Source organism: Paenibacillus sp. Y568, from assembly GCF_059445545.1.
The window spans coordinates 1-48,815 of record NZ_JCAIUM010000027.1 but is presented as its reverse complement, the minus strand read 5'-3'; the positions used below and the strand labels follow the sequence as shown (position 1 = coordinate 48,815).

Genomic DNA, 48,815 nt, shown 5'->3' with positions numbered 1-48,815 from the left:
CGGGTTGATCTCCTTGTGGAACAAGATTGACTTACTATCAACAAAATTCAATCAAGGAATGTTGATATTAGATGTGCATATTCCGGATGAAGCAAGATTAGGTTCTGGAGGAGAGCTTCTAGCCCTAGATGCACTTAGAGAAACATTTTTTCAGTTTGAGGAAGTTCACAGCATCGATCTGCTTGTCGATGGAGAATCACCTGAAAGTCTAATGGGTCATGCAGAATTAGATCACCCATTAAACCGTGAATAAGGTTTTTTTGAATAAAAGCTAAAATCCCGAAAAAATCTCGGGATAATCTTCCTTAAGTTGCAGAACTAAGTGTTGTCACTGCCCGCCGTTCTGTATCTAGTTCTATATCTATGTAGCACCACTTGGTTATCTTTCCTCATTTTTGCGGATAGAAACGTATAAATATTGCTAGACTCGTCCAAACTCATAGAAAGAGATTGGATCGGGGGCTTGGTTATTATGAGTGGATTAGGGAAGAAACGTAGTAAATATGGAGTTTATTTAGATAGAAAAGGAATTGAGCAAGAGAGGGTGCGTAAGGTATCGAAGTTGGGGAAGGATACCTTAACGAGGGTTTGCAGTAATGCAGAGTACTATCCAAGCGGAACAACTATGAGGAAGTTAGTAATTGCAGCAAGAAAGCTAACTGGGGAAGATGTGAACCAGGATGACTTTTGGCCCGTGTAGAAACAGAAAAAGAGAGCATCTCGTATGAGGCCGCTCCTACTAGCGAGCCGTGAAGACGGCCGCTTTACCCTAGCGTATGTTGATATACTTGTACATAATGCGAGTCCTACAAAATTTTTGGATCTCAATCTAACCCTACACCTCAGCTGATATGATGTCCTCAAATTTGATCCATTCCCAATCATCATCAAAGCTTAGCTTAACCTCTTTGCGGTACGTATTAACCCTAGTCACCATCCCAATAACTTCTCTATTTTCGAATGGGCCAAATACCTGGATCGTAACTTCTATTTGTTCTCGAATCGATTCCGCTAGTGCTTGTTCTACCATTTCCCATTGTTGTTCACCGAGATTTGGCCTTACTCTCCTGTTTATCTCGTTTGCTTGTCTCACAGCTACTTCGCGGTGCTGAGGAATTATAAAGCGAGAAGATTCATAAACACCATTTCCTTGTAGCTTCTTACTCATCTCTAATTCCTCCTACTAAGTGGTCCAATACGATATGTCAGTCGTTATTATAGGCGTTGTCGACGGTCTTACTCCATCTCGCTCATAATCCTCTAATATAACAATCCCGTCTAATTGGGATTTGTCATCCCATCTTATGTAGCGCTCTTCTTCCAACCAAGTCAATGCAAGTCTAATGTCATTTATGCTTCTTCCTGTCTTTGTTTCTAACTCTCCCATCTCCGGAATTCGAGACCGCATGACTGAGAAATTGTACATTATTCTTAATAACTTTCTTTCTAAGTCACCCATAATTCCACACCCCTAATAAGAACATTTGTTTGTATTATAACCAATAACAGGCTTGATATTCAATCTAAATATTATACTTAAAGGTGTTTTTAATCGTAATAAGAATAAGTTATTAATCATATAAACGGAGGGATTTTATGAACCTGAAAGAAGAACTACATATAGCTATGTCCAATGGCCAGAAAATAACTTTACAGCTTCATGGTGACAATATAATAACCGGAGTGGTAGAAGTATCTACCGACCCAACACGCACTAAAATTCGAACATCAGATGGTCCAGTATGGATACCTTATGCGGATATAGATCATCTATCGAGGGTTGGTAATGTGCTTCATTAAATTTTGGATCACTTAGGTATTTTTTTAATTTTTCACATTTCGTTCTTATCTAGTCTTATTTTTTTCACCAAAAAAAAACATCCCCGCCACCGAAGGCAGCAGGGATATCACTATTCGGCTGAAATTATGATATATTGTTCTTCTTCATATTGATCAGGAAGAGTGCCGTAGGAGGAATATTGGGCCTCATTAACTTTCCATTTCTTTAAATTATTGTCATAGAGAGCTTTAATTAAAATCTTATGAACAACATCCTTTTCCCTGATGTAATCTCCCTTTAATCGCTTAAACATAACAATACCCTCTATTTGCATATATGGGTTTCCATCATTATCAATCGTGATTTTAGCAGCTTCCTTATTAAAATAGGTTTTAAGTAATTTATATTTCTCACTTCCAAAAAGGGAAGGCTTGTAATGATCTGCTTGCGCTATATTAAACTTCTCGGTAGTCATCGTAAATGGTTTAACACTTAACTTCACACTAGCCTCAGCGTATTCTTTAGCAAACTGCACATATAATTCATTCGCTACATTTTCATCTGGCATAAATATAAAATGAGAACCGCTACCTATATTAAAATAGGTTGGATCATAATTCGAACTATTGGTATCCCCCCAAGGGAACGATCCTAATAGCTGAACTTCCTTTTCGTCGTTTTTATCCATTGGCCCAAACTCTTCAGATTCTGGATCACCAACTTTAACTCCGGTTTTTTCTCCTTTAAAAAGAATTTCAGACCCTCTTAATTCCTTGGATAAATCCATCCTATGTCCATCTAATGTAAAGCTCACTTCTACTTCGGCCTTATCCCCTACTGAAACATTCACCTTATCTGTCATAGAAGTCCACTTATATGACTTTGTAGCTTCAATTTTATAACTTCCTGGTAAAAAAGGCTTTTGAAAATCAGCTAGCGTAGCGTCTTTGTCATTTACTAATAATTTAACATCGTTATCAACATCTTTAAGACTAATCAAAGTTTCATTTGGTAGCAGTATATAATCGCTAGACTTGTCAGGTTTCATGATTTTATAAGGAATTTCACCGCTTAATCTCATCTCCTTTACGCTATCGGGAACATCATTATTTTCCATGTCCAGGACTTGAATGACCCTATCCTTTAATTCAGAGTAATTTTTAATGAAATCTTTGGCTGCATCCTTTGCAAAGGGATAAGATTGCATTTCCTTCGGCATTGTGGAGAGTAAAAGCATTGGATCATCGGTTTCGATTGCCTTGGTGATGTTTTCAATTACTTTTTCTTTACTACTAAAATTACAACCGCTTATCAAACTAATTACACTAATCAAGATCAGCATAGAAGCAATGCCTAAAATCATTTTATATTTCTTCAACCCTGCCCACTCTCCCTATTGTTAAAGGGCCGAATGATAACCACTCCGGCCCTCCTTTTTAGTACTAAAATAACTACTATTCAGGTTTTACGGTATTTTCCTGTTGTATTTCATCATTAGAATTTTTCTTTAATGCATCAAAAGTGCCATCTTGAATTCCTTTTATAACATCCTTAATATTAATGCCGTGGTCCTTAAGAATGAGGATTGTGTCCTCTATGTTTTTCACTTTCTGCTGATGCTCAATTTCCTTAATTTGCTTTAAAACCTTTTTTAATTCTTCCTCGATCTTTTCTTTCTTCTTCGTCAAAACCTCTTCGCGTTCTACCAACTTCAATAATCTCTTATCTTCATCCATTTATTAAAAACCTCCATATCTCTAACAATCGTAATATTCATGCTTGTATCTCATCTGCTTATATAAAAAAAACACGAGAATAATTAGTGCAGCGGCGGCTAAACCAATCATGGTATACACGGTCGAGGAACTTAAACTCCGCCTTGAAGATGTACTTAAAGATGTTGTTGGATTCGCTGGCGTTAATACGTCCTTCACAACGCTAGGAACAGGCATGCCGCTTACTGCTGATCCATCCTCTTTTATGACGGGATCGGACTGTTTTAGACTGCCTACGATATCTTCAGAATCAGTATTTACGATTGGCGGCTGAGCAGTTATTTTTTGAGCGGTTGGCTTCAAAAAAATTTTCATCTGAAATTTAGCTGCATCCCCTTTTTTTATTACAATTTGTTCAGGGGCTTTAATGTCAAAGTCGCTGGCATTTTCTCCGACGATATTAATAAAATCCACCTTATAAGTCCCAGGATTCACTTCTTTTGAAGATAAATATCCATTAACTTTATCAAGCCGAGTCATCACGTTTTCTTGCCCTGCAGGTGTAAAATTTATTAGGATCGTTTTATCAAAATCCGCTGGAACAGTAGCCGCCAATTCAATCGTACTCACAGATTTGGTGCTGCTTGGTAGAGGTTGCTTAATAACTTTTTCGGCAAACGCTGAAGTCGCCGTAAAGTTAAACAGGATGACTATAAAAAAGAAAGAATACATAATTCGTATTCGCATAATAAACACCTACCTACTTAAATAATAGTGGTCTTCGGGTATACTTAAATCCTTCATAGCTATTTATGATTACACCTGTTGAACCTTGACAATGTACGTACAAAGGGTTTCCCTTTGTATCTCGCCCAATAAAAATGCCGGTATGATTAATTCCTCCTTGACCGGGGATATTTTTAAAAACCAAATCACCTGGAATCAATTCAGCTTCACTTATCCCATAAGTTTTGCTCCATTGATAGGAAGTTCCACCTGATGAAAATACATTACCAAGACCTGCCGTTTTGAATGCCCAATCAATAAATCCACTACAATCCAGACCGTATGGCTGTAATGTCCCTGTTTTATCGCTTCCGGCTGCGGTGACCGTTACGAGATTCCCCCAATTGTTGTTCCATCCAGCAGAACTTTTGCCTCCCCAAAAATATTTGACCTTTCCTTCTAAAGTTATGGCCGTCTCAATAACCATTTTTCGTGCCATATCAACATTGCCACCAAGATTATTCAGAAGATCAGCCATTTCTTCTGGTGTTAGACTTCCCGGAGAAGAGTCTGGCCCTCCTGTAAATCCACCAACCAAACTTGGAAACTGTTCTTGGATAGATCCAGATGTGACTAACCTTCTTGCCCATTCTCTTTGCTCTTTCGTAAACCCGATTTTGTCGAAAACATCTTCCATATCGTAAGAGTATATTTTAACGATTAGCCTTGTTTTACTTATTGTTTGGCAATTGGTTACTTGATCCCCACTCACTGGGTCTATAGATGTCGAACAAACCTCAACATAATACGTCTCTGTTACCGTTTCCACACGATTAAATTTATTAAATAGGGTTTCCATGTAATTCTTCTGCGTATCAGAAAACGTTAAATCCTGCTCAAACTTAACGGTAACAAGGGCAAATATTTCCACCCAGCTAACCTGTAATACCCCTTCTTCATTCATATAGTCAATTCTAATATCATCGTATCCACTATCTTTATAATCCTCTATCTGTTGTTGCAATTTATCATTCAATATATCCACAGTATCCTTATAATGCTTAGCATTATCTTCATCTGTCATAAAAGAATAACTGGCAGAGCTGACCGATCCCCCTGTACTGTTTGTAACTGACATTATCAGAAAAAACAAGAAACCAATTACAGCCGCAATTGCCCACACCTTAGGATTAGCCACCACAGCAGTTACGAGTTTCTTTACAAGTTGTTTGGCTGCATTTCGAGCCGCTGTTTTCAAAAATGAAGTAGGAGAAGAAAGAACCTTTTTAATACCTGTTTTAATCGTAAGTGACGTAAATCTATTTTTGGAAACAAATTTACTGCCTAATGTTTTAATCTTCGATAGGTTGGTTAGATTACTAGTCGTATTAGTGGAACTTGCTCCCTTGATCCTTCTGAATCCATATATTTGTCGGGATCGCTGAGCACTTTTTATAGCAGTCGGTTGACCTGAAATTCTATTCACAGTCTTTGAAATCTTGTTATAGCCCCGTTTAACTTGGTCTACACCTTTCTTGGGGAGCCGAAGTGATTGAACAGCTTCATGTTCTTCCTCTTCGTGATGTGGATCAAGTGTCTGAATTAGCTTTTTTGCAGTATTTCGCGGGGCCTGCTTCGCCCTGTTATAAAGTCCTCTTATCGTTCTGGATTGGATTCCTTCTTTCAGAACGAAAGAATTAACAGGTGTAACAGGTGCGGTACGAATTAGTTTCAGCTTTTTTTTTATACCTGGTTTAATATAGATCTCTTTCATGCAGGTTTCTCCCTATTGCCCTCCGCAACTTCATCCACTTTCGTTGTCATCATTTTGTATAGTTTGGTGTTTTTGGGGAATTCATCTTTGAAAGGAACAATTCCATTTCCAACGAATAATAGTCCTTGACCACTATCTGAATTGGTCACATAACTAAGCTGCGTATCAGATATATTCAGTAAATCAGCAAGCTCATTTCGATCTGACGTTGCTTGATTGAGCATCATCAAAAAATCTGAATTGGAAAGCATTCGCCGCGCAAGTTCGGATTTAAGCAAATCCTCTACATTTTGTGTAATTCCCGTAGGTACAGCGCCCCACTTTCTTGCACGTTTATAAAGTTCAAAGAGGAAATTAGCAGAATATTCGTTGGCAAAGAGTAAATAAATTTCATCCAAGTAAATCCATGTTCGTTTTCCTTTACTACGATTAATCGTTATTCGGTTCCACACTTGATCGAGTACAATGAGCATTCCCATTGTTTTAAGCTGTTTCCCCAAATCTTTAATATCAAAACATACAAAACGATTATTGATATTTATGTTTGTTTTATTGGAGAAAACCGATAAATTACCTTTAACGTATAATTCAAGTGCTGTTGCTAGTTGAACAGCTTCATCCTCGTTCTGTATTTTCAACTGCTCGTAAAAGTCATAAAGTGTTGGTACATCTTTAGGGTCAAATGTCTGTAAATACTGTTTGTAAGTGAGTTTTAAGCAACGGTCAATAATAGACTTTTCTCTTGGGGTAAGACCGTAACGTCCACCAATAAGCACTTCACACAGTGACAATACAAAGTCAGATTTAAGTGATAACGGATCGTCGTCATCGGCATAATCTATCGTCATATCTAGCGGATTAATATAATTTTTTGATCCAGCGGAAATGTGAATGACTTCACCACCAAAATTGGTGACGAGCTTTGTATACTCCCGTTCGGGGTCAATAATAATCACATCATCATCGGTATTTAGTAAAACATTAATCATTTCACGTTTGGCTGCGAAGGATTTACCTGATCCAGGCGTTCCCAAAATAAAACCATTTGGATTTTTCAAGGAAAGTCGATTGAACATGATCAGATTTCTCGAAACCGCATTAAGGCCGTAATACATGCCTCCCTCTTGAAATAACTCCTGATTGGTAAAAGGCATAAAGATAGCTGTACTTTCTGTCGTTAACGTACGGGAAGCCTTAATTAAATTCAGACCATAAGGCAAGCACGAATTTAAGGCGTCCTCTTGCTGATAATGAAGGGTTCCCACTTGGCACAAAAACTTGTTGGCAATAGCCGTAATCTCTTTTCCGTCTTTATTAAGAGTTTCAAGATCGTCTGCGAAGTGGATGATGATGACATTTGTAAGGAACATTTTTTGGTTTTTGTTAATTAAATCATTAAGAAGTTCCTTGGCTTCATCAAGGGAATGTTTTAATTCATGTGGAATGAATGCTTCCAGATAGCCATTTTTCAGGCTGCGCTTTTGGTATTCAATCTTATTAGCTTCCATCCCTGTAATTTGTCTTTTAACTATTCGAAGCGCCTTATAAGCATCAACCGATTTAATATTCATCGATAACAATAAATTGAAACTAAAATCAGTCATGTCACTTAAGAATTTGTCGTTAAGAAATGTAGGTAAATCCCTGATATAGATAGCTCTTGCAAATTTATCACCGATAATCATGTGATCACGTTTAAAGGTAAACGCGTCCGGAGCAATTAAATCCTTTGTAATCAATCCTTTGCGTCTATGTTCGGTGGGGTCGTATCTAAAATGACCTTCGTGCCCCATGCGATAAACATCATGCAGGAGTTCCAGTCTTTGATTCAAATCCAGTCCAAAAATGGAACTACCCATACGTTTGAATACATTCTGCGTTTCATTTTCCATTCGCATAAAGGTATTACGAGCATCATCTACCGAACTTGCCTCAATGGATATGGTAATGAATTTCTCTTTTTCAATTTCATTTTTACCACCGACAATTTTCTTCTTCAGCATGTCGTTATATTCATCCCGGAACGGCTTAAGATGATCGTCTCTGTTTGTTACTTTCAATTTTTCTTCAAAATCCTCTTTATTGAAGTTTTTATTTGTGATAGTTATTTGTAAATCAACGGTATTATCGAAAAAATTAAGAAACTCGCAATATTTAGAAAATACTTCCTCCTGGTCTTCCTGCTTTCCAACTTGATAATTAATATCCTTGAAAGAAAAAGATTTCGAAAATTTATTTTTCCCATGTAACAAAATACCATCATCGAACGCATGCGAATAAGGAATAGATTGCTGTGAGGTTTTAGGAATCCGAACTTTCTTTTTTGAACTCTTTTTGCTTAGAAAAGATAGCACGATTATCCCTCCCTTTTTCTTTAGCATCAGATAACATCTCGAACATATTTAGGGTGACATACTTCCTTTTTTGCGGATAAATCAACTCATGTTGAAGGACCGACTTTATAAATTGCTCAAAAGTCATACCGTTGTAGTTAAAGTACCCGACTAAAAATAATGGCATTGCAATGAAAATAACAATCCAACTTGCTGTATCCGAACCTACAATATCTTTCCCAAACCAGTAGAGAGGTACATTTATCATGATGGCTATTATCGTACATATCAATTGTCGTAAATTTAATCCCATAATCAATTTTTCCTTATACGTTCGAATTTCTTTAGGAATCCGAATTTCAATCATATCTTTCTCACCTGCTTCCCCCTACCTCTATGCTCCTGTTAATTTCCTAGCCCAATTACCCGATTTTATGACAACAAGCAGCAGAGCCAATGCGGATAGTAGACCTTTCCATATTTCTATATCTGCGCCTCCGGTGAAACCACTAAAGGTAACACTAGACATAACTGCTGCGTAGATAACGCAACCAACGATGATAATAATACCTTGGAGACAAACCGCAGCATAATCCATAATGAATTTTCTTCCTGTTCCGGAAAGGGAATCATGAATGAAGGTTGCAATCGGTATTGGAGCAACGGCGGTATAAATAAGTAATTCAAACAATCGGCCAAATACAATGAGCATGATAACAATTTTTATACCTTGTAAAGCCCACTGAAAAGGCATGAGCTTAATCCAGAAAAGCTTTTTATCAAACCAACCCATATCGTCATACTCCGCTTCTAGAGCCGTAAAATCGACATTATATAATGAAGCATTTGAACCAGCAGTACCAACGATGCTCGTAAGATATGACGATACATAAAAGATGATCTCCAATAAATCAAAAACATGTTCCATCACGAATTTAGCAAACACTAATTTCACCAAACAAGATACAACGGTTTCCCATCTAACAAATGAAAAGTTCATGGATTTATTAAGAAAGTCGAGCAAAAAATATAGAGTTAACAGACTATAAGCTACAGGAAGTATCGCTTGATGAATTTCTTTAATAACGGTATAAAGCCCTGGATAGGAAGATAGACCTTGATTAACTAAGTTTGTTATTTCACTGATTATTGCCGTAAACCCATCAAATGCATTCTTAATATCATCTACTGGAGAAGACAGATTCCACCACCACCTACAACCCTATTTATTTGCTTCGTTTTCATATTGATAGCATAATGGATGTCCATAATGGAGCAGTCTACGACTTGATCACACGCTGACTGCTCCTCACTTTTACAGTCCAAACAACGAGAGGGATTGAGTAATTCCGAATACTAGGAATCCTGACGCTAACGTTTTCATGCCCCGTACTTTACCGTCAGCATCGTCATTTTTGAATCCTAATGCCAACTGTACCGCACCGAAGAAGGCAACAATTAATCCTATCCGTCCCAACCAAGCAGCAATTACATCAATAACTGCATCCAACTTATCCATACCAACCGGATCACCTGGCGCCGCCCCATATGCGTTGGTGGCTACCAACGTCAGAACAATAGCAACACAAATTGATTTTAAAGCAACTTTATTAGTAAAAAGATTGGGAAACTTATTTTCAAGGTAATTCATTTGACATTTCTCCCTTTGGGTTTGAATTTAGTTAATTAAATTAAAGCATCCATTCGTTTCTCTATATCATCTATTTCCTCTATGTTAACAAGATCAATTTCTTCTTTTCGTTCTTCTAGGCTTTGATCGGGAACTCGCAAATTGAACGACTCTAAGAACGGCTCTAACGTAGGTTCATCAATATTTATCTCCAACCCCATTTCAAAATCGAAATAATTGGCTTCGTTAGCTTCATAGAGAAGTTTATAATTAGGATGAGATTCGAGCTTAAACTTTTCACTGTAAAAGGGCCTTAACCCACGGATGAAAAGGATACAGCTTTTATCTGGCATTTGAGCGATTTCGTCAACGGTCATTAAATCCCGTCCTTGGCTTGCATAGCTTACATTGGATGAACTATTCCTTCCTCTTGACTGACTTGTGTTTTTCGTGTCAATGGTCTGCTTACCGAGTCCCTTATTCACCCAGTCAAGAGTTGATCGTTCTTGTCCCCCAAGGAACAAGATCGTGTCACAGTTACCTATAATCGTCTCCCATGAGTCCTTATACAACCCCTTAAGTTGACTCATATTTTGTAAGATAACTGATACTGAAACGTTACGGCTTCGCATCGTGGCAATCAGTTTATCAAAATCTGGTATCTGTCCAATGTTTGCAAATTCATCCAACCAGAACTTTACGTGATGCTTCAAGCTGCCGCCACTTACAAAATCAGCTTGATAATACAATGAATCAAACAACTGTGCGTACATCATAGCTACAATGAAATTAAAGGTTGTGTCGCTATCAGGAACAAGGACAAACAACGCTGTTTTTTCATCTCCTAGCTTGTGTAGTTCTAGATCATCATCCATCAACAAGCGTTCTACTTCCTCAATTCCAAACGGTGAAAGTCTAACTCCTGCGGATATTAGAATACTTTTTGCCGTCTTTCCAGAAGCCATTTTAAAAATATCGTATTGTTTTACAGCAATATGATTGACGTTTTTCTCCCTTAGTTTCTCAAACAAAAAATCGAATTCACTCTTAAAATCTTCCTCGTCTTCTTTTACTTCAGCCAGACGGAGCAAAGCGAACACCGTTTTAAAATTTTGTTCAAACGTTGGAAGCTCATAAAAGATATAGAGAAATACTGCTTGTAATAATGCTGTCTCTGCCTTCTCCCAGAAAGGATCACCACCGCTTTTACCGACATTAGTGTTTTTTATTAGGTTATTAATAACCTTTAAAATGTCACTTTCCTTTTTCACATAAGCAAAGGGATTATATCTACAACTGGATGACATATCGATTAGATTGAATACCTTAATCTTGTATCCTTTCTTTTTTAAAGAAGAACCCGTGTCCCGCAACAATTCCCCTTTTGGGTCGGTGATTACAAAGCTTGTATTTGCTTGAAGGATATTCGGTTTTACAAAAAATCTGCTTTTCCCTGTACCCGCGCCACCGATAGCTAAAATATTTAGATTTTTTCGCGATTTTTTTGTATTAAGACTTAATCTCTCTGTATTTGTTAAAATGATGTTTTGGAATTTATCCTTATGTTTGATACTCTTCCTCTCGGAATTACCACCCCATCTAGCCGTTCCATGTTCTTTACCTGTCATCAAATTTTTCTGTGTTGTTACTTTATGTAATACATAAAGTGAAACAACGATTAGTTCTATAAACAGGATTTGTAACGTTTTTTTGCTTGGTTTTATAAAAATATGATTCTGGATACTCTCTAAAGTTGCTTCACTGGTTTTTTCTATGTCGAAGGTTTGTATGTTGAATGGTTTTTCTGAGGATGTAATTACATAATGCAGATGTAAAGTGAGGTAAGCGATAATGATATACATGAAGTAGCATAACAAGATAAAACTCCTGAGTTGTTTCTTCCGTTTATCTTGCTCGTTCATCGACCCCCTCTCTCCTTATTTTTGTTTTTTGAGGGAGGAGCCTGTTTTTGTGTTTCCATTAAAGGTTTGATTTCCTGGCGTCTTTCTGCAAGTGATAGACGTCCTTTAACGTCATCCTTTACAGTCCGATCATCACCTTTTAGCCGCCCAAGTTTTCCATCAAGCGTAGTCCGATCTTCTCGATCAATACTTTTCGGATGGCTATCTACGTCATCGACCGCTTTTATCGGTTCTTTTTCTTTTGGTTCAACTATTGAAGTATCAATCACAGGGGTTTTATTTACATCACGATTTATCTTGAGGAATTCTGGAATTTCTTCATTTCCAGAAGAATATGGGGAACCGATTCTTTCATTATCTTCAACGATATTATTATTTTTAACTACCCTTTCACTATCGGGGAGTTTCTTGACTTCTTCCTGGACCTGACTTTGATTTACAATCGTCTTCGTTTTGTCATCATTTCCAGTGTTTTCCTTCAGTGATAATTCACATGGTTGTTGTCCCTCATTCTCAATCTTATTAGTCGAAATTTCCTTACCACCTAGTTCCCTTTCAATCAATTTTTCTAAAACTAATTTGATACGACTTTCTTCACCCTGTTTGTAAAAAACGGAATATTGATTTTGGTCTTTCACCACCGCATATGAAATGTGGTTTTTTTTCGCAAGTTCATTAAAGGCTTTAAGTTGATTTTGATCCAGATCTAATATTTTGATTTCATCTTTAGATTGAATAAGTTTCCTTAATGCCATTTCTCCAGGTTTATCAGACTGTTCCTTTGCTTTCCGAATCAAAAGCAACAACATTTGCTTAATTGCTTCATTCGTCATTTTAGCGGATTCTCGGGATAAATCTGCACCTAATCGGGTAACTATTGTTGAAATATCTCCGCCGATCTCAGACATGTGTTGCCTCCTTTAAATTACATATCTTTCGTTTCCTCGATATCATCCAGCTACGAAATACAATTAGTCAAATTGAGAACGGTGATCCACCAACATACAAACCCTAATGAAGATTTGTGAAATTCTAAAAATCACCCTTTTCGAGATACTGCCTGTCCATGTATTCCCTACCCTTAAAGAAGATCATCACAAAAATAGTCAGTTGCTTAACTTTTTAAATCAAATGACTGATGACGAAGTAAGAACAATTCAAATCCTGCTTACCACTAAAATCACTCCAGTGCTAAAAGGCATTGCTCCAATTGTAAAAGCCATTGATGAAATAGACGAACAAGAAGGTAATCTTTTATTAAACCTCCTTTATACGAAAGTGAAAATTTTCACAAATAGTATGGTGGGGGGGTCAAAAATCACCTCATCCTATTCGGTAATTATATTGTAACATTTTACTTTTTATGTAATATAAGTCTATATACCCATTTGTATCATTTTTTTCCCTCTCGATACGGCCCCCTCTTTGGTTTCAGTCTTCGCAAACAGAATTTTATTTTTTTGATTCAACGTCTTTTCTATCTCCTTAAGCATGGATAATTGATTTATTGATCTATTCAGCTTTTCCTTTAACTGCCCGATTTTCATTTCATACGATTGTTGTTTTTCTGAATAGGATAAGAATTCATTTTCTTTAATCACCATTTTTTTCAACTGATTTGTTGCCTTTTTAAATTTTTCTATTTCTGTATTATATTTCTTTTTTAAAAGCATTTTCTTAAACGTTGATGATTGTACTTCTTCGTATATCGGTTTGTATTTAGAGTAAACTTCAATGGTATGGATCACGATCTTCATTTTACGATTCATTTCATTTGCATCATTTATGACCTCATTTAACTCCTGTTGTTGATGTTTAGTGTTATCTATCGCTTGTTTCAAATCGCTTCGACTTTTCAGATTTTGATTTATTATAAACTTTAGTTGTTGAGACAGTTTGGAAATTTCAATATCTGATTTAAAATTCCTTTTGGCGGTATTTCTACCCTTTGAATTATCAGCATTACGAACTGTCAACATCCGAAGTAGAGCAATAGTCAGGATGAAATTAACGGCCAATGTTCCCCTTTTAAATTGATACTGTCGCGCAGCATCAATAACTTGATTTCGATTCATTTTACTATTAAATTGATACTTGAACTTCACTTTCGATTCTTTAAAATTAAATTCACCAAGTCGAATACGCTCATTAATTTTATCCTCTGTATAATCGTCTCCAAGTGTTTTACCTCTTACCGATCTCTCCATATCTGGATGTCTGAATGTCATATACTTTACTGTCCCCTGCTTCATTGTGTATCCAAGCTGATTCATTTGAGACATAAATCCTTCAAACGATTTTGAGGATTTTATGACTTTATCGATATCATCTTTAATATGTGTTTTCCATGAGTTCCCGCGCTTATCTTCCTTCCATTCCTTATAGGATTTTGAAACAGTATCCTTATTAAACGGAATGACACTAAGGTTATAATCCTTCGCAACTTCATCTGAATAACCCCTTGCGTCCTTAAGACTTTGCTTGCATGCGTTGAATTTCTTTCCTTCCAGCGAAACTGAATTAATAATAATGTGATTATGATAATGTCCTTTGTCCATATGAGTGCTGATGATGAATTGATATTTATCTTCAAACATTTTTCCAGCCCACTTCAATCCAATCTCATGCGCTTTGTATGGATCAGTAATTTCATGCTCTTTAAATGATTGAATAAAATGAAAGCCAAGTGTTCCTGATTCCTTATCATGCTTTTTCTTATTTCCAATCATTTGTTTATAAGCAAGCTTCTCATTAGTTGCACAATTCACGCCTGTCACTAAGAAGCCATCGTCTGTTTTTTTCTCATTGACGATGTATTTTAGGGATCGGTTTAATGTGGTCCGTATGGTAATTTGCTTTATGTATGGCAAAATGAATCATCCCCCATCGTAAAATTTTTCAATTTGACTGTAGATGTCTACCAACTGATTCTTCAAATACTTAATTTCATCCATACTAATATGTCCCACTTCATTAGCACGATGTGCAACTTGGTTAATGTTATTACCGATCTTATTTACTTCGTATACCAGTTTCTCAACTTGCGAAAAATCTTGTTTAATAATGTACCCATCTAAAGCCATTTTCCGAAGGTACTTACTTCTATCAAGCTCTGAAACCTCTGCTTTTTTATCGATTATTATCATTTCATCGTTTGTCACAAAGAACTTAATTTCTTTATCTCTATACCTCTTTTTTGCCACAGAATCACCTTCTATCTTAGGGGGTTTTAGGGCGCAGCCCTAAGTAAAATTAGGGTATTAGGGGGAACCCCTAACAAGCAATTTTCTCGGAAGTGTAGCTACACTTCCAATGCTTGCTAACATACCCTAACATACCTACACATACCTCACCATTATATCATCTTTCGAGTTCCTGAAAATAATGTAAGGTAATTCTTGACTTTAATTCCTTTATTGTGTTTAATGGTATTCATCGGCCGATAATTACCATTATCAGGAGGAAACGAAAATCTTCAAAGTGCTTTTAACTCTATCTTTGCTAACTATCTTTATGCCAATCTACTCTTCTCATATTACTTCAGCAGCAGCCGAAGATGAAACTACCTTAACCTTTAATCTTGATTCAATATCTCAATCAGAGTTAACAGGAAATTTGGACTTTATTAAAAATTATATTAATAAACCTGGGAACACAGTAATTTTTAAAGGGGAAAATATCGAAAAGCTGTCGCTTTATGAATCGATTTTTCAACCACTACATATACCATTGTTTTTGGATAACGATGAATTTTCTAAAATTGAACCTAATGCCCAACTAGATGAAGGCGCACCTACTGTTAATGGTGAAAAAAATATAGTCGTCCCCATGGAAACAAATTTAATAGTAGTATACAATGCCAACGGCAAAGTCACTGTTCTTCAAAATGAAGAGCCTTTAAAAGACATAAGTCAAGTGAAATCGATTAAAAAATTTGTTGACACAGATAATGAGAATCAGTTTATCGATCAATTTCAAAATGATATGAATTCTAAGTTTTCTCCAAATAACTTGACCCATGCTTCCCTAGCAGCGGCACAACAAGGCGATATCTTAACTAGCATTAGAAAATCATTTTCTATAAATGGCTCATACACTGTGCCAAGCGGAACTTCAGTAAGCTATATCGCTGGTAAAGCTGTCACCGATTATGTTTTATATGCGAATAGCACAGGTACTCATTTTTATGTTCTGGCCGATTCTCAAATTTCACCTGCTAGCGTAGCAGATTCGAATAGCTCCGTATGGACTGCTGGCTATAAATCCAATATTAGAACCAATTCGAGTACAAATTATTTAATTAACTGGTCGCCAAATACAACTGGTCTGTCTTTAGATAATAGTACCCAATACCAAATAGGTGCGAGTGCTAGCGGAACGGGAATTGAACTGAGCTTTAATTATGCTTGGCAAGGTAAACCTTCGACTGTTATGCAGGGAATAGGCAATAAAACCACTGGACTTACCACAAACTATTATCTAAGTAATGGAAGTTCTACTTCTGGGTATGGACTTTCCAGTTCAATGTTTACGGCTGGTCATGGGGCTTTAATCAATGCAACTAACAAAGTATTATCCTTCTCATCAAGTCATCAATTTGGCAATGGAAGCTTATATTCAAGTGATCTCTCATGGTATACCACAACTGCAACTAATTTATCTTACAGTTTTTATTAATTAACCATATATCCTACCTAAGAGAGTATGCTATCTCTTAGGTAAAATTATTTTCTGAGGTGGGAAGAAGGATATGATTAAGCTGTTTCTAGGATGTACATCTCTCATTTCCGCAGTAATTATAATTTGTACTGGATTTATTATATCAAGTCTTAGTTCAGTACATAACGCTGGCACTATTAATGCAGGTGCATTCAGGTATAATTTGTTTAATATCAATTTATTTTGGTTTGCGTTGCCTGTCGTACTGGTTGTTATTGGTTTTATCTTGTTGTACTCAGGACGTAACTACAAAGAATAGACAACCTATTACTTACACACTTTGAGAATAGTAGTTTTGAGCCTATATTGAGAACGCTAAACAAATTAAAGAATAATTCATTAGAATTGGGCTGTTGGAAAGTTCCCGACAGATATTTTATTTAAGACGAGTAACCATTCATCTTGTTCCGTATATCTCCTCCGTGGTCAAAGTTATCTTTGTCGTTGCGGCTGCCTTTCCCCGCATTGTATATATTCTCTTGCATCGGAATTATGCGCTCTGGATAGTTCAGACATACAGATCAAGGATCGGACTGGTCACTTGACGATAAGAAAGAGTAAAGGTGGTAGGGAACCGATCGCGCTATCTGGGGTCGATCGGTATCATTTGAGCTGTTACCGATCATTTGAAAGATTTGAAATTATATTTCTTTTGATGAGGGTTAGGTGATAATAGATATAGCAAATTATAAAATGATAGAAAAGAGTAATGAGACTCCCCGCAGCGATTAAAATCATTTTATCTAAAACAAAACCACATTACCTTCCTTGTTGACTATAATTATCCCATTTATGAAATAATCTTGATACGACTTTCTTCACCTTGTTTATAAAAAACCTACGAGCATATGAAAAGACAACTTCCATCGAAGTAATAAGTCCTATCCCATCTACAGCCGGAAACGGATATCCCGTAGGTTCCTTTTTATCATTCTCTGCGTTTTCTTTTAATGTTAGTAAGAGTTCCTTCATTTGATTTGTGCCTGCTATATATTCTCGAACTGACTCTTTACTAATTAATATGATTAGTTTAGGTTTCTTCATTAACATTCAATTACAAAGGTAAGTTCTTAAGATCTTCCTAAAATACTAAGCGGCCCAAGAGATGAACGATATCACCCTGATTAACCTTAATGTGTCTACACTAATCAAATCTAACAAGAAAACCAAAGCTACACCTGATAATACGCCACAAAGTATAGCGCTCCACAGTATCCTTTTCTTCATACGATCCAATCCTCCTCTCATATCAGGTTGTTCTATCTCGATCCGTAAGGAACAGTAACACCTCACAGGGTAAGCACGGTATCCTCCAATCTGTTACCAGCCTTCATCGGCTCAGACGTACACGCTAAACCTACAGAACGCTCCGCCACCTATGTCGAGGACCGGCAGACCTTAAGGAGAACCCACACGAAAAACAAACGGCCAAGGCCCATGCCGGTAGGGAAATAACTAGAACTACAGCAACCACAATCCCCTAGAAAGCCCCATAGGATAATCAAACAATCCCCTAGAAAGCCCCATAGGATAATCAAACAATCCCCTAGAAAGCCCCATAGGATAATCAAACAATCCCCTAGAAAGCCCCATAGGACTCCCACCAACCCCCCACACTAGAAGAAGTGTATTGGAACTTGGTACATTTATAGATATCCATCGTGTATCTTTCTGCGGATGCTCTTTATCTGGACCTTCCTCTAATTCGATAAGGGTCAATGTTGTTTGGGCACCTCTACCTTTACCAGATACATTCACAGTGACTTTTCCGCTAGTCACTAACAGATCAACAACATGCTGAAAAGAAGATAAAGACATACCCCAACCCTTCGCTAACTTACGCTGAGAGTCCGTCATTTTCTTATCAGGAAGTTGTTCTAAAGTCTTCAAAATATCACTGGCCCATTCATGAAAGTGACTTGACTTCCTTAGTTCCCTTGGCTTGGCTTTTTCCCATATTTGATACCCAAATGCAATACCTGACAAATCAGAAATCCATCTAGCTGAAGGACCTAGTGGTGATATTTCTTTATAGGCACTAGAAACCTTTCTTGATACATCTCGTAACTTCATAGGTTCATCTAAACGATGATTCCACACGAACAATTCACTTTCTGTATCTTCTTGGCTATATCCTGCTGCCTTGAAAGCCAAAGCAAGGGTGTACGCAGTGTTGTCTCTTTTCCCTCTCTCTGCGCCTTCTAGGAGCCTCTTAATCGCCGCATGGTTTAGTAATCCATTACTCTCTAACTTAGCAGTTCTAACGCTTTCCTGAACGCTCTCATGATTAATAGCATACCAATCATTTAATTCATCGAAAGAGATTCGTTGTTCTGTACGAAAAATAGTGTTTTCACTTGTAGGTATACGGAAATATCGTTCAGCTCCAATAGCTTGTCTATCGGCTCCTATCATTTCGCATATAGCTAACTGGATCTTTTTGTATTGTTTGATTGCATTAGAGTAGGCTTTACGGGGTTTATCCAACACAAAATAGACGTGAAAGCCGCCACTTGGTGTTTGAATAACCATGGTAGGCAGCGGTAATCCTGCACCTGTGATCCTATCAAACAGATCTGGCAGAGAGAGACCTACATTCTGACCATTCTTCACATCTACATCAAGAACAATCGTATTCAACCAGCGTAGAGTAGCCTCTTGTCGCTGATCGTTACGATAAAATGTATTGGGTGTATAGTATGTATAGCTTTCCGTAAACACGGATAGAGTCTTATATGTACGACATGCTTTAAAATTCTTACAATCCTGACTGACATATACCCAACCAAGCTCGAGACTATGACCACTTTGGGTTTGCTCAAACCGTTTCGGCTTCTCGGTTAACTGATGACCAAATACATTTTTAAGAACCTCATGTTCAAACTCTACTAAATTAGTTACTGTAGACATAAAAAAGCTCCCATTTCCGCACCACGCCTAAAAAAGGCAATAGGAAATTAAGAGTTTGGACTTTACTTTCTTTTCGCAAGTAGGGTATAATATCCCCATAACAAACGAATAATTAAAGTAAAGCACAACTCTGGGGCTTTATGAATGAAAATGTTTTGGCGACTGATTCATTCATAAAGAAAGACGTGGTGCTTTATTTTTCATGTAAAAATATCATTTTTTCCATAAATCTCTAACTCTACTAATACTATACGACAAAAGATTTACAATTGGCAAACGAGCAACTTTTCTCCTTTCCGTACCAAAACGGATGTTTTGACCCTCTTTTCCGTACCAAAACGGATGTTTTGATCCCTTTTTCCGTACCAAAACGGATGTTTCGATCACTTTCGACATTAAGCGACATGCCTGATGGGAGAAATTCATGTATTTTAAATTATTTTCGATCCATTTCCGTACCAAAACGGATGTTTTGACTTTTTTTCCGTACTAAAACGGATGTTTTGATTTTTCCCGTACTAATATGGATGTTTCGGCCCGAAATTTGGGGTTAAATCCGGTTTGGTTATACGGAGATAAATATGAAATAAATTAAAAATAGCGATTCCAATCATCTACTAGGATGAAGAATCGCTATTTTTATGTGCTGTTGCTTTTACGACCGACACATTTTATCTTGGAGTATAGATGTTCTGCGTATAATATTTTCCATATGAATATCCAACTTTCTCCGATTCCTTTCAGGATTTGGAGTGATACTGAAATTTAAAATCTCTTTACCAGTCAATCTCCATTTGTTTGGGTGGCTCATTTTCAATCGGTACTGGTGTACTTATGAATATAGGATTTTTAACTACAGATAGATAACGATCCGCTAGCCCTTGTTTTTTTCCGCTATACTCGTAATTATCAATAAATCCTACCTGCTTTAGCTCCTCACAAGCTTGTGTGATACGCTCAACAATCTTATAAACAGGCATAATCGGTTGGCCACCATCTATGAAGTGAAAGTGACTGGCTAAGGTCGAAATTTCCAATTTCACCGTGTGAGCTGAGGTATAAGAGGATATAAGCCAGTACATACCCTGCGCTAAATAGGATTTTAGGTCATTCATTAAAATGAGCGAAACATCAAACAGTGTACCGTTTGCGTTAGCCTGTACAAGCCATTCAGGCAACCGAATTTCGAACTTTCTTTGAAAATGATCCGTTGTCCCTACCTTTCTTCTAAAAACGATCTGATCAATTAAACGAGTGAGCGCTATTTCCTCATATTCAGCATCAACCGACTGCTGGTATTGAGTCAACGTCACCTCAATGTCTTTAAGACGTATTAGAGATGCCTGAATTCGCTGATAGTTCTTAGCCCCATCGGTCATGCCTAATTCATTCAATAAATCCATGTATTTCAGTTTAATGACAGGTGAGTTATCGTTTTGTTTGAACCATATACTTTGAATTGCTCCCATAACTCTTGCATCATATGTAGTAAGTACTTCACCATTTTTACTTTTAATATGCACTGATTTAACACCCTCGACCGTAACTCCATTAGGATTTACCCCCTTTTTAGGGTTGGCTGAAAATAGAGCGTGTTGAGCAATATTAGTATTAAACGGAACCAGTTCTTTTAAATAATCAACTGACTTAACTCGAAGTGCCCTTTCGAGAATATCTACTTTTGCCTGGATTAGTAATTGTTCGGGATCATCCGTTTTCAGTCCACATTTCAGCTTTTCCTTCAGCGTTTCAGCCTGTTGATTCGCATACATAAATAATAGTTTTGTTTGAAATTGCTGATAAAAGTGCCTACTTAAAGATTCAATCGTTTCAGATTTCACTGTAGAGGCCTTTAAAGGATCCAAATAGCGACTGTGAATTTTGTCTACATATTCACCAGCTAATCGATCGAGTTCACGTTCTAACTCTTCGTATGATTCAGTCATAATCTACTCACCACCTTTATGCTGCTTCTCAATGAGATCAAGTTCCTTTTCTAAAACGTAATTTATAAAGCGCATTTTAAATCCCTTTTTCTCTTTCTTAGCCAACTTATTAAAGCGAGCTAACACATCATTCCGGATTAAATACGTATCACGGGTATGCGTCTCTTCTACAAGTGGCTTTCTCTTCTCAATTTCTCCATGGTAATAGCTTAAAAAGGTATTAGATTGTTCAACTTCATTGTTACTTTTCGTTGAATCATTTATCTGTTCAGTTTTAATATTACGTTTTTCTGAATTCTTATTATATTCATTTGATTGTTCCAATACTAATGACTCGTTTGTTTCTTCAGTTTTATTATAAATTACTGATCCCTTTATCTGTTCAGTTTTTTGATTCAAATGAACTGATTCAGTTAAATATTCATTTTCACTGTTATTTATTACTGTTACATCTATCAGTTCTGTTTCTTTATGGATTTTTAATGAATTATTTTTCTGTTCATTTTTTTGTTTCAAATCATCTGATTCACTTATTTGTTCAGTTTTACTTTTACTTAATTCTGTTACATTTAAAGGTTCTGTTTGCTTGTTGTTTTTTAATGATTCGTTTTTCTGTTCAGTTTTTAGTTTCAGTTCAACTGAATCGTTTATTTGGGATTCAGGTTCCTTCTTATTAGAAATAGGTTCTACTGGGGCTGGGCTATGGCTTTCTGTATCATAAAAACCAATATTCGAAAGATTCTTTTTATTTCTGGCCATGGGCTAAAACCTCCTGCATTAATTCAAAATAGGCAGCAACCATCGGGTTATTTGCATCAGACAATACAGCAGGGATTCCCTCATAAGCAGTAGAGCTAGCAAAACGAATGGATCTTGGAATAATTGTAGTATACATGTGATATTCATGTTGATCGCAATATTGTCGAGCCTTCGCCAGCATTTCAGAGTGTAGGACCGTTCTGGAATCCACCATCATGCCAACAATGCCATCAATCTTGAGGTTCGGGTTTTGTTTCTGTTGAAAGTCATTAATTGCATCGATGACCCTTACAATACCAGATACCGCAAAGGTTTCCGGAGAAAAGGGTATAATAACACGATCTGCAGCCACGAGCACATTGCCAGCTGTAAGGCCCATCGCTGGAGGAGTGTCTATAAAAATATAATCATATTTCTCTTTAATTCGATCTAATGGACCTTTCAATAGATGAAAGGGCTCCTTATACCTTTCTTGATTTGTGAGTACATCAAAATCCAAAAAATCCATATCTACATTGGAAGGAAGTAGGTCCAAGCGTTCCGTTAAATTAACGATTATATCTTCAATATTCTTACCATCAGTTAAAACATCATAGATTGTATTTTCGTAATTTTTAGGATTTTTTCCAAAGGCAAGCGATGCATTCCCTTGAGCATCTGTATCGACAATCAAAATACGAGTCTTCGGATACTTCTGCACAATGGCTGCAGCCATATTTGTAACAAAACTCGTTTTCCCCACGCCACCTTTATTCGCTGATACCGCATATACAATACTCACAACAATCCGTCCTCTCCCGAGCAATTAAATATAATACCAACATCATGTTCATATTTACTGTTCAGTTTTTCTATTTCAAATTTACCACACTGTCTATTTCAAACACAATAGATCACTCCCATATATTCAACTCAAAAAAGGATACATACCGGTACAATACCGGTAATTTGTTATATGAAAATAAATAAATTAATTTTAATCACGTATAAATACCAGTATTTATGTTAATAACAATAATTGTATACTGGTATTTATACGGTATTATTACATTCCTCCACCTTTGACATACCGGTGTTTTACCGGTATTATATAAACTATAAATATTCCGTAATGAGAGGATGATAAATATATGGTGATTTTTTCACTAGATTTAGGTAACAAACAAGTAAAACTGGTGTCCGAGAAAACATTAGAGATTAAAAGGGAAGCTGAAGCTTCCGGTAAAAAGAACAGCGATAAAAGTATCGTCGAAATGATCGGAGCAAGAGTATTACCATCACACTTTCTGGATTATGATGATCTAGGCGATCAGCGTACAGCTATTGCTTCGGATAAACCATTACAACTTGATAAATACATATCCGGTACAGATAAGGATTTCTCCTATGCCTGGGGAAACGATTTACACTTAGTTCATGCGGAAAATAAGTTTATAAGCACGATAGGCTTTGAAAATCGGTACAAGAAACATGAATTCCGCTTGCTCACGGATTTTGCTCTAGCTGAACTAGCAAGAGATTATGAAGAAGCCAAAACGGGGATTTTAGAGGTTATCGTTTCTACAGGAGTTCCAACAGATGACTTTAACGGAACAGCTGTTCAAGATATTACTCAAACTCTTATAGGCGATCATAATATTACTGTCAATCAAGAGAGTTTAAATATTCGGGTCAAAGAAGTACATGTGAATCCACAGCCCGTTGGTACAGCTTATAATGAGGTTTTGGATTTCGAAGGATATGTAAGAGAAGAAACTGCAAGTTTACTTGATGAGCAGGTCGTTGTCGTGGATATTGGAGGCGGTACGCTACTCATTGATACACTAAAAAATATGAATTTAAGTAACCCACGAAATCAAAAACCTACAGGGGCATATGAACTTTATGACCGGATTGTTAACTTAGCCACGGATGCTGGAATAAAGGGAATTACATCATTTGAGGTAGAACGTATCCTACGAGAAGGAAACGCCAAGGAAGGTTACTTCTTCAAACCCAATAAAAACGAATCTTTCCCTATTACAGCATACGTCAACAAATCTATTATTAAATTCACTCGAGAAGTTCTCAACACCATTAACACTACTCTAAAGGGAAGTCTTCGTGTAGATACGATGCTCTTTACAGGTGGTGGTTCAAATCTAATCAAACAAGAAGACATAAAAGAGCAATATAAGTATTCTAAATTTGTTGAAGACTCAGAAATTGCTAATGTTTTAGGCTTTTATAAGTATGCTAAAGCTATGGTGACAGCTAGATCGGAGTGATACACAGTGGGCAAGAAGAAAAGAATAGAGGTAACCTTTGACACAGAGAAGCATGCAGATATTCTTGCAGCCATGAAAAAGTTTGGAAACTCAGCTGGATTCTTGAAATTTGCCGCAATCCATTATATTAATAATTCACAAAACAATCATGACTCAGACTATCCCGATGTACCTGAAACCTATATACAATCGACTCAAGATCAGCAGCAACCTGATCGTAGACGCCTTCCTCCAGGATTTGGTGCCCAAGCTATAACTACACGTCTAGAGGAATAATCGCAGTGGGAGGAGGGAGCTCTAAAGTGGTTATATAAGCTCGTTAGTTATTCTATATATAACTACGAAAACTCAGTGTTAGGACTAGCTATATCTCATTAGTATGCTTCATTAATTTCCACATGAAATCATTACCAGGTACAGTCATTTCATCTTATGATATGCTAAAGCTCAATCCTACGTTTTGTGTAGTTTTGCTTACAGGGGGCTATCGATTAATTTCGGTGGCCTCTTCGCCGTTTTTCAAGGTGTAACATTTAAGAGTACGGTTTGTCTTTCTGAGAAGTTTAAGTATACGTAAATACCAATCTATCCATAGGTTAAACGAATCTCAAGAACGATCATCGTTGCTACAAAATAAAACGGCCTGCCGTTTTTCAACTATATTATTTTAGATGGTAGATTTTCGAATAACAGGTACTTATTATGTTGGTGCAAACAAAAACGAAGCGTCTGATTGAACAACCATCGGCTATTCAATCAGACGCTTCCTTCTTCCGTTTTTATTCACTTATCAAGTCTAGAGCAGATATCCTCGACTACTCCATTTAACGCAACCGTTTTATTTCCTCTTGTAGCTCCCGTACCTTTCCCATCGCATCAGCGTTGACCTTTTCCAGCTCGGTATTACTATTTTTCAATTCTCTTACCTCTAGCTCATGCCCTTGACGTAGCTCCTTAATTTCCTGATACAGATCCCGCAACTTAGCTGTCGTCTCTTCATTTGTCTTCTCAAGCTTAGCCTGGTATTCAGTACGGATCGCCAACAATTCACGTTCCTTTTCCATATCCTTACGCTCAGCCAAACGTTCGAGTTCTTGCATCTGTCTTTCAGTTAACCGATGTACATATTCATCTTTCATAGCCTGCAAATCGACCAACTCTTCTTCCAAATCCGTTACTTGTTTAATTTGTTTTTCGGTTATCAAGGTTAACTCATTAACCATAGTTTTCGATTCTTTATTTTCCTCGGCAGCAGCTTTGTATTCATTAACAAGTCCTGATAGAGTATCGACTTTTTGTCGATACTCCTCTACAAGTAAGTTGTCTTTTCTCGAGATTTCCTGTAGTTGCTCAAGTTGTTTCATTGTGGCTTCAGCTTCTTTTATCAGCCTTGCCCCTTCTTCCGTATGTTGTTTTAATTCCTTTCGCAATTCAGAAAGCTCTTGTTCTTGACCAAATATAACAGTAGCACGGTCTGTAACAATCTCCTCATGCTGCTGTATCTGCTCGAGACGTGCAGCTGCCTCCGTATGAACCATCCCAATGAAAAGATCCAACGGACGCCGCAAATGGTACTCTAATTCCTCTATCTGTTTGGTATAACCAGCTCCACTTCCTTCTTTCAAACGTTGCAACTCATAAAGCGCTGCCAATTGTTCAATAAATGCCTCTTGCGTATCTAAACCACTCTCTGCCGCCAGCCGTTCTAGTTTTCCCTTCAGCTCCGGGCTCACTTTGTATGCTTTCGTCGTTTTTGCTTCACTATGTATTTTCGGTTCATTCTGTGACATATACTTTCCTCCTTATAGTTAACCTTATAGTCTATATTTTATCACAGGTTAACCAAGTTAACTAGGTTAACTAGAAAAAGACAACTTGGAAAGGTCGGCATCCGTTATTACAACAAGTTCTATAAACAATGCAATCTCCCTCTTGAGATTGTCTTCCTGCACGAGTACCTGGTATTTAAGGTTAATAAATAGAAAATTAAATTTAAATCCAATTACCACAGTGGATTTTACTTCGTGGATCGCTTCACGCCCTGTCACAATCGAATAAGCTCAATCATGTTAGACATTTTTTAAAATGGGAAGGGTTGGGGTAGCGTGATCGGCAAAATGATCCTTTTTACCTGAATCAGCGAACATGTTCATAATTATTTGAAGTGTGGATCATTAATTTAACATGGCCCCGTTAAGGGGCCGCATTTTTCCACATTTACGAGGCGCCATCTTCGAATGTCATTCCTAAAATATAGTCTGAAGCTCTCTGTGCTTGCCCAGCCGCTTGTACAATCAGTTTATTATCTTCCTTAAGCTTCCGCAACCAACTGCTTACATAAGCTGCACTATTGTCTATAGTACTGTTATCTATCCCGGCAACTCCACAAAGCATAGCCGCGCCAATTTCAGCAACTAATTCTTCTTTGCTGTAACTTTCGTCCCCGAATGCGGCTATCTCTGTGATACCTGAACGATAAAGCCGCTTTTCATGTCCTGTGCTGTGTACATGCTCATGAAATAAGGTACTATAATATTCTTCGGGTTTCGCGTAATCGCATATAGGTGGAACACTTATAGAATCATCTGAAGGGCGATAGAATGCCCTTCCCGATGCAAATTGTACTGATGGAGCATCTTGGTATCCCTCACAAATACATTCAGCTTCCTCAATCGGGTCATGTTTAAAAGTTTGATCATTTCGTTTACTTTGTACACCTTCGCATTGTTTAATGTTAAACACTGTATAATAACGAAGAAAAGGGATTTTAGTCTTTTTCTTGGTTTTCTCGTCTTCTTTCTCTAACCATATCCAAAAAACAACTATATGCCCCTTCGCTCCCTTCTTTACGGTTCCTCCGGCTTCTGTTACCTGTTTATAGCTTGCATATTCACCAGGCTCCAATAATAGCGTATTAATACCTCTATAGGGCTTTTGGTTTTTCCAATTCACAGCCGCCCCAACATTCCAAGGTCTACGCCAAGGTACAACACCATTCTCCATTAGTTCAATCATTCGGTTGGTGATCATATCATAAATTTTTACGCTCATATTTTCCATCTCCCATATCTGTTATAATGGAGAGGCGAAAGGTCCTAATTTTTCGCCTCTACCGACCTACTCCCCTAAGAGAAGGTCGGTTTTTAATGTTTTCCGGGTATGTATTACCCCATTTATTTTATTTGCTTTTTTTCTAACGGCCAAATAGTCCAGAAACGCCTTAATCATTCCTAAAAACTGGATAATAACTTATAAACTTTCTGCTATAATCGCAAGGTATAAAAGCTCCTCATTCTGCATATTTCCCACCTCCTTTCAAGCTTGACATTTACCCTTATCACCCCTAATATTCGGAACCGCTTGCTGGTCTAGCCTAAGCGGCGATGAGCGGAAGGTTTTAAGGTTTTGAGCAGTTTTTTTGCTTGTAATCTTGCCTTGCCTTATGTAGTTTTCAATGAACAAAACATTCGTGTACCGTAGCCGTCGCAGATTTAAGATTATATAGGTTCTCGTAGGGCAAGGCTGCCCGAAGGGTCGACAAAAACCTTTTTGAGTGTTCTTCTCAAAAAGGTTTTTGCGCCTTGCGTGGAGAGGTTCTATGTGATCCCATGCGACCAGATGGCTACGGTGCATGAATGTATTCTTTGAACACGGAATATGGTAAGGTTGCACACAAAAGGACGTCTGCGAAACAAACCTTCCGCTTCATCGACTCAGGCATGCATCATGGGTGTTTCTTCCCCGATTATTCGAATTGGGTCTTGGAACGATGGTGAAATGAAGCGTAGCGGAGTGAAATCATGGTTCCGCCCTGCTACGTAAAACATGATGGTTTATGGAGATGGAGCGATAGCGCAAGCGGAGAAAACTATGCTGTTGGAGCATTACCCTAGAGGTATGTTGCTTCCCTGATTATTCGAAATGGGTCTTGGAACGATGGTGGAATGAAGCGTTAGCGGAGTGAAAGCTTGGTTCCGCTCTGCTTCGTAGAACTTTATGATTTTTGGAGATGGAGCGTTAAGCGTAAGTGGAAAAAATCATGATGTTCGAGCGTTACCCCAGAGGTATTGTGCTTCCTTGCGAGTTCCGTTAAGAATCCAAATGGAACCCGGATCATTTTCCGGGGTCGCTTGAGATTTAGGAACTATAAACCGCAATAATACCAGCTACATGTGTTCCAAGACCATTATCGTCAGAATAGCTGTTTGTATAATCTACTGTTGATATTCCACCCGCGATTTTTAAGTCTGGATGGTCGGAAACTCCCGTATCAATTATTGCAATTTTTATTCCTTTCCCTGTAATTCCCTTCTCGTGGGCTTCCTTTATATTCATAATCTTGACATTCCAATTTTCGTACTCATTAGGAAACTCAACTGTTTTTATTTCCGATATGTCACTATTTGTTGATATAAATATATTACCGTTCCTATTTTGATGCGTCACCCCAGCGATAATGTGAATTATTATGATAATAGTAAAAAAATATTTTAAGTTCATTCTATTAACCTACTAGATTTTTTTTTGAAAATCCATTAATATAGTCAATTGTAACATCATCCCATGTAGAAAGGTTGAATTTTATGAAAAAATTGGTATGTGGTTCTATGAGTATGCATTAGTACTATCTTTAGGTCTATTAGCTCCTATTGAGGCATTTGCAAAAGATAATAGTCCTCACATCAAGAATCACTCTTTTAGGACTATTAACGATTCAAAGATTGATTCCGTTTTGAAAGGTTCTAGAGAAGTTGCAAAGCAAACAAGGCTCGAGAACCATAGAAAGAACAGCACATTGACTGACAACAATCAACTTATCGATTATTTTAAAATCGAAGGCGATGTTGGATATTTTTACGAAATAACACCAGATCAAGAGGAATCCCTCACAATTGTTGATGTTGAACAAACAGCAGATACAGAATCTGACACCGCTGACGATGAACTCTTTAATGCAGTTTCAACTACTTTAGGCGGAGGCATCGGAGGTAAAGCTACAATTTCTGGAACAGGTTCTTACATATCTAGCACAGTTACTCTAGCTAACGCAACGCAAATGGGTTCGACGAGTAACGGTATTGCTTACATATATTCTGGATTCAGCGGTACTAATTCTTCGGGTGCTGCAGTCGAAACAGATATGGGATTACAATATAACCTGAATTCATACGGTACATATAAATGGAAACCGTATTTTCTATTGAGCACAGGTGGAACTAGTTATACTGGCTCTGTATTAAGCGGATACGAACAAGTGATTAACCAAAATGGATTTAAAATGGGCTCTAGTCTAACAATGACAGTATACAGAAACGTCAGTGGCAACACGCGTCTCTCCCAGTACGGAACTGCTGTCTGCACTAGTTCCACTTGCTCAACACAAGCCGATACAAGTTTGACGTCTATTCTTGAGATAGCAGGAACTAATGTATCATCTGTATCTACATGAAAAGTTCTCGCAACTATTGCAGGCGCAGAAACAGTTAAAGGATCCAGCTATGCAAAATATACTGGAATAAATGTTGATGGTGTAACTAAAACACCTGTAGTTGTAGGAGAAGATTATGCTACCGTTTCTGTTGGATCTGGCACTGCAACAATTACTGTTTCTAACCCGTAATATATAATGAGAAGATTTGAAGAACAACTCACTGTTGTTCTCCACTCTTTATTTAATATTCAAAAGGATGTGAATGATGATGTTTTCAAAAAAAACACTTTTAATTTGCTTATCTTTATGTGCAACATTGTCCTATGCTAATGTGAGCAGTGCTAGTACAACTAATAACAACATCAATGTAACACTTAATGAGAACACTATTGCTGATATACAGCCAATTGCTAAAGACGGTCGTGTCTTTCTCCCGCTTCGTAAAATGGCAGACTTATTACAAGGAATCACCAATTGGGACAAACAAACAAATTCAATTACAATCACAAGACCAGACTCAGAAATTAATTTTAAAATTGGCTCAGCAAGCGCTAAAGTCAATAATACGAATGTAACGTTTGATACTTCACCATTTGTAATCAACGGACAAACATACGTACCTTTAAGATTTACAGCAACGGCATTTGGAATTAATGTAGACTGGGATTCGAAAGCTTCTACTGTTAAAGTGAGCTCAGATGAGCAATTCGCTGTTATGAAAGCAGGCAACAATATTTTCTGGGTCAATCTTCAAAGTGGAGATGTGTATTCGAAAGATGGAAATTCAATTACTGAAATTGGAACAACTGACATTCATTCGGATGGAATAAATACTGTTAGCAGCGTTGTGACTGCTATTGATTCAAATTCTTATCTACTAAATATAATCGAACGCGCTGGAACAACTTTAGGATTAAGAACAAATTATCAAATTTTAATTCATAATTCTAAAGTAGTAAAAAGCACTTCCATTTTATATAACGATGGTATTCCTGATTTAAATCAATACTCTTCTAACGGGCAAGCAATTTTGAGGGAAGGATCGTCAATTTATTTTGTAAATAGTGATGGATCGTCAAATAGTAATTATCAAATTGATTCTTATACGAAATTACAAGATAATAACTATTCCGTCGAAGCGGTTTATGACGATTACTTAGTTGTTCGAGCTCACCCTAATGGAACTCTCTGGTTAATAAATAGGAGTACTCATAGCGCAATTGCACTATATAAATCACTCCTGACAGCTGAGCAACAGAAGCAAATTGATCTATGGGACAAAACAGATGCTATGTTCCAAGGGGATGGCTTGAAGATTGTTAAACGAGATGGTAATAAACTCACACTTACTTACACAGAATGGTGGTCTGGTGCCGCTGTGAAAGATTTAACCTATAAACTTCAATAATCATAAAATTTGCATTCCAATCTTCTTACGCCGGGTTACATCCGGCGTTTTTTTATTTCCAAGGTGTTAATTATAGTTCTAAAAATAATTATTAGTTAAGACCAGTAAGTGTGGAGACAATTTTAAAGGGATCAAACAAAAAAATATTAATCGAAAAATAAATTCAAACCAATGATAGAAAAATATTTAAAATAGCCTTGATTTTCAATGTCTCTCAGGTTTGGTTTAGTAGGTACATTTCTACATCGGTTAAAACAATATAATATATAAAAGACCGTCTAGCATAAGCTAAACGGTCCTTTTTTAAATTCAATTCACTTTCATATATTCACGAGGGGCCGAGATGATCCCTTGTGCATTCTCTACATTAGCAAGAATTTGTTTCAAACGTTGTTCACCGTTCATGTTTTTGTTTTCATTAAGCGTTTTAAGTTCCACGGTTAGTTTAACAATTTGATTAAACGATTTGCGTCTGTTGAAGTAAGCTAACAAGCGATACATACTCGTCACCACCCTTTGGGGATAAATTAGATAACTCAATTAACAGGGCCAGTTGTATTATATTCAGGTACTTGGATATGTTGTCATAGTCTTCTTCACTCACTTCATTTTCTTGCTGTGAGGAAACAACAACAACTCCTATAATCTCATCACCATGTTTTAATGGTACCCCTGCAATGCTATTATACCGTCTCTCCCCTTTTTTTTTCAATAACGTCATTAGCTTGGGTTGATATGTTGGTAATTAGCTGTTCTTCTCCTTTATCCCAAACGAGACCGACGAATCCTTCTCCTTTCTCAAATTTTAACACTCCACTTAGGTTACTCCCGCTGCGGCATTCACCGACTAATTCCATTTTATCTTCTTCATAATTTCGAAGAAGATATATGCGTGTTTGTTATTTTGAATATCAATGGTAGTGCTACAAATTTCTGAGCATAATACCTAATCTTATTATTTAACACTAGGAAGGATGATTTCTATACTTATCAAGAAAATTTTGGGCATGTTATTTATTACGACTTCGGTATTGACTTCTTGTAGTCCTGGAGATCTAGAAAAATCAAAAATTGAAAATATACCTTTAATGGTATATCAACAAAAAGACGCTATCACTAAAGAAGCAATCCTAGGGTATTGGGATATAACTCAATCCAAGATAGGATATGGAAAAGGGATGTATCAATTCCCTTCCGAATCCGAACATGTAGTGCCGTTACTATGGTCAGGGAAATCACTTACATTGTCTGATGAAGTAAATTTATTAGATCAAGCAGACAAGAGTTATACAATAAATACGCGTGATATTAATCTCGAAAATAATTTTTCCTTTTTTTCAGATGGTTTCAACGGGTTTGAGACATCTTTTGATAATGAATTTAAATATACCATCAGTTATAATAACCAAGAATATGAAATTGATATAAGAAATGTAGATGAGTTTGATAATTTGTTTACCCATTTGGCAAATGGACAAATTATAAAAGACGGAAAAATCATTCAGTTAGTATTTACTACGTCTAATCAGGATAATTCGGAAAGCAAGGTTATGCTCTTGAATTACAATATTGATACAAATAACTCTGAAGTAAGAAGTTTCCAAATAGATAAGTTACCAAGTGGTAATGGTACTCTCTACCCAGGAGACTCCATACTTGATAATAATAAGCTTTACATCTTTCAAGATAATAAAGTTGGTTTTATTGACTTAGAAAAAGAAACATTTATTGAACTAAGAAAAATTAACGATGATTTAAATTCGTTTATGCCTGAAGTACAAAAAAACCCAATGGTTCCTCGGAAAATCGTACCGACTGGAATAGTTGGAGGAATTCTATTACTAACTGACAATACACTGTATATTGATGAAAACACTTTCGGTATGCTTGTATTTGCCTATTCAGAAGAAGAAGAGCCCTTAGGTAAGATATTTATTAAGGGCCAAACTGTTCATATATTTGATAAAAACAATTTAGAAGTTTCGTCCCAAGAGTTTCCATACAGTGGTTTTTATGGACATTACTTTTCTTTTCCAAGATCTTATTAAGTATAATCATACTGTTGCAGTGAGACATGTAGAATGGTAATTGAAGAGTGTGTCCCATAAGCCATTTAACAGGCTTATGGGACACACTCTATGTTCATTTGTATAACCCTGTCTCGTATTCCTTTACTCTCCGGTAAAAAGTACGATGTTTCATTTTCACTTTTTGCATAGCTGCAACGGCTGTGATCTCTCTAGATTTCCATTCCTTATATACTCCAATAAAATCCTCATCAATTACAATCTTCGGACGACCAAATTTAACCCCATCTGCTTTAGCCACTTCTATTCCTTCAGCTTGGCGCTGTCGGTTCTTCTTTCGTTCTTGCTCAGCTACGTAAGCTAGTAGGCTTAAGAACTGATCTTCCATTACTTTACCGAAGTCACCCATGACCCGAAAGCTCTGAGAATTAAATAGTGTCTCATTATCTAAGCAAATGATATCCGCATTTAGCTCCCGCGTAATGTATTTCCATTCCTTCATGATTCCGTCATAGTCTCGCCCAAGACGATCGAGTGCATCGATGTAAACCAAATCACCCTCTCGGATCATCTGACGCATAACCTGATACTGTGGCCGATTGAAATCCTTACCACTTAATTTATCTACAAATATAAACCGTTCCTCAATACCTAATTCACGAAATTTGATTAGTTGCCGGGTTTCATTTTGGTCTTTTGCGGAAACACGTCCGTATGCTAACTTCAAAGTGTCTCCCTCCTCTTTTTTTGTGCCAAAAACTAACGGTTCACTCATGGCACGTGCCTAAAGTTATTTTAAGGGATTTCGGCACAATAAAACAAGTCATTTTTGCTAGTGCCTAAAAGCATGCTTTTAGGCATGAAAAAAAGCTGCAACGATCAAGCAGTCACAGTTAGATAATTTCTTATTTATTAATAAATACAAGCGCATACGGTCTAAAATATTGGTTTTTCTGGCTATACTAGTCATAGAATGGGGGGAACAAAGCTGATGACATGGATATTATCAATTGCTTTACTGAGCCTCTTTGGATGGGTTAACGCTTTAATTATTCGATTTCGAAAAGGGGACTCAGCTTATAACAAATATATATTTTGTGCAGCCGTCATTTTGTACGCGACCTGTAACTTCATCCAAGGACAATCCTTCGCATACAAAACGATATTTAGCCTGATCTTTATCGTTTACTCTTTGATCGCGATCCCATTACATATTTGGCTTATCGTCTTTTGGACAAAAGAAAAGAAAAAAAACATTCCCAACAGTTCATTTATGAGAAGAGACAAGAGCAACAAAAACAACTGAAGCAACCGCAGCCGCGAGGTTAAGTCCGTGATTTAAATCAGGATAGAGCCGCAACTCCATTATACATAGAAACAATCTAATGTAATGCTGACTTTCCTTCCCAGTCTTTAAATACGGTAAGAAACTCAGGAAAGTAACGATCTAGCCAATTCCTTGCTTTTCTTTACATGCATCGGGTTAACTACGACCAGCAATGCGCCTATAAATGACAAGGCAATGGAGAAAGCAAATCAAATTATATCTTTACCACTCAAAGGATTAACCTTTGCATCTTGCAATCGGACAACATTCCTGTTGATTTGCAATGATTGGACTTCTGTCAATAGACTGGACACAAAAAGAAAGACTAAATTAGGCGGATAAGGACAAGAAATCTTCCATCTGCTGAGGAGTTTTGTACCCAATAGCAGAATGAATACGATTGCGATTATAACGACCTTCTATATACTGGAATAACCTTGTTCGAGCATCTTCAAAAGAGGTGAATATGGTTCGATAGACCATTTCTTTCTTTAATATAGCGTGGAAGCTTTCAATTGGAGCATTATCATAGGGACACCCTTTGGCCGAAAAGGACTGCCGTATTCCCCGTGTCTTGAGCTCTTCTTGATACTCATGACTCGTATATTGACTGCCTCGATCTGAATGGAGGATAACTCCCTTAGCAGGCTTCTGAGTGGATACTGCTTGATGAAGTGCAGATAACACACAGGCTTTATCCATCGTTTGACTGAAACACCAACCGATAATTTTATTTGTAGACAGGTCCATAATCGAAGCTAAATAGCTCCAACCCTCATTAAGGACGTGGATATATGTGATGTCGCTAACCCATTTTTCATTTCTCTTGCTTGTCTTAAAGTCTCGCTTCAGCAGGTTTTCGCCACCATTATACACAGCATCTGATTTGTAAGGTCTGTATTTTTTGACCACCACAGATCGGAGTCCTAGGCTTCTCATGATCCGTTGTACTCGTTTCTCACTCACTTTAAATGAGAGTTGTAGCTTAAGAAGTTCTTCTCTGATTTTAGGTGCTCCATAGACTCCATCTTGTTCATGATAGACGTGGATGATCTCTTGTCTTAACCAATTATTTTCCTGCTTTAATCGACCTTCAGGGCGTTTTTGAGTACAGTAATAGTAGCTGCTACGTCCAATCCCTAGCACCTTACACAATTTACTTTTGCTATGTTTGTCAGACTGGGATACGGCTACATCCACAACCTCACGAACACTTATCTTTTGGCGAATATGGTCATAGCTTTTTTTAGGATCTCGTTTTCCTCTTCAAGCTCTTTAATTCTAGATTTGAACTTCTTAACCTCTACGACAGAGACTTGTTCATTGTCTACTTTAATCTCTTTACCTTCATTAATCCATTTGTAAAACGCCGTTTTACTTAGACCATATTCGCTCATAATTTCAGATGCTGTTTTCCCTTTACGATGGAGTTCAACGATCATTGCTTTGAACTCATCACTATATCTCCCTTGCTTGGTTCCCATAGATGGACACAACCTTTCAATATTATTTTAGAAGTCCTCCTTTTTGTGTCCACTACTTTATACTAGCTCCAGATTAACAATTCATACAGAGCATCTTCTTGATAATATAGTCGGGGGATGTCGGAGGACAAGAACTTGTTCCCTTTGCCAGTCTTCTTCTTTTTTGCGCAACAAAAAACCGTTGAATTTTCTCGAAGTCAACGGTTTAGAAACTCAGTTTTTTAATATATGCTTCAACTTTTTGAAGCATCTTATTTTCAAAACTGGGTTGCTCATTATAAGTATCGTAATTCTCTGAGCGCTCCTTTTTTGACAAAGGCCAAATCTTAGGCCTTACAGGAATGTTTAGCGTAATGGGGCGTTACCATTCTAATTCTTTATTTTCTTTTGAATTGAAAATATCTGAAGAAGAATTTGAAAGAATATTCAAGGAAGTCAATGCTTCTATGGCTTTTGAAGATGCAGCGTTGAACGACATAGAAAAGGATCTTTTGTATAAGAGATTGAATGGTGAAATCAGTGAGGAAGAGTACATTGAGTTATTTTTAAAGGATTCTAAGGGAGGAAAGTCTCTATGAAACCATTTAGTAGAGAAGAGTTAGATCAGTACGGGAAGGAAGCTGCAGCTGCAGCTAGAAAATCCTCTTTTGATGCAGGAACTTTTTACAGCTACGGCAAGGATGGGAAAGTGATTCGAGTATACCCGGATGGTCGCAAAACGGAAGTCATATATGACGGACATGGAAACCACATAGAGATCAAATTGGATGACCCCGAAAAATGAAGTAAATCGAAGAAAAACCGTGTTTGGCATGTTGGCCAAAACACGGTTTTTTTTCATTGTTCCACGGAACGCTAATCGGCTGTCACGGTCGAATTTGGCTTCGTCTTAGTCTTCAGATCATTGATATTACTGAGTTTTTGGCAGGAGTAATTACTTACTCTTGTATGAGACGGTGACTTTTTTAATCTACTACTGTGTTCAATTCTGTACACATGACATACACCGTCCCTTATCCTGCCTTCACCTAACGAGTTATTTTCGGGCGAAGATTTGAAACCAAAACCCAAATAAAGCAGCGGCTACGTTCGCTGTCTAGGTTAGATCGGTATATGATCAAAAGTTAAAAAGACTAGCTACTTTACTATCATCCATAATTTTGCTATATATATACATATTTTTAATACTTATTTATATGTTTTAGGCTTTATATTTCCAACAGTCACCAGAGACGACTCTAACAGCATTTAAAAACTTGCGTTCATCCAAAGTACGGAGTCCTCTAACCGTATTGAAAAGATTGTAATAATACGAAAGAGACTTGAGCAGCTAATAAAGCCACACCCGAGGATCGACCTGAATCAGAGATTGCCCGGTACCGTATTGATCAGAACATGGAGCTAAACAATAACCTAATTAAACAAATGTACCGGGATCTTATGCAATCTGCGACTGGAATCGGTGGATGCTGGAAACTGGCGTAATACTTAAAACACATCCTGAGAGGGGCACTCATTTAGCATCTAAGGCTGGTTTGTTTAAAAGTATGTACCGCTATCCAGAAGGAGGTAAAGAATTTAAAGAATTTAATGAATTTTCTTTTATTTCCATAAAAATGCACCCTCTATAATTTCATGAGCTTAAACCCGAGGGCTGCCAATGTCTATTATAAGGGGTGCACTTCAGTTTTTATTGAAGGAGTTTTATTGAAGGAGTTTTATTGCACCAAGTTTAGTACACAACTCAATCATTACTCTAACCATACTGTCAGGAAGTTCTTGGTCTAAGCTGAGTCCAAGTACACAACTCAATCATTACTCTAACCATACTGTCAGGAAGTTCTTGGTCTAAGCTGAGTCCAGTTACTAGGACTTGTTACGGGTGCATTTCCCCTCTGTACTCTTGGACTAACCTCTATCCATGGTGAGTCATAACCAAGATTATTGTGCATGCCGACATTAGCTTTATTGGAAACATCAAAATCGGTTGGAGTACCCGAGCTGGTTCCAGTACTTGACCGTCCCCATACATTCATACCGTTATATTCATACGAGTATTCAACTACTCCATCGCAACGAATACTGGCTATATCTTCGGGTCTAATCCACATAGTGCCTGAATTGTCTTCATACTTAATTTGAGCAGCTGCTGTATAATCAATATCAGGGTCTGCTTCTAAGGCAGCTGCTGTGCTCAAGATATAAGTTCTTGTGGTAGCTGTTATAGATGGATTGGTAAACCAACCATAAAAAGTATAGTTACCTTTAAAGTTTGTGAAGCTATTGAGTTCCACATTCTTTCCATACCCAGGAATTTCGTAAACATATGGTGCACCAGAAATATAACCATAGTAAATACCAGCATGTTCACTACCAACTGTCATAAAGCTACCTTCTCGATAACCAGCATCCCCAGCATCAGCGGCGTAACTTTGAGTCGGCACTGTAAAAGCGGAGATGACTAAAGCGAGAGATACGGGTACAAAAAGTACTTTTTTAAATAGCTTCTTTATCATCTTATTGTCCTCCCCATTTCGCTGCTGTCTGTTCATCCATAATGTTATTTGGATCAATTTTTTCTAAGGCTTCGGCAACTAGGACCTTAATTTGTTCATTATCTGTATCCTGGATGACTGCAGTCAATTTGGGAACAGCTTCTCCTAAATCTATTAATTCAGCAGCCTTTATTCCAGCTATGATTTGCTCAACAGGGTTTTTAACATCAATCATTTGAAGAATATTTTTATGATTTCTCAATAGGGAAAAATTTGATAAATCATTAGTTCCTTCAAATTTTGAATAATGGTTTATAATCATTTCAACTTGTTGGATCCCTCCAGAAATACCAAGAGCATAAACGGTAGATTTAAACACTTCAACATCGGAGGTTTTATCTAAAACTTTCTTGGATATATCAAGATATTCATTCAAATTACCTGATTTAGAGGCTGTTGTAATCAAATTTCTAATTAACGGATCATTGAAATTAGAAATGTTTTTTAACTCCTGAAGGACTTGTGTTAATTGTGGATCTTCGATCCTTCTCATCGCAGTTATTGCAGCGCCTCTTATGTCAATAGACTCCGATTGATCAGTTGCCATTATTTTCAAATCGTCAATATTATATAATTTAGCTTTGGAAATTTCGGAATTTTTATTCAAACTAAGTAACGCATATTTGCGTAACACTACATCTTCAGATTTGTCTTTAGCTACAGCATAAATATCGTTTATAACTTCAGCATTTGAACTCTCTGAGTAATTTGTCAAAACATCAATGGCAAAATTTCGGAATTTTTTATTGTACTGCTTGTCCTTTACTATGGTTATCATTTCTGTGGGAGCTTGATTATTCCAATGTTTTGCTAAAAAGGGCATAACGAGAAAGAGATTCTTTTCAAAATCAACCTCATTGGAGATAGACATTTCAGCTACAGTTTCAAGTAACTCGTTCTGATTTAACGTTGCAAGATAAGCGTTCTTTTTCTTCAAACCTTCATCGTCATTTGGAATGGAATTAAATGAATCTAGCTTGGTCATGTGTTGAAGTTTCAAAACATTCATTTTTTCTGGTTTTTGAAACTGTTCATTATCATTACTAAATGCATTGGCAATAGAAAATCCTGAGAGTAAAAATAAAGACGCTGCAGAAGCACTCATAATAACTTTTTTGTAAGACTTCATGTCATTCTCCTTTTGATTTATATGTATTTTATTTCCTCTATCTATTTGCTTATATACTTTAGTAGAATAATAGAACAGGATAATTATTGAATTTATAGATATAATGTGTAAGTATTAAAGCCATGTCTGCTAATAGAGGAGTTTGTTATGTTTAAAAAGTTTAAGTTCTGGTTGCCCCTTATATCTTTCATCATAATATTAGCTAATTGGACGGGTCTAGATGCGAAATCAGGAATTGATGATAAAAATATAATCGCATATTTTACAAGTCCACCATTTTGGTTTGTAGACTCCATATATGAAAACAACTATCTTCCCCTTTTTCACGTTCTAACTATTGTTTTTTGGTTTCTGGTAGGCTGGACTATTGATACTATAATCAGACGAATTAAACAAAATAGTGATAACTAGAGGCACTCTATTTCTAGAAATAACAGAGAATTATGAAAAAACCGTGTTTGGTATGTCGGCCAAAACACGGTTTTTTCATTGTTCCACAGGAATACTTAGTATTTTAGTTGTCCTTTCTCTTGTTTTAACACAGAATATAGGGGTAGTTGCAGCAGCAGATTTAGTGAACCCAAGCAATTCAGAAGGTATGAAAAAAGTGAGTAGTTCAGCTATTAATAGAGTACTCACTTCTTATAATGAAGCTAAAAATTCCGTAGCGGGGAACTATAGCGTTTCGCTTGGTTTTGGTCCTGCAACCGTCGTATCATTCAATGCAAGCAGTGGTTCTTCAGAAAAAGGTGAGATGTACTATACTTGATAATTTAGGTAAGTGTTGGATTTATTTAACGCGGAAGTGTTAATGTAGTTGAGCTTTTAGGGCAGATTCGGTTGAAGTTGATGACGTGTCCATTAAGATTATTTTGTTTACAACCGCTAATAAACAACACAAAAGAGCCTCCGGATTCAATTCTGGAGGCCCTTTATATGAATCTATCATTAAGTTTGTTAAGCTTACATATTCCTTTAAAAATGAAACTAAAACATAAAAAAATAAAGCATTGTTTTAGGGTAGTGAGATGGGGGCGACCAAACCCCAAGAAAAGCTCTCTATCAGCATTGTGAGGTCAGGTTTTTTTGGTTCTCTTTTGGAAGATAGGCCCTACATAAGTCGTTCAACCCAATATCATATCCTCAAGCGCTTGAAGCATTTTTCAAAAAATGACCTTCAAGGGCCAAAGTCGCCCGGATGCTTTCCGTTGCGGCTCTTTCGTTATGTCCATATGTTAACTTAGTAAACCTGGTTAACCTTTTATATAATGTATATATGAAAGTTAACTGATAACGAGGAGGTGAATTGAATGCCCAACGAGGCGAAAACGACGAAAGCATACAAGATCAGTCCGGAATTGAAAGAGAAGCTCTAACAGCAGTTGGCTTCAGAAAAAGTAAAATGGGGTTCTCTTCTGGACATACCTTTTAAGATAACTTCAATTTCTCACTGCCTTCTCTCTTTGCTTGATCTGCAGTAACACTTCTTTTATCGGCCTACCGTATTTTTTAGAATGCTCTACAGTAAGTTTTTCATTATTTTCTGTTGGGTATCTATCACCAATCATGGGTAATGCATCGCAAACAAAAGGACTCTCGTACTCACCTTCAGGACTTAACCACACTGCTATAAACTGTAACCTCTTTGTCGCTTCAAATGCCTGCTGCGCATCAGCAAAGGTACTACAAAGGTACGGCATGAGTCGAACATATACCTTGCTGTTTGTGTTCTTAAAAAGATGCCAATTCGCACTTGCTGCCATCATCATATCTACAAAACCAGGATACTTTTTAAACTGCTGAAAGTGATGGAATACAATGATTGGAGCAAGCCGATATTTCGGACCCTCGGATAGTATCCTCTCCATAAAATGCACTAACCCCTCTGATAAGAATTGATGGGGTTCATTTAGTACTAAGTACGTCCCTGATCCACGACCACCTAATGCAACCTTGATCAAAAAAATATTCAATGTAAGCCAATAAGCCACCATTTCAATGGCTCTTTCGGATATTGCTCCTGTAGGAATTCGAAACATAACGACCTTCCCATCGCTAATCCATTTAAAAAGATCAACCTCTGTATTAGGCAACTGGCAAAAGATCGGGCGTAAGAACTCACTGTTCATGATCTGCCCAATTCTTCGAGCAATAGGAGCGTACTTTTGCGCTTGCATACCATCGCTCATTTTGTCGTAGTCTCTCCAAATATCCATATCAAATAAATCATCATACTTATTTATTGCTGCCGCTCTCGCTGTCTTAGATGTAAACATGTGCTTTATGCCGAGGATATCCCCGGTCGTAGCTTTTGCCGCTTCTCTTAGGTAATCCGCAGTCTGTAGATGTTCTGCGTCACCATCGGCAAGTAAGAACGCTGTAATCTCTTCAGCTATACGGTCGGCTGCTATCCGAATATCAGGGATGTTTCTTATAATTGATTCAAGCCCTAAATACACCGGTTGCTCTGTATCTCCTAAGTCGATATCAATAATGTCGCTAGCTGGCAAGTGATCACGTATAGCGTCTGACATGCCCCTATGACCATTCCGTTCGTTTACGACATCGATTATTACTGCCCCAATACCATGCTTTCTCTTAGCTTCCACGATCATGTTAATGACGTGTTGATCTTTACCCATACGTGGTGATCCATTTACGATGCGAGGTGTGTACAGGAAATCTTTATCCTTGGTTGGGATATGAATCTTATACTCCTGTCCCCGATCTGTTGCAGTTCCTGCAAGTATGCCGCTCTCATCTAAAAATACAGATGGTATCTCCATTTCTACACGTCTATTCGACTTCATAACGTCCGTAAACTCCACTTGTATTTCCGATGTCGGTAGTTGTTGGAGCTTACCTATTTCATCCACACTCATAAGGTTTGGCGACATATCTTTTATATGCCAGTTCTGTAGATCATCTAATGCTCGTTTACCTCGTATGTTAACCTTTATAGGCTCTAGTCGATTGTCACCAGACAACTCTCCATATGCATTAGAAATAGATCGGGCAAGCATCTCACGCTTTACTGGATCTGTAGAGGTTATAGAGCATCTTATGGCCGTCTTGAACACTGGAAGATTACGTTTATTTTTGGTCATCGTTGATAGGTCTCCATTAACAAGTAATTGAGCACGATCAGGATTAGGAAGTTTAGGACGTTCCGATTTAGCTTTTTGAGTCGCTGAGTGGTAGAGAGTCCGCTCTATTCCAATCATTAGATCATCGATTAAGGACTTTGCTTCATAAAATACATAGGACGCACCATCCACTAAATGTCGCATTAGACGCAATGGATCGAATGAAGGACGGTATGCAATGTTTCCTTTATCCCATGTATCCCAGGAGTAATCGGACAGTTTTTTCCACTTTTTCCTCCCTACCGTTTCTGTTCTAATAAATAGATTGATTCGCTCTCCTCCAGATAATTCGTTTGTGACCCCTAATAAATCCCTGACAGGTGTGTTTTGCTCATTGTATCGAAAATCCAATGAAAACATATCGTGTCTCTTATATTTCAAAGCGTAGAGATCCGTGTCGTCTTCGAATGTCATTTCGAAATCATCCGCAATTTCTAAAGTTGATTTCCTCCACTGCTCATGATTACGGAACTTAGTCTTGAATGCTTCGGCAAACTCAACAGGCATAGCGCAAAAGTATTCGATTGAATCGAAGGCTAGTGAAGTGATCCACCAAAAGTCAGGGGATGGTTTAATGACAATACGCATACCCTCACGTTTTGGACGATATCGGACAGTGAATAATTCATACAAGGAACGTTGGAAGTTGCGGGAAGAGGAATTGAGTGCGGTGTGGTGTGGGATAATACGGTATACGATGTACTCAGGTTGTAATCGTGTGATTGGAGAAGTGATCATGTCAACACCCTCCATATTACACCTACCCAACATACTAAGAATAATTTCCCTAACCATTTGCTACTATTACCTGTTATAGGGCTAATCATCACTCCGAATGCACAAACAACAATACCGAGAGTAATGACGTCTGAAGAGTTTGCATTCATTAGAGTAAATAGTTGCTCAGCCTTATCAGTAAACCAATTAACAATCAATTCCCAAGGACTCTGAACGTTACCCTCAACGATCTGCGGAATCGGGCCTTTCCACCAATTAGGAACTCCGTTTATCTTAAGGATCATTACGCACCTCCTATATGGTTTTAAGCCAGTTTCTTATGTCCACGGCATGCCTCACGATAAGGTATCCAATTGCTCCCCCCATGAGAAATTCCATTGCCTTAGTACGATTGCCAAACATCCAAGTCACACCCGAATACATAATAATTCCTAGGACTAGCCAATCAGCAATATTTAAGGCTGTGATCAACACATTGGACCAGGCTGCTTCTCCTGCTGCCAACGCAAAGACCGGTTGTGGTATTAATCCTACGTGGACTACTGTTGCAGCCTTCAACCAAATAGGTTTGGTGATCTCCTTATGAACAATAGATCCTGATGCGAAAGAGTTCCAGTCCAGTGCTACTGTTTTACTCATACGTATCACTCCTTTCTTATTGGGAGATGCTAATGTCAAAGGTGGTGAGTTTCTATGGTATTCGTCATTGGATTAGTGGTTGGAGGACTTGTTGGAGCTGCTACGTATTTTTTATAAAATATCATTCATAGCAGATGAATGATCATCTAGGTATGTTGGAATAACTGCCGGAGCTTTCAAGCTACGGCTCATTTTGTGTGCAAATAAAACTGATTTAACATAGCCGCTAAAATTCCCTTTGCTCTGCTCCGAAACCCATTCATACAAATCATGTTGATGTATATTTTCTAAGTTAAAACTAACAGCTTTCCTAATAAAATTACTCACGATGTCCCACTCCCCACACGATAAAAGCCAATTGCATTTGCATATAGAGGATCTAGCATTGCTATTGCTTGTGAGAAGTGTGGTTTTAAAATAGTCGCTAACTCTTCAGCGCGACCCCCACAAACCCTGACCACATCATCTGCTGACCATTTCTTCCCAAGCTCTCCCGCAATTCTTACGGACATCTGTTTTAGATTCACGGATTTGTTTGTATCAAACCCAAAGGGTAATGTTCCTGACTCTCTATCTACATACCGCTTATTCCGCATTGTCACATAGTTGATCGTTTTACTTCCTGCATCAATAGTCCGAATTAGCCCATCCATAGGCGCAGACCAGAACGCACCACCCCCCTCAGCAGCAACCTTTACTTCCATGATTCGAATGATTCGTTTATCGCCATTTACTTCAATATCCCATTTGCCTAATAAGAGGCTACGCATTGCCGCCTTTCCGTCATCTGTGTGCTGTTCTACGGGCAAGCCAGTAGTAATAGAAACATTAGTTAAGCCTGCCTGATAGATCGCCACAAGAGCTAGTAAACGAGTATCATCGTGTGCCTTATCATCAGTCATCATGTAACGCCCAAATTCCGATTCATTAAGCGCCAGATTTCCTACGAATAGCTTCTCTCCTTCGAACACCACTTCAATATCGTCATAACTACGTGTCTTAAGTTTCAAATCCCTCCACTCACCAACAACTGAAGGTGTATACCTTGTTTGCAACCCGTCAAATGTCTTAACTCCCTTACGACCAATGTCTAAACTAATGTGCTTGATGCTTTCCATAAGCCTCGCCACCTCCACATCTGATGTAGGTAAAACCCAGACTAGTAATAAACACCGCTACGTTTTACATATGTTTGATGTTATGCAATACCGCTTGGTTTACTTTCCACATTTTTGCGGATAGAAACGTATAAATATTGCTAGACTCGTCCAAACTCATAGAAAGAGATTGGATCGGGGGCTTGGTTATTATGAGTGGATTAGGGAAGAAACGTAGTAAATATGGAGCTTATTTAGATAGAAAAGGAATTGAGCAAGAGAGGGTCCGTGAGGTATCGAAGTTGGGGAAGGATACATTAACGAGGGTTTGCAGTAATGCAGAGTACTATCCAAGCGGAACAACTATGAGGAAGTTAGTTATTGCAGCAAGAAAGCTAACTGGGGAAGATGTGAACCAGGATGACTTTTGGCCCGTGTAGAAACAGAAAAAGAGCGCATCTCGTATGAGACCGCTCCTATTAGCGAGCCGTGAAGACGGCCGCTTTACCCTAGCGTATGTTGATATACTTGTACATAATGCGAGTCCTACAAAATTTTTGGATCTCAATCTAACCCTACACCTCTGCTGATATGATGTCTTCAAATTTGATCCATTCCCAATCATCACCAAAGCTTAGCTTAACCTCTTTGCGATATGTATTAACCCTAGTCACCATCCCAATAACTCCCCTATTTTCGAATGGGCCAAACACCTGGATCGTAACTTCTATATGTTCTCGAATCGACTCCGCTAGTGCTTGTTCTACCATTTCCCATTGTTGTTCATCGAGATTTGGCCTTACCCTCCTATTTAACTCCTGCATTTGTCGTACAGCAGCTTCCCGGTGCTGTGGGATTATAAAGCGAGAAGACTCATAAACCCCGTTACCTTGTAGTTTTTTGCTCATTTCCAATCCCCTAACTAGTCCAATATGATATATCATTTTCTAATACAGGAGGTGATGGTGGTATTACTCCATCACGGTCTGAATCCTCTAAAATAATGATCCCACTTAATTGAGTTTTATCTTCCCATATTATGTAACGTTGCTGTTCAAGCTCAGTCAATGCCAGGTTAATATCATTTACACTTCTTCCTGTCTTTCTCGCCAGTTCACCCATTTCGGGAACTTTAAAGCGAGTGGCCAAAAAATTGTACATTATTCTCAATAACTTTCTTTCTAAATCACCCATCATAATCCGTTCACTCCTAACGAGAACATTTGTTTGTATTATAACTAAATACAGGTTCGACAATCAAATGTAATAATTATCCTGAGAAGGTGTTTTAAAGTGCGAGAAGAATAAGTTATTACGCATATAAATGGGAGGGATTTTATGAATGTGAAAGAAGAATTATATATAGCAGTAGCAATTGGAGAGAAGGTAACTTTACAGCTTCAAGGTGACGAAATCATAACAGGAGTAGCAGAAGTTTCCACCGATCCTAAACGCGCTAAGATTCAAACTCTAGAAGGTCCTACATGGGTACCTTACGAGGACATAGATCATGTGTCGATGATCGGAAAAACAGTTCATTAAAACAACGGATCACTTTATTGTAGAGTAGAGAACTGGGTTTTCATTAGAGGGCGCAAGCCCTCTTTTTACTTTTCCAGTTCCCCCTGCATCAAACCGGACATGAAGTTTTCCTTCATCCGGCTTTCCGATGTGCTTCTTTCTTCCGCATTACAGTATTCTCCTAGCCTACAAGTTTCTTTAATCCAGAGTGTCGGGCAACAATGCCGGCTTTTCTGAATTGACTATGCTTCTTACGACAATTGCTTTTCTTATTCCAAAACAGCATCAGTCTTTTTCGAATGTACCAGTCGATTTTATTTAGAAATAGATCGGCAAACGTGTCCATCGCATAGTAGTTTCTCCATCCCTGTATTTTAGGGTTAAGTTCTTCGACCATTCGATTCATTGTCCAGAACAATCGATTACGTGACTCTGTCATTTCCTTTACCTTCTCTTTCATCTTCTTCATGGCTTTCTTCGAGGGGTAGCTTCGCAAGATATAGCGATCTACTCCTTTGACCTGTTTTGGGATTTTTCGGTGATGCATACCTAGGAAATCAAAACCCGTCTTATCACCCCACAGGTTAATCAATTTCGATTTCGACGTATTCATTTGTAATTCAAGTTTGCCGAATACAGCTTTCAGTACGTCAATTGACTTCAGGGCTTGTTCTTTTGTTTTGCATAGGATGACCAGATCGTCCGCATAGCGGACGAGTGTGCCAAGTTCCGTGAATTTGTTTTCCCATATCGTGTCCAGGTAGTTCAGATAGATATTCGCAAGTAGTGGGCTTCCGAGGTCGGTTTCATAGAACTGATCATCCTTTACGAAGCCTGCCTTCAACCATTTCCGTATGAGTTTAAGTGTTCTTCTGTCGCTTATTTTTTGTTCCACAAGCTTCATCATTTTTCTCATGCGGTATATTATCAAAGTAACCGGCAATATCGATATCCACTACCCAGTAAACCCCTTTTCTTACCGCTCGACGAATGTGCCGAATTGCTCCTTTGGCATCCCGTTTTGGTCGAAATCCATAGGAACATTCCTTGAAATCAGACTCGAAGATTGGCTCAATTACCAACTTTGTTGCCATTTGCACGACGCGATCGCGGATTGTGGGAATACCCAAAGGTCGTAGCTTTCCATCTGGTTTGGGTATCTCTCTACATATCTAGCCAATATATAACAATTATATACTTTTTTCATAAAAATCCTCGGTTTATATGGATAATCATGTATAATATTGTAATAATCAAGTAGTTAGTGTTCTTGAGCTAACTTGTGGGTCACAGGAGGTGATTGTTAATACCCCGCATACTTGATGCCTCTCTTCTACTTCAAGAAGTCTTGTTTGGATCGTTATTGAATTGCTCTTTTAATTGGTCGATGGTTCATTTCTCTTTGATATATTTATATATGAGGATACTTTGTAGTTATGTCATTCAGAAAAGCTAGAGTTATATAAAACGTTAATAAACCGAGGTGTAAAATGAAGAAAGCAGTACTATTGTTTTTATTTAGCGCACTAATACTATTATTCATGCCAGTTCAGTCTCATGCAGCAACATCTCAAATAAAAATCATTTTAGATGGCCAGGAACTAAATCTACCTAATGATGTTGAAGTCGTAAATGCTGGCAACAATATTATGATTCCCATTCGAGTGGTAGCCGAGAACTTAAAGTTTAATGTGAATTGGGATAAAAAAGCACAGAATGTAAATATTCAACAAGGCTCTAAATCAATTGCATTAACTGTTGGAAAGCAAGAAGCGACCGTGGGAAATAGTACGGTTTCGCTCAATATTGCCCCACTAATAAGTAAAAATACC

52 protein-coding genes and 3 pseudogenes are annotated in these 48,815 nt (G+C 37.6%); 17 read left to right on the top strand and 38 right to left on the bottom strand.

Annotation, left to right across the window (positions count from 1 at the left end; genetic code table 11):
- Nucleotides 1–253 (top strand): annotated as a pseudogene (locus AC1D7X_RS24190) (GerMN domain-containing protein); the annotation flags it as partial.
- Nucleotides 254–472: 219 nt separating this feature from the next.
- Complete coding sequence (locus AC1D7X_RS24185; RefSeq protein ID WP_495476301.1) at nt 473–700, top strand: transcriptional regulator; 228 nt, start codon at nt 473–475, stop codon at nt 698–700.
- A 135-nt stretch (nt 701–835) separates the two neighbouring features.
- Here the strand turns inward: AC1D7X_RS24185 and AC1D7X_RS24180 are convergent, their stop codons facing one another.
- Entirely contained in the window at nt 836–1,168 is a 333-nt protein-coding gene (locus AC1D7X_RS24180; protein ID WP_495476300.1) for a YolD-like family protein, read from the bottom strand.
- Nucleotides 1,169–1,183: 15 nt separating this feature from the next.
- Nucleotides 1,184–1,459, bottom strand: coding sequence for a hypothetical protein (locus AC1D7X_RS24175; RefSeq protein ID WP_495476299.1), 276 nt, complete (start codon nt 1,457–1,459; stop codon nt 1,184–1,186).
- Nucleotides 1,460–1,596: 137 nt separating this feature from the next.
- Between AC1D7X_RS24175 and AC1D7X_RS24170 the strand changes: the two genes are divergently transcribed.
- Complete coding sequence (locus AC1D7X_RS24170) at nt 1,597–1,800, top strand: hypothetical protein (RefSeq protein WP_495476298.1); 204 nt, start codon at nt 1,597–1,599, stop codon at nt 1,798–1,800.
- A gap of 110 nt (nt 1,801–1,910) precedes the next feature.
- On the opposite strand, the gene AC1D7X_RS24165 is transcribed toward AC1D7X_RS24170, so the two are convergent.
- The 10 genes from AC1D7X_RS24165 to AC1D7X_RS24120 all read right to left on the bottom strand — a co-directional run bounded on the left by AC1D7X_RS24165 (nt 1,911) and on the right by AC1D7X_RS24120 (nt 12,788).
- Entirely contained in the window at nt 1,911–3,158 is a 1,248-nt protein-coding gene (locus AC1D7X_RS24165) for a zinc ribbon domain-containing protein (RefSeq protein WP_495476297.1), read from the bottom strand.
- Between the two features lie 76 nt (nt 3,159–3,234).
- Nucleotides 3,235–3,516, bottom strand: coding sequence for a hypothetical protein (locus AC1D7X_RS24160; RefSeq protein ID WP_495476296.1), 282 nt, complete (start codon nt 3,514–3,516; stop codon nt 3,235–3,237).
- Between the two features lie 21 nt (nt 3,517–3,537).
- Nucleotides 3,538–4,242, bottom strand: a complete 705-nt coding sequence (locus tag AC1D7X_RS24155) for a hypothetical protein (RefSeq protein WP_495476295.1) — start codon at nt 4,240–4,242, stop codon at nt 3,538–3,540.
- A gap of 13 nt (nt 4,243–4,255) precedes the next feature.
- A complete protein-coding gene (locus AC1D7X_RS24150; protein WP_495476294.1) occupies nt 4,256–5,995 on the bottom strand; it encodes a C40 family peptidase in 1,740 nt (579 codons plus the stop codon).
- Nucleotides 5,992–8,349: a VirB4-like conjugal transfer ATPase, CD1110 family gene (locus tag AC1D7X_RS24145; RefSeq protein ID WP_495476293.1), complete on the bottom strand. Its 2,358-nt coding sequence runs from the start codon at nt 8,347–8,349 to the stop codon at nt 5,992–5,994. Before AC1D7X_RS24145 ends, AC1D7X_RS24150 begins: the two co-directional genes overlap by 4 nt.
- Nucleotides 8,297–8,695, bottom strand: a complete 399-nt coding sequence (locus tag AC1D7X_RS24140; protein ID WP_495476292.1) for a PrgI family protein — start codon at nt 8,693–8,695, stop codon at nt 8,297–8,299. Before AC1D7X_RS24140 ends, AC1D7X_RS24145 begins: the two co-directional genes overlap by 53 nt.
- Before the next feature lie 27 nt (nt 8,696–8,722).
- Entirely contained in the window at nt 8,723–9,466 is a 744-nt protein-coding gene (locus AC1D7X_RS24135; RefSeq protein ID WP_495476302.1) for a VirB6/TrbL-like conjugal transfer protein, CD1112 family, read from the bottom strand.
- A 177-nt stretch (nt 9,467–9,643) separates the two neighbouring features.
- The gene (locus AC1D7X_RS24130) at nt 9,644–9,979 is read right to left on the bottom strand and encodes a hypothetical protein (protein WP_495476291.1); all 336 of its coding nucleotides are present in this window, start codon (nt 9,977–9,979) and stop codon (nt 9,644–9,646) included.
- A gap of 35 nt (nt 9,980–10,014) precedes the next feature.
- On the bottom strand, nt 10,015–11,820 hold the full coding sequence (locus AC1D7X_RS24125; RefSeq protein ID WP_495476290.1) for a VirD4-like conjugal transfer protein, CD1115 family: 1,806 nt from the start codon (nt 11,818–11,820) through the stop codon (nt 10,015–10,017).
- A 56-nt stretch (nt 11,821–11,876) separates the two neighbouring features.
- Complete coding sequence (locus tag AC1D7X_RS24120) at nt 11,877–12,788, bottom strand: DUF3801 domain-containing protein (RefSeq protein ID WP_495476289.1); 912 nt, start codon at nt 12,786–12,788, stop codon at nt 11,877–11,879.
- A gap of 106 nt (nt 12,789–12,894) precedes the next feature.
- On the opposite strand from AC1D7X_RS24120, the gene AC1D7X_RS24115 reads away from it, so the two are divergent.
- Nucleotides 12,895–13,230: a hypothetical protein gene (locus AC1D7X_RS24115; RefSeq protein WP_495476288.1), complete on the top strand. Its 336-nt coding sequence runs from the start codon at nt 12,895–12,897 to the stop codon at nt 13,228–13,230.
- Between the two features lie 26 nt (nt 13,231–13,256).
- Here the strand turns inward: AC1D7X_RS24115 and AC1D7X_RS24110 are convergent, their stop codons facing one another.
- Both AC1D7X_RS24110 and AC1D7X_RS24105 read right to left on the bottom strand, forming a co-directional pair.
- Entirely contained in the window at nt 13,257–14,750 is a 1,494-nt protein-coding gene (locus tag AC1D7X_RS24110) for a relaxase/mobilization nuclease domain-containing protein (protein WP_495476287.1), read from the bottom strand.
- A 6-nt stretch (nt 14,751–14,756) separates the two neighbouring features.
- Complete coding sequence (locus AC1D7X_RS24105) at nt 14,757–15,083, bottom strand: plasmid mobilization protein (RefSeq protein ID WP_495476286.1); 327 nt, start codon at nt 15,081–15,083, stop codon at nt 14,757–14,759.
- Nucleotides 15,084–15,360: 277 nt separating this feature from the next.
- Here AC1D7X_RS24105 and AC1D7X_RS24100 point away from each other — a divergent pair, with 277 nt between their 5' ends.
- Nucleotides 15,361–16,557 carry a hypothetical protein gene (locus AC1D7X_RS24100; RefSeq protein WP_495476285.1) on the top strand — a complete coding sequence of 399 codons (1,197 nt, stop codon included), beginning with the start codon at nt 15,361–15,363 and terminating at the stop codon, nt 16,555–16,557.
- An 801-nt stretch (nt 16,558–17,358) separates the two neighbouring features.
- Here AC1D7X_RS24100 and AC1D7X_RS24095 read toward each other — a convergent pair.
- From AC1D7X_RS24095 to AC1D7X_RS24070, 6 genes are all read right to left on the bottom strand, one after another.
- On the bottom strand, nt 17,359–17,571 hold the full coding sequence (locus AC1D7X_RS24095; protein WP_495476284.1) for a hypothetical protein: 213 nt from the start codon (nt 17,569–17,571) through the stop codon (nt 17,359–17,361).
- A gap of 117 nt (nt 17,572–17,688) precedes the next feature.
- Entirely contained in the window at nt 17,689–17,826 is a 138-nt protein-coding gene (locus AC1D7X_RS24090; protein ID WP_495476283.1) for a hypothetical protein, read from the bottom strand.
- A 234-nt stretch (nt 17,827–18,060) separates the two neighbouring features.
- Nucleotides 18,061–19,509 (bottom strand): primase C-terminal domain-containing protein, encoded by a 1,449-nt coding sequence (locus AC1D7X_RS24085; RefSeq protein ID WP_495476282.1) that lies wholly within the window; start codon nt 19,507–19,509, stop codon nt 18,061–18,063.
- Between the two features lie 776 nt (nt 19,510–20,285).
- Nucleotides 20,286–21,455: a replication initiator protein A gene (locus AC1D7X_RS24080; RefSeq protein WP_495476281.1), complete on the bottom strand. Its 1,170-nt coding sequence runs from the start codon at nt 21,453–21,455 to the stop codon at nt 20,286–20,288.
- Between the two features lie 3 nt (nt 21,456–21,458).
- Nucleotides 21,459–22,214 (bottom strand): hypothetical protein, encoded by a 756-nt coding sequence (locus AC1D7X_RS24075; RefSeq protein ID WP_495476280.1) that lies wholly within the window; start codon nt 22,212–22,214, stop codon nt 21,459–21,461.
- Complete coding sequence (locus AC1D7X_RS24070) at nt 22,201–22,995, bottom strand: ParA family protein (RefSeq protein ID WP_495476279.1); 795 nt, start codon at nt 22,993–22,995, stop codon at nt 22,201–22,203. Before AC1D7X_RS24070 ends, AC1D7X_RS24075 begins: the two co-directional genes overlap by 14 nt.
- A 349-nt stretch (nt 22,996–23,344) precedes the next feature.
- Between AC1D7X_RS24070 and AC1D7X_RS24065 the strand changes: the two genes are divergently transcribed.
- Together AC1D7X_RS24065 and AC1D7X_RS24060 are read left to right on the top strand one after the other, a co-directional pair.
- Nucleotides 23,345–24,481 carry an Alp7A family actin-like protein gene (locus AC1D7X_RS24065; protein WP_495476278.1) on the top strand — a complete coding sequence of 379 codons (1,137 nt, stop codon included), beginning with the start codon at nt 23,345–23,347 and terminating at the stop codon, nt 24,479–24,481.
- Nucleotides 24,482–24,487: 6 nt separating this feature from the next.
- On the top strand, nt 24,488–24,757 hold the full coding sequence (locus tag AC1D7X_RS24060; protein WP_495476277.1) for a hypothetical protein: 270 nt from the start codon (nt 24,488–24,490) through the stop codon (nt 24,755–24,757).
- Nucleotides 24,758–25,305: 548 nt separating this feature from the next.
- Here the strand turns inward: AC1D7X_RS24060 and AC1D7X_RS24055 are convergent.
- The 3 genes and pseudogenes from AC1D7X_RS24055 to AC1D7X_RS24045 form a co-directional block, all read right to left on the bottom strand.
- On the bottom strand, nt 25,306–26,271 hold the full coding sequence (locus AC1D7X_RS24055; RefSeq protein ID WP_495476276.1) for a hypothetical protein: 966 nt from the start codon (nt 26,269–26,271) through the stop codon (nt 25,306–25,308).
- Nucleotides 26,272–26,698: 427 nt separating this feature from the next.
- On the bottom strand, nt 26,699–27,532 hold the full coding sequence (locus tag AC1D7X_RS24050; RefSeq protein WP_495476275.1) for an ArdC family protein: 834 nt from the start codon (nt 27,530–27,532) through the stop codon (nt 26,699–26,701).
- A gap of 1,104 nt (nt 27,533–28,636) precedes the next feature.
- Nucleotides 28,637–28,792, bottom strand: a pseudogene (locus AC1D7X_RS24045) (S8 family serine peptidase); the annotation flags it as partial.
- 286 nt (nt 28,793–29,078) lie between these two features.
- On the opposite strand from AC1D7X_RS24045, the pseudogene AC1D7X_RS24040 reads away from it, so the two are divergent.
- Together AC1D7X_RS24040 and AC1D7X_RS24035 are read left to right on the top strand one after the other, a co-directional pair.
- Nucleotides 29,079–30,101: pseudogene (locus AC1D7X_RS24040) on the top strand (YrpD family protein).
- A 73-nt stretch (nt 30,102–30,174) separates the two neighbouring features.
- The gene (locus AC1D7X_RS24035; protein WP_495476274.1) at nt 30,175–31,320 is read left to right on the top strand and encodes a copper amine oxidase N-terminal domain-containing protein; all 1,146 of its coding nucleotides are present in this window, start codon (nt 30,175–30,177) and stop codon (nt 31,318–31,320) included.
- A 309-nt stretch (nt 31,321–31,629) separates the two neighbouring features.
- Here AC1D7X_RS24035 and AC1D7X_RS24030 read toward each other — a convergent pair whose 3' ends face one another.
- Together AC1D7X_RS24030 and AC1D7X_RS24025 are read right to left on the bottom strand one after the other, a co-directional pair.
- On the bottom strand, nt 31,630–31,821 hold the full coding sequence (locus AC1D7X_RS24030) for a hypothetical protein (RefSeq protein ID WP_495476273.1): 192 nt from the start codon (nt 31,819–31,821) through the stop codon (nt 31,630–31,632).
- A gap of 182 nt (nt 31,822–32,003) precedes the next feature.
- On the bottom strand, nt 32,004–32,177 hold the full coding sequence (locus AC1D7X_RS24025; RefSeq protein ID WP_495476272.1) for a hypothetical protein: 174 nt from the start codon (nt 32,175–32,177) through the stop codon (nt 32,004–32,006).
- A 117-nt stretch (nt 32,178–32,294) separates the two neighbouring features.
- Here AC1D7X_RS24025 and AC1D7X_RS24020 point away from each other — a divergent pair, with 117 nt between their 5' ends.
- Complete coding sequence (locus tag AC1D7X_RS24020) at nt 32,295–33,368, top strand: hypothetical protein (protein WP_495476271.1); 1,074 nt, start codon at nt 32,295–32,297, stop codon at nt 33,366–33,368.
- 94 nt (nt 33,369–33,462) lie between these two features.
- On the opposite strand, the gene AC1D7X_RS24015 is transcribed toward AC1D7X_RS24020, so the two are convergent.
- Nucleotides 33,463–34,074 (bottom strand): recombinase family protein, encoded by a 612-nt coding sequence (locus AC1D7X_RS24015; protein WP_495476270.1) that lies wholly within the window; start codon nt 34,072–34,074, stop codon nt 33,463–33,465.
- Nucleotides 34,075–35,004: 930 nt separating this feature from the next.
- Nucleotides 35,005–36,158 (bottom strand): IS3 family transposase gene (locus tag AC1D7X_RS24010; protein ID WP_495476269.1). Its coding sequence is split into 2 segments (ribosomal slippage): nt 35,005–35,915 and nt 35,915–36,158, totalling 1,155 coding nucleotides; the frame shifts between segments, so codons are not numbered across the junction.
- A 353-nt stretch (nt 36,159–36,511) separates the two neighbouring features.
- On the opposite strand from AC1D7X_RS24010, the gene AC1D7X_RS24005 reads away from it, so the two are divergent.
- Both AC1D7X_RS24005 and AC1D7X_RS24000 read left to right on the top strand, forming a co-directional pair.
- A complete protein-coding gene (locus AC1D7X_RS24005) occupies nt 36,512–36,736 on the top strand; it encodes a hypothetical protein (RefSeq protein WP_495476268.1) in 225 nt (74 codons plus the stop codon).
- A complete protein-coding gene (locus AC1D7X_RS24000) occupies nt 36,733–36,942 on the top strand; it encodes a hypothetical protein (RefSeq protein WP_495476267.1) in 210 nt (69 codons plus the stop codon). The genes AC1D7X_RS24005 and AC1D7X_RS24000 overlap by 4 nt, the downstream gene beginning before the upstream one ends.
- A gap of 1,048 nt (nt 36,943–37,990) precedes the next feature.
- Here AC1D7X_RS24000 and AC1D7X_RS23995 read toward each other — a convergent pair.
- Nucleotides 37,991–38,674 (bottom strand): hypothetical protein, encoded by a 684-nt coding sequence (locus tag AC1D7X_RS23995; RefSeq protein ID WP_495476266.1) that lies wholly within the window; start codon nt 38,672–38,674, stop codon nt 37,991–37,993.
- A gap of 1 nt (nt 38,675) precedes the next feature.
- Nucleotides 38,676–39,842 (bottom strand): hypothetical protein, encoded by a 1,167-nt coding sequence (locus AC1D7X_RS23990; RefSeq protein ID WP_495476265.1) that lies wholly within the window; start codon nt 39,840–39,842, stop codon nt 38,676–38,678.
- Between the two features lie 400 nt (nt 39,843–40,242).
- Here AC1D7X_RS23990 and AC1D7X_RS23985 point away from each other — a divergent pair, with 400 nt between their 5' ends.
- Together AC1D7X_RS23985 and AC1D7X_RS23980 are read left to right on the top strand one after the other, a co-directional pair.
- Nucleotides 40,243–40,611 carry a hypothetical protein gene (locus AC1D7X_RS23985; protein ID WP_495476264.1) on the top strand — a complete coding sequence of 123 codons (369 nt, stop codon included), beginning with the start codon at nt 40,243–40,245 and terminating at the stop codon, nt 40,609–40,611.
- Between the two features lie 537 nt (nt 40,612–41,148).
- A complete protein-coding gene (locus AC1D7X_RS23980; RefSeq protein WP_495476263.1) occupies nt 41,149–41,274 on the top strand; it encodes a hypothetical protein in 126 nt (41 codons plus the stop codon).
- Between the two features lie 7 nt (nt 41,275–41,281).
- Here the strand turns inward: AC1D7X_RS23980 and AC1D7X_RS23975 are convergent, their stop codons facing one another.
- The 5 genes from AC1D7X_RS23975 to AC1D7X_RS23955 form a co-directional block, all read right to left on the bottom strand.
- Nucleotides 41,282–43,726, bottom strand: coding sequence for a hypothetical protein (locus AC1D7X_RS23975; protein WP_495476262.1), 2,445 nt, complete (start codon nt 43,724–43,726; stop codon nt 41,282–41,284).
- A complete protein-coding gene (locus tag AC1D7X_RS23970; protein WP_495476261.1) occupies nt 43,723–44,010 on the bottom strand; it encodes a hypothetical protein in 288 nt (95 codons plus the stop codon). Before AC1D7X_RS23970 ends, AC1D7X_RS23975 begins: the two co-directional genes overlap by 4 nt.
- Nucleotides 44,011–44,020: 10 nt before the next feature.
- Nucleotides 44,021–44,365 (bottom strand): hypothetical protein, encoded by a 345-nt coding sequence (locus AC1D7X_RS23965; RefSeq protein ID WP_495476260.1) that lies wholly within the window; start codon nt 44,363–44,365, stop codon nt 44,021–44,023.
- A gap of 111 nt (nt 44,366–44,476) precedes the next feature.
- The gene (locus AC1D7X_RS23960) at nt 44,477–44,692 is read right to left on the bottom strand and encodes a hypothetical protein (RefSeq protein ID WP_495476259.1); all 216 of its coding nucleotides are present in this window, start codon (nt 44,690–44,692) and stop codon (nt 44,477–44,479) included.
- Nucleotides 44,689–45,483 carry a ParM/StbA family protein gene (locus tag AC1D7X_RS23955; RefSeq protein ID WP_495476258.1) on the bottom strand — a complete coding sequence of 265 codons (795 nt, stop codon included), beginning with the start codon at nt 45,481–45,483 and terminating at the stop codon, nt 44,689–44,691. Before AC1D7X_RS23955 ends, AC1D7X_RS23960 begins: the two co-directional genes overlap by 4 nt.
- A gap of 191 nt (nt 45,484–45,674) precedes the next feature.
- Here AC1D7X_RS23955 and AC1D7X_RS23950 point away from each other — a divergent pair, with 191 nt between their 5' ends.
- Complete coding sequence (locus AC1D7X_RS23950; protein WP_495476257.1) at nt 45,675–45,902, top strand: transcriptional regulator; 228 nt, start codon at nt 45,675–45,677, stop codon at nt 45,900–45,902.
- A gap of 135 nt (nt 45,903–46,037) precedes the next feature.
- Here AC1D7X_RS23950 and AC1D7X_RS23945 read toward each other — a convergent pair whose 3' ends face one another.
- Both AC1D7X_RS23945 and AC1D7X_RS23940 read right to left on the bottom strand, forming a co-directional pair.
- Nucleotides 46,038–46,370, bottom strand: a complete 333-nt coding sequence (locus AC1D7X_RS23945; RefSeq protein WP_495476256.1) for a YolD-like family protein — start codon at nt 46,368–46,370, stop codon at nt 46,038–46,040.
- Nucleotides 46,371–46,380: 10 nt separating this feature from the next.
- The gene (locus AC1D7X_RS23940) at nt 46,381–46,659 is read right to left on the bottom strand and encodes a hypothetical protein (protein WP_495476255.1); all 279 of its coding nucleotides are present in this window, start codon (nt 46,657–46,659) and stop codon (nt 46,381–46,383) included.
- A 141-nt stretch (nt 46,660–46,800) separates the two neighbouring features.
- On the opposite strand from AC1D7X_RS23940, the gene AC1D7X_RS23935 reads away from it, so the two are divergent.
- Nucleotides 46,801–47,004, top strand: a complete 204-nt coding sequence (locus AC1D7X_RS23935) for a hypothetical protein (RefSeq protein ID WP_495476254.1) — start codon at nt 46,801–46,803, stop codon at nt 47,002–47,004.
- 160 nt (nt 47,005–47,164) lie between these two features.
- Here the strand turns inward: AC1D7X_RS23935 and AC1D7X_RS23930 are convergent, their stop codons facing one another.
- The gene (locus tag AC1D7X_RS23930) at nt 47,165–47,878 is read right to left on the bottom strand and encodes a reverse transcriptase domain-containing protein (RefSeq protein ID WP_495476253.1); all 714 of its coding nucleotides are present in this window, start codon (nt 47,876–47,878) and stop codon (nt 47,165–47,167) included.
- A complete protein-coding gene (locus tag AC1D7X_RS23925; protein ID WP_495476252.1) occupies nt 47,844–48,113 on the bottom strand; it encodes a reverse transcriptase domain-containing protein in 270 nt (89 codons plus the stop codon). Before AC1D7X_RS23925 ends, AC1D7X_RS23930 begins: the two co-directional genes overlap by 35 nt.
- A gap of 360 nt (nt 48,114–48,473) precedes the next feature.
- Between AC1D7X_RS23925 and AC1D7X_RS23920 the strand changes: the two genes are divergently transcribed.
- The coding region (locus AC1D7X_RS23920; RefSeq protein ID WP_495476251.1) for a copper amine oxidase N-terminal domain-containing protein at nt 48,474–48,815 on the top strand (342 nt) is incomplete at its 3' end.

Excerpts from the sequence above, each read along its gene's own strand:
- AC1D7X_RS24185 (WP_495476301.1), top strand. The coding sequence starts at position 473 with ATGAGTGGATTAGGGAAGAAACGTAGTAAATATGGAGTTTATTTAGAT.
- AC1D7X_RS24180 (WP_495476300.1), bottom strand. The coding sequence starts at position 1,168 with ATGAGTAAGAAGCTACAAGGAAATGGTGTTTATGAATCTTCTCGCTTT.
- AC1D7X_RS24175 (WP_495476299.1), bottom strand. The coding sequence starts at position 1,459 with ATGGGTGACTTAGAAAGAAAGTTATTAAGAATAATGTACAATTTCTCA.
- AC1D7X_RS24170 (WP_495476298.1), top strand. The coding sequence starts at position 1,597 with ATGAACCTGAAAGAAGAACTACATATAGCTATGTCCAATGGCCAGAAA.
- AC1D7X_RS24160 (WP_495476296.1), bottom strand. The coding sequence starts at position 3,516 with ATGGATGAAGATAAGAGATTATTGAAGTTGGTAGAACGCGAAGAGGTT.
- AC1D7X_RS24155 (WP_495476295.1), bottom strand. The coding sequence starts at position 4,242 with ATGCGAATACGAATTATGTATTCTTTCTTTTTTATAGTCATCCTGTTT.
- AC1D7X_RS24150 (WP_495476294.1), bottom strand. The coding sequence starts at position 5,995 with ATGAAAGAGATCTATATTAAACCAGGTATAAAAAAAAAGCTGAAACTA.
- AC1D7X_RS24140 (WP_495476292.1), bottom strand. The coding sequence starts at position 8,695 with ATGATTGAAATTCGGATTCCTAAAGAAATTCGAACGTATAAGGAAAAA.
- AC1D7X_RS24130 (WP_495476291.1), bottom strand. The coding sequence starts at position 9,979 with ATGAATTACCTTGAAAATAAGTTTCCCAATCTTTTTACTAATAAAGTT.
- AC1D7X_RS24125 (WP_495476290.1), bottom strand. The coding sequence starts at position 11,820 with ATGTATATCATTATCGCTTACCTCACTTTACATCTGCATTATGTAATT.
- AC1D7X_RS24120 (WP_495476289.1), bottom strand. The coding sequence starts at position 12,788 with ATGTCTGAGATCGGCGGAGATATTTCAACAATAGTTACCCGATTAGGT.
- AC1D7X_RS24115 (WP_495476288.1), top strand. The coding sequence starts at position 12,895 with ATGAAGATTTGTGAAATTCTAAAAATCACCCTTTTCGAGATACTGCCT.
- AC1D7X_RS24095 (WP_495476284.1), bottom strand. The coding sequence starts at position 17,571 with ATGAAGGAACTCTTACTAACATTAAAAGAAAACGCAGAGAATGATAAA.
- AC1D7X_RS24090 (WP_495476283.1), bottom strand. The coding sequence starts at position 17,826 with ATGAAGAAAAGGATACTGTGGAGCGCTATACTTTGTGGCGTATTATCA.
- AC1D7X_RS24085 (WP_495476282.1), bottom strand. The coding sequence starts at position 19,509 with ATGTCTACAGTAACTAATTTAGTAGAGTTTGAACATGAGGTTCTTAAA.
- AC1D7X_RS24080 (WP_495476281.1), bottom strand. The coding sequence starts at position 21,455 with ATGACTGAATCATACGAAGAGTTAGAACGTGAACTCGATCGATTAGCT.
- AC1D7X_RS24075 (WP_495476280.1), bottom strand. The coding sequence starts at position 22,214 with ATGGCCAGAAATAAAAAGAATCTTTCGAATATTGGTTTTTATGATACA.
- AC1D7X_RS24065 (WP_495476278.1), top strand. The coding sequence starts at position 23,345 with ATGGTGATTTTTTCACTAGATTTAGGTAACAAACAAGTAAAACTGGTG.
- AC1D7X_RS24055 (WP_495476276.1), bottom strand. The coding sequence starts at position 26,271 with ATGTCACAGAATGAACCGAAAATACATAGTGAAGCAAAAACGACGAAA.
- AC1D7X_RS24050 (WP_495476275.1), bottom strand. The coding sequence starts at position 27,532 with ATGAGCGTAAAAATTTATGATATGATCACCAACCGAATGATTGAACTA.
- AC1D7X_RS24035 (WP_495476274.1), top strand. The coding sequence starts at position 30,175 with ATGATGATGTTTTCAAAAAAAACACTTTTAATTTGCTTATCTTTATGT.
- AC1D7X_RS24030 (WP_495476273.1), bottom strand. The coding sequence starts at position 31,821 with ATGTATCGCTTGTTAGCTTACTTCAACAGACGCAAATCGTTTAATCAA.
- AC1D7X_RS24025 (WP_495476272.1), bottom strand. The coding sequence starts at position 32,177 with ATGGAATTAGTCGGTGAATGCCGCAGCGGGAGTAACCTAAGTGGAGTG.
- AC1D7X_RS24020 (WP_495476271.1), top strand. The coding sequence starts at position 32,295 with ATGATTTCTATACTTATCAAGAAAATTTTGGGCATGTTATTTATTACG.
- AC1D7X_RS24005 (WP_495476268.1), top strand. The coding sequence starts at position 36,512 with ATGGGGCGTTACCATTCTAATTCTTTATTTTCTTTTGAATTGAAAATA.
- AC1D7X_RS24000 (WP_495476267.1), top strand. The coding sequence starts at position 36,733 with ATGAAACCATTTAGTAGAGAAGAGTTAGATCAGTACGGGAAGGAAGCT.
- AC1D7X_RS23995 (WP_495476266.1), bottom strand. The coding sequence starts at position 38,674 with ATGATAAAGAAGCTATTTAAAAAAGTACTTTTTGTACCCGTATCTCTC.
- AC1D7X_RS23990 (WP_495476265.1), bottom strand. The coding sequence starts at position 39,842 with ATGAAGTCTTACAAAAAAGTTATTATGAGTGCTTCTGCAGCGTCTTTA.
- AC1D7X_RS23975 (WP_495476262.1), bottom strand. The coding sequence starts at position 43,726 with ATGATCACTTCTCCAATCACACGATTACAACCTGAGTACATCGTATAC.
- AC1D7X_RS23970 (WP_495476261.1), bottom strand. The coding sequence starts at position 44,010 with ATGATCCTTAAGATAAACGGAGTTCCTAATTGGTGGAAAGGCCCGATT.
- AC1D7X_RS23965 (WP_495476260.1), bottom strand. The coding sequence starts at position 44,365 with ATGAGTAAAACAGTAGCACTGGACTGGAACTCTTTCGCATCAGGATCT.
- AC1D7X_RS23955 (WP_495476258.1), bottom strand. The coding sequence starts at position 45,483 with ATGGAAAGCATCAAGCACATTAGTTTAGACATTGGTCGTAAGGGAGTT.
- AC1D7X_RS23950 (WP_495476257.1), top strand. The coding sequence starts at position 45,675 with ATGAGTGGATTAGGGAAGAAACGTAGTAAATATGGAGCTTATTTAGAT.
- AC1D7X_RS23945 (WP_495476256.1), bottom strand. The coding sequence starts at position 46,370 with ATGAGCAAAAAACTACAAGGTAACGGGGTTTATGAGTCTTCTCGCTTT.
- AC1D7X_RS23940 (WP_495476255.1), bottom strand. The coding sequence starts at position 46,659 with ATGATGGGTGATTTAGAAAGAAAGTTATTGAGAATAATGTACAATTTT.
- AC1D7X_RS23935 (WP_495476254.1), top strand. The coding sequence starts at position 46,801 with ATGAATGTGAAAGAAGAATTATATATAGCAGTAGCAATTGGAGAGAAG.